We start from the raw sequence: 57671 nt of genomic DNA, 5'->3' as shown, positions 1-57671 counted from the left end.
CCAATTCTGCGTTGGGGAAAGTGGAGATCAGCCGAGCCTCGCTTGTCAATCCATGGAGACGGCGAGAACGCCGCCCCAGCCAGCGGGTCAGCGCAGCCACCATGTGGTTGATCGCGCGCCACAGCAATGGGTGCGGCGCGGGCCGAATTCCGCTCCCCGCGCCCGTCCGGGATGCGCTCGTGCGCTGGTATGTCGACGCGGGTTCGCGGGGCGACGAAGAGGCCAGCATCATGCTGGTCCAGCAAGCGCGGATCGGCGAAAAATGGATTGCCTGCGATTGCCTGCCCGCCGGGGAAGCACCGCCGATCCTGACGCCTGCCTTTCTGTCGGAGGCCGAAACCTATTATCTGCGACGTCTCACGAGCACCAACAGGCCCGAGCATCAGCCCGATTGCCCGTTCTTCCGCGATCAGGCCACGAACCGCATTACTGAGGTGCGGACGCAGGAGAGCCCGGCAGATCCGCCCACAGGCTATTTCGAGGTCTTGCGGCCCGCGCCGGAAAAACTCGCGCAGCGTCCGGTGGAGGAAAGCACCGACGACCGGACCCGGCAGGCATCGGTTCCGCGGCTTGCGCGCCTTCTGTGGCGGCTTCTCAACCTTTCCGGGCTCAACCGCTACCCGCCTTTGTCCGAAGAGGCGGCCGAGCGCTCGATCAGCGACGAATTCAGGGTGCTGTCGGCCGCTGCCGGAAAAGTCGAGATCGCGCCAGGCATCGAGCTCGGCAGGGCATTCTGGACGCATGCGCAGGCGCTCCACAGCAAACGCGTATACGCGCGCCTGCGCGATTTGGCCCAAATCTGGCCGCGCGGCCACGCCCCCCAGGCTTTCCTTGCCCTGTTTGCCCACGAGTTCCGCGGCTCCACGATCCACGTCGCAGGGGGCGATCCCGTCGTGCTCGCCAACCGCGTCCAGTCGCCATCGATCCGCAGCAACCCGATCAAGGGTCCGTACCTCGCAATCGTCGTCGCTGGCGAATATCCCGAAGCCCATGGTTACGCGCCGCTTCGCGGCTATGCCCAGCCCATCTACTCGGGCAAGCGGTTCATCCCTGTCGATTCCGAATTCGAGCGCAGCGTGCTGCGTGAACTCATCAAACTGCGATGGTCTTTCGAACGCAGCGGAATCGACCTTGCCCTTGAGAAACCTGTGTTCGACACCCTTACGCCAGTTGGCTCCTGCCGCCCTGATTTCATCCTGGAAGCCCGATCCCGGGATTCCGGCGAGATCAGGACGATCATCGTGGAGGCCATGGGATCCACCGATGACGTCTATCTGGCGACCAAAGCAGTCACTCACCCGCGGATGGCACAGATCGCCCCCGTTGTCTGTGTGTCTCCCGCCGACGTGGATCAGCAACGCGTCGCATCCATCGTCCGTCGCGCTTTTGGCGCCTAGCTCCAGCTCATCGATGCGGCGAAGAGCATGACGACACCGAGCGTCACCGGCATGGACGTCAAATAGAGCTTCTGCCAGCGCCACCATGTTCTCGGCACGAACAGAACGGCCGATCGCAAGGAAGTGACGGTGGCCCAGCTTCGCTCGCGGTACAGCTCGACCATCGTCGTCGCGCAGGAGAGAGCCAGGGCAATCGCGCAGCACAAGCCTGCGGCGAGATAAAGCGCCAACCAGTTCGCCAGTTCAATTGCTGTCAGCTGTTGCATCGCGGATAACCATATAACCGACAATCACCAACAAAGCTTCACCGGCCTGCGCGGTTCCGAAAATAGGATACCAAAAGCCAGGTCCCGCGATCCTTACCGAGCGCGACGATCACATTATCCATACTCTCGGGAAACTGAACATCCCAAGGGCCAGCACCACATCAAGATCCGGGCTTGCGCTGCCGCAACTCTTTTGCGAATTGATCGCAACAAGCTTATTGACAATGTTGTTCGAGACGAGATTTCACCAATTGGATGGCGTGCAGCATGGGCCTATCCTCGTAATCATACAGTCAATCACACGCAGGAAAGCGAATATCGCTATGCCAAAACAAGGAATATAATTAATCTAGAAGGTTTCACCTCCATTATGGGTGTTGTTTTAGACGAGGGTCAATCCCGCCAAGGGGCACAGAGTTCGGAATTCAAGATTCGGAAACTACTTATTGAGCGACATCAAAAAGTCGAAGCTAGGTGGCGCTCGCCCCGCGCCGTTCCTGCCCCTTCTTGATGGACAGCATCATGCACGCCTCGGTTCTTGTCATACTGTATGAGGGTCACGAGACGCTCGAGGTTTACCAAAGTGAGATCGATGCGCAGAAAGGCCTCCTGCGCTTCGTGGACCAGTGGTGGTCCAATCGCTTCGGCTCGCTTCTCCCGCCCCTGAACGAGGCGAAGCGGATCAACGCTTTTTTCAAGGAGGAGGGCATCTACCTCGTGGCCAAGGCGGACCTTTCGGAAATGAGCCGGCAGATCGACGACGGGGAACAGGAGCGGAGCGGGCCCAAGGGCTCCCGTTTGCGATGAGCCGTTCGTAACCTTCCCTTTCAGCATGCGAGGAGCAGAGCCCGGTGTTCGAATGCCTCATTCTTGGAGACAGTACCGGGTTGGGGACCGCCCGCGCCATAAACGCGCGGTACGCCGCCCAGTGCGACGTGCTGGCCGCTGAGCGAGCGAGCGCGCACCAGATCCTACGCTGGCGCTTACCCATAAAGCGATATGGCGCATCAATCTTTGCAATCGGGTCCAACGATGCCGCGACGCCGCGCCTTGCCGAAGAACTGCGAGCCATCCGCGCGCGGATCGCCACGCGCCGTGTGATCTGGCTGCTCCCCTACAATCGACACCGCGCCTACATCGTGAGTTCTGTCGCCGCGACCTATGCCGATGAAACCCTCGATTTGCTGCGCTTCCCCTCGCGCGACCGCGTGCACCCTTCAAGCTATGGCCTGGTAGCGAAGACGCTGCTCCAATCAGACTGACGGTCGGCCTCCACAATGATACCAGTTCGTCTACATGGTGAGCCGGGTCAAAGTGGATTTTGAGCGGGAATCGTTGACTGGTGCGCGAGGCGCTATGGCTTCCCTGATTTTGTTCTGCCCGGCATCGGCTCCTGTGGACCCAGCGCTTCGCCGATGATGTGGAGGATGCTGTTCCGCTCGATGGTCTTCCTGAATAACTGCGCCATCGGGGACTCGGTCGCACGGCGCTCCAGATCGGCGACGTGAAGCCGCCGCTGATCCACCCATTCGTCCCGCCGTTCGAGATGGCCGATCACGGCTTCATTCAGCCGACCCATCGGAACGGTAATGCCGGGGCAAACCTTCGCCACCTGCCGCGCTATCCCGCGCGGCGTCTCGCGCTCGAACCGCCGCTTGTCCCGACGAACACGGATGATCCGGCCATCGTCCTTGCGGCGCGGCAGGAAAAGCCGATGGCGGATTTCCTTTAATGGTCGCGTTATCCGTTCGCCGCGATACACCGCGATGCCGAAGGCGTAGAGGTCGTCGTCGGCGATGCGCGTTATGCTCGCCAGCCCGAAGCAGGCCGGTTCAATGCACGGGTCTTCGTTCCCACGACTGCGCCAGTATCCACCAGACCACGCCAAGGCCAAGCGCCAGCATTGCCGTGAGAATGACTGCGTAGAAGGCCGCGCTGTCCTTCGGCGGACCATGCAGCAGATGATCGAGGGTGGGAACGAGCAGCGACAGGACGAGACCGCAGAAAGCCCCCCATGCGGCAGCCAGGGGTGCGGGGCCGAACCGTCGCTGCACGAGTGTCGCTCCCAGCATGGCGGCCGCGACGGCAATCTCGTCGAAGGCAAGCGGCACCAGGCGGGGATCGCCCCACCAGCGTGCGATCTCGCCCAGGGCGAGCAGCGCCGCGACGAGGATGGTGAGAACACGAACAGTCTTCATCGTCGATCAGCCTTCATAGACGCAGGCCCGGGCAGCATCGAACGAGACGCCGGTCTGCGTTCCCGCCGCCGGCGGCTTCCCGACCGTGCGGACAGTGATGGTGTGGCCGTTCGCCGCAACCGTGACCGTATGGAACGCGCCGGCGAAGCCTGTCTTTATGGCGGTCGCAGGGGGACCGTCACCATCGAGGCGGAAGTCTTCCGGCCGCACCATGACCCGCGCCGGCCCGTCCGGCAGTGCAGGGGCGGGCGCGGTGCCGAAATCGGTGATCGCGACGCCGCTGGCGACCCGTGCGGGCAGGACCACGGCATCGCCCAGCAGCCGTGCCGCCTCGACGGAAACCGGATGGCGGTAGCAGTCCTCGGCGCTGCCGGTCTGGAGGATGCGGCCCGACGTCATCAGGATCAGGTCATCGGCCATCAGCATCGCTTCCTCCGGATCGTGCGTGACGATAAGGACGGCCGCGCCGGCCGCGCGCAGATCGGCGAGCACGGATTGGCGCACGGCGGCGCGCAGGTGCCCGTCGAGCCCGGAGAAGGGCTCGTCGAGCAGCAACACCGCCGGCTCCCTTGCCAGCGCCCGCGCGATGGCGACCCGTTGCTGCTCGCCGCCCGAAAGCATGTGCGGCCATGCCTCTGCCAGCTGCTCGACATGAAACCGCGCGAGCAGATCCTTGGCGCGCTCACGCCGGGCGGCTGGCTTCATGCCGGTCAGGCCGAACGCGACGTTGTCCGCCACATCGAGATGCGGAAACAGGGCGAAGTCCTGGAACACCAGCCCGATGCTGCGATGCTCGGGCGGCAACGTCAGGCCGGGTGCGGAAACCATCCCGCCGCCAAGTGCGACCTCGCCCGCATCCACTGGCTCCAGCCCCGCGATGATCCGCAGTAGCGTGCTCTTCCCGCAGCCGGAAGGCCCCAGCAGGCAGGCGATACGGCCGGCATGCAGATCGAGGCTTGCGCCTTCGACGACCGCGCGATCGTCGTAGCAGCGCGAGACGCCGCGAATGGAAAGGATGGAGGAAGCCATGATCCCCCGATTAGGTGCCCGGCCGCGACAGGGCAATCTTGCGCGTCAGCCAGATCACCGCCGGCAGCGACAGCCCGATGATCAGGATCGAGGGAGGGCCGGCCTGTCCCAGCCGCTCGTCGAGCGCGTAGTTGTTGGCGACGACCGCGAGCGTATCGAAATCGAACGGACGCAAGATCAGGGTCGCCGGCAGTTCCTTTAGGACGTCGATGAAGACGATCAGTCCGGCCGTCAGCATGGCGCCCCGCGCCACCGGCAACTCGACGGACAGCGCCGCGCCGGTTTCGCTACGCCCCAGACTGCGCGCTGCATGGATCATCGAAGGGGTCACGCGGGTCAACCCGGCGTCGATCGGCTCCAGCCCCGCCGCCATCAGCCGCGCGGCATAGGCGTAGATGAGCAGCGCAATGGCGATGACATGGCCCGAGCCGGGCATCAGATTCCAAATGAGACCCGCAGGCGCCAGGAGGCCGATCGCCATGACCGCCCCCGGCGTTGCATAGCCCAGGCTGGCCAGCCGCGCCGCCATCGGCAGCCGCCGCGTGCCGAGCGCCAGCATGGTCGCAAGCAGGACGGTGACGATCGCCCCCGCAAGGCCGAGCGCCAGGCTTCTGCCTCCGGCAAGCGCCAGCCGCATCCAGTCCGGCTGCGCGTCGAGCGCGCTCCACAGCAGCCAGCCGACCGGCAGCAGCATGGCGGCGACCAGCAGCAGCAGGCAGAAGCCCGTTGCTAGCCATGCAGTTCCGCCGGAAAGCGGCTTGGCGGTCAGACTGCGCCAGCGCGCGTTTCCGCCTTCATGCATGCGTCCGCTGCGTCCGCGACGTTCGATCCACAGCAACAGGGCGGCGGCGGCGAGCAGGGGCAGCGCGAAGCGCGCGGCGCTGACCGTCGAGCCATAGACCGACCAGGCCCGCACGATCCCCGTGGTCAGCGTCTGCACGCTGAGGAACTGCACCGCGCCGTAATCCGCCAGCGTCTCCATCACCGCCAGCGCCATGCCCGCCGCCAGCGCGGGCCGCGCCATCGGCATGGCTACGCGGCGAAACGCCTGCCAGCCGTCACAGCCGAGCATCCGGGCCGCTTCCAGCACATTCACCGACTGGTTGAGAAAGGCCGCGCGCATGGCCAGATAGACATAAGGATAGAAAGCGCAGGACAACACGAAAACAGCGCCGCCGGTGCTGCGCATGCCGAACGGAAGATCGAGGCCCAGCGCGCCCCGCATCCAGACGCGCAGCGGGCCGGCTACGTCGAGCAGGTCGGCGTATGCGTAGGCGAGCGCGAAGGCCGGCGCCGCGAGCGGCAGCGCCAGCGCCCAGGCGAAGATGTCGCGTCCCGGAAAGCGATGCATGACGACAAGCCATGCGGCGAGCGAGCCAACGACCCCGGTGGCGAGACCCACCAACAGCGCCAGCCAGGCGGAAGTGGCCGCGTAGCGCAAGATGTCGCGCGCCGCGATGTCGGCAGTTGCGCCGAACAGCCCGGCCAGGATGACGCCACCCAGCGGCAGCGCCGCGGCCAGTCCGGCGAGGCCGGCGAGCGCTGCGAGAACAGAAATCCGCGGGCGGAACCGCGCCGGCGGCGCCGCTAGCGCCACCCCGCCGCGCTCATCAGCGTCTGTGCCTCGGGCTGCCGCGCTGCGAAGGCGGTGACGCTCATCGGATTGGCGGTGAAGCCGGCATAGGCGTCGACCGGCGGCGGCGGCGCAACGTCCGGGGAAGCGGGGAATTCGTTGTTGTTACTCGCGATGTGCCGCTGCGTGTCGGCGGCGGCGAAGAATTCGAGCAGGCGAACGGCGTTAGTCTTGTTGGGGGCGTTGACGGCGACCCCGCCGCCCGAGATGTTGACGTGCGCGCCCGCGCCGGCGAGGCTCGGGAAAGCGAGCTTGACGCGGTCGGTGACCTTGCGGTCCGCGTCGTCGCCGTTCGCCATCCGGATATAGTAATAGCTGTTGGTCAGGGCGACCTCGCAGACACCTGCACCGACGGCGCGGATCTGGTCGCGGTCGCCTCCTTCGGGCGGGCGGGCCATGTTGGCGACGATCCCGCCGACCCATTCACTGGCCCTGTCGGGCCCGAGCGCCTCGATCATCGCGCCGACCAGCGACAAATTATAGATGCTGTCGGCAGAGCGGACGCAGAGCTTGCCCTTGAAGCGCGGACCGGCGAGCTTCGCATAATCGTCGATCTCCTCGGGGCGGACCTTGGCGCTGTCATAAGCGACGACGCGCGCGCGCCGCATGAAGCCGTACCAGTTACCGCCGGGCTCGCGCAGATTCTCGGGAATCCGCGTGTTCAGGGTTTCCGACGCGACCGGCTGGAACAGTCCCGCCTGCTGTGCGCGCCAGAGCGCGCCGGCATCGGCCGTGACGAACAGATCAGCGGGGCTGTTCGCGCCCTCGCTCTTCATCCGGGCAATCAGCTGATCGGCATTGCCCTCGATGCGATTGATGGTGATGCCGGTCTCTTTGGTGAACCGCTCGTAGAGCGGCAGATCGCTGTCATAGTGGCGTGCCGTGTAAAGATTCACCTCTTGCTTCCCGGCCTCCTCCCTGCCGCCCGAGCAGGCGGTTAGGAAAAGACTTCCTAGCAAAGCGGCTATGATCGAACGCGGCACCACAAGCATATCCCTCTCGACAATGGTCCGTCAGGTGACGCGAACCTACAGATATCGGAGCGCTTCTCAATCCTTTCGGTCTGGACCTGCCTGGTCCGCACCGCGCCAGCCACGATCTTTGATTATGCTAACTGTTGCCGTTGTCATCATCGTAAATGCGATCACGCGTTCCGGGATGGGCAGATCAGGCTGCTCAATGCATAGAGACCGTCCTTGCCTCTACCCTATGCCTTCCCATCCGCGTGTGAGCGGACAAAGGATTTTGCGCGCCGTTGCTCCAGCGTGACAGTTTCGCGAAACAAAGACGCCACTAAATCAGACGCCAGTTGTGTCCCGCCAGAGTCATAAACGCTAGCTAGCCGTATGGGACAATCAATCCATGGCGGTGACAAATGATTCTCCGTCACCGCCATGGATGCGCGCCGCGGTAAGTGTGCTGACCCCCATGCCGTCGCCGATGAAAATGATGACATTGCGGGCGCGGCCTTCATTGGGCTTCTGCTCCTTCAGCTACCGGAGCTCCTCCCGTCCCGCCTCGAAATAGCCCTCGCTGGTGGTGACGGGCTGCGCGGGGGCGACCGTCGGGAAGATAAGCATGCCCGCAGCGGCGAGCGAGCAAAGTTTGACGAGTGACAATGGACGGGCTCCCCTTCGATGCATCCCCTCCCAGAGGTTCATGACAACAGGGCGACAATGGGGACCGCCACGGCCCCTTTGCTTTCAGAACGCTTCCCGCAAACCCCGAGATTGTCATTGAGTTTTCACGAACTGCCTCTAAATTTCCGCATGTGCGGGCTCGCGGAAACGCGCGCATTGCTGTCCGCAATGCTGAGGGATGATGATTATGACATCGCCGCGCTGGCCGCGCGCCCGCTGGTGGTGCCCGATGCGATCACTGCGCTTCGTTTGATCGATGTGCTGCGCGAAACCGGCGAACGCTTCGCCGTGGTGGTCGATGGCGGCGGCAATATCGATGGCGTCGTCACCACGACCGACATCTTCGCCGCTATAGCAGGCGATATCGCCGAGGATGAGGATGACAGCGCCATAGAGCGTATCGACGAAGCAACCCTGGAGGTGGAGGCCAAGGTGACGTTGCTCGAACTGGCCGAAGCTCTGGGTCGTGAGGAGATCGCAGCGGCTGGCCGTTATACCTCGCTTGCCGGCTTCCTGCTGTTCGAACTCGGCAGGATACCCGATGAGGGCGAGACGATCGAGCGCGGCGGCCTTGCATTCACGATCAAGTCCACCAAGCCCAGCCGCATCGAGCGGGTGCTTGTCCGCGATCTTCAGATCACGCAGGCGTGAGCGAGAGCCAGCCTTTACCGGTAGACTGCTGATCGATGGACAATCTCGCGCATACGTTGGTCGGTGCCGCGCTGGGCATGGCCGGGCTGAAGCGGAAAACCGGGCTTGGCCTCGCCACGCTGATGATCGCGGCGAACCTGCCCGATATCGATGCGCTGGGCCTGCTGTTCGGCGAGAACCTTGCCTGGCGGCGCGGCTGGACGCATGGGCCGATAGCGCTCCTGGTGCTTCCCTTGCTGCTGGCTGCGGCTATCGTGGCGTTCGACCGCTGGCAGGCGCAGCGTGGCCGGCGTCCAACGGATCGTCTGCCGGTTCGGATCGGATGGGTGCTGGCGCTCGCCTATATTGGTATCCTTTCGCATCCGCTGCTCGATTTCCTCAACACCTACGGCATCCGCTGCCTGATGCCGTTCTCGGATCGCTGGTTCTACGGCGACGCGCTCTTCATCATCGACCTGTGGATTTGGATCGTGCTCGGCATCGGCATCTGGCTGTCCCGCCGCCGGGAACGGCGGCAACAGGCCGGCGCCGGGCTTCCGGCCCTGACCGTCCTGCTGCTGGCGGCATGCTACAGCCTTGCGATGGGAGCGGCGGGCCGCGCAGCCGAGCATTATGCCGCCCGCGACATCGCGGCGCTGGGTCTCGGCCAGCCGTCGCGGGTGCTGGCGAGCCCGGTTCCGATCGATCCTTTCCGCAGGCGGATCCTGTTCGAGGTCGAGGATGCCTATGGGTTCGGTGATTTCCGCTGGCTTCCGGCGCCGCGCATCACGCTCGAGCCTGGGCTCATCCCGACCGGCATGGACGACCCGGTCATCGCCCTTGCGGTGCGGCAGGAGAAGTCGGTGGCGGATTTCCTCTATTGGTCCCGCTATCCGTTCGCTTCGGTTCGCCGCGACGCCGACGGGGCGGAGGTCGTCATCGGCGACGCACGCTATAATCGCCGGCCCGACGACGGCGGGTTCAGCGTTCGCGCTGTGATACCCGGCACAGGGCCAGCGCCCGGCCAACTGCCCAGAGGCCAGGCGTCAGCATCGCCGCGAGAATGACAGCGTAGAAGACCGCGCTGTCCTTCGGCGGACCATGCAGCAGATGATCGAGGGTGGGAACGAGCAGCGACAGGACAAGGCCACAATAGCATCCCCATGCGGCGGCAAGCGGCGCGGGGCCGAGCCGCCTTGACGCCAGCGCGGCTCCCAGCAGCGCGGCCGCGACAACGCACTCGTCGAGCGCGAGCGGCACAAGACGCGGATTGCCCCACCAGCGCGCTATCTCACCCAGCGCCAGCAACATCGCGACGAGGATAGTAAGGAAGCGAAGTGCTTTCATGGTCCATCAGGCTCCATAGACCCGCGCTCAGGCGGAATCGAACGATACGGCTGTCTTTCTCGCCTATCGCACATTTGCCCGTTTGGATGAGGAAACCTCAGGCTTGTTGAGATTAGGCATCAGCGGCTATCCCAGATATTGCCGATCGACGCTTCAGGATAATGCTGATCAGAACCAGATCCCCTTTGGACTGCCGCTGCCTGGTCATCGCACTGCTGCCCGGCCGCGGCGAACTCTGGCTCACCGTGGCGGGAAGCCTGTTGCTGGTCATCGGCCACACGATGTTGTTGGGCCAGCCAGCCGGAAGGGCATGGAACCGCCCGCGCCGCCATTGTTAGCTCGCGCCTTGTGGAGGTTTGACGCGCGGGCGTGATAGCGCTGCGCACGCCGGCGAACGACATCGCCGCGACGATCCGCCATCCCGGCGTCTGGCCGGTCTCGCCTGTCGAGGCGTTGCCGTATCGGTTCCATCGTCGCGTCGAGAGAAGATTAGGACTGCGACGATTGCCGCTGTATCAACGATCCGGTAACTCGCGGGCAGGCTCACACTTGCCGTGCTGCAAGCCCCCGCCGCAACCGCCTAATCGCATGAGCGGCGCTGGAACGATCCGCTTCGCCCTCTGGGATGGCCGGGAACTAAGCCGTGTCAGGAATGCTACGTAGAGCGCAGCATCAACGCTCGGGCGTACAAGCCATGGGAAAGGAGAGCCAGTAATCGCGCGCACCGGATCAGCCTTCCGCCCGTGGCGGCCTGCCCTGGCTCTGCTCGGCTTGATCTTCGGCGTGCTGCTGCTGTGGACGTCGCCGGGTTCGGCGCAGGCCGGACGCACGGCGCCGGTGTTGTTCATCGAAGGCGCCATCGGCCCGGCGACCTCCGACTATATCGTCCGCGGCCTCGAGCGCGCCGCCACCGATCGCGCGCCGATCGTCGTCATCCAGATGGACACGCCGGGCGGTCTCGACAGCTCCATGCGCGAAATCATCCAGGAGATCCTGCGCTCTCCGGTCCCGGTGGTGACCTATGTGAGTCCGAGCGGCGGCCGTGCTGCCAGCGCCGGGACCTATATCCTCTATGCCAGCCATATCGCCGCGATGGCGCCGGGCACCAATCTTGGCGCGGCCACGCCCGTCCAGATTGGTGGCGGCGGAAACCCGCTTTCCGCGCCGCCGGACAATGCGGAAAAGGGCAAGGAAGCAGCGCCCAAATCGGAAGATGCAAGCGAAGCGAAGGCGCGCAACGACGCCATTGCCTATATCCGTTCGCTCGCGGAGCTCAGGGGACGCAACGCGGACTGGGCGGAAGCTGCTGTGAAAACCGCCGCGAGCTTGTCAGCCAGCGCGGCCCGCAAGCAGAACGTCATCGATCTTGTCGCCCGCGACCGCGCCGATCTTCTCGCCCAGATCGACGGGCGGACGGTGACCGCCGGAGGACGCGAGGTCAGGCTCGCGACGCGCGGCCTCACCCTGGTTGATGCGCCGCCGAACTGGCGTACCCAGTTTCTCAGCGCGATCACCAATCCCAACATCGCCCTGATCCTGATGATGATCGGCATCTATGGCCTGATGTTCGAGTTCATGAATCCTGGCGCGCTCTATCCCGGGACGATCGGCGCGATCTGCCTGCTCACCGGCTTCTATGCCTTTGCCGCCCTGCCGGTGAATTACGCCGGATTTGCGCTCATCCTGCTCGGTATAGGGCTGATGGTGGCGGAAGCCTTCTCACCGTCATTCGGGATATTGGGCATCGGCGGGCTGGTAGCGTTCATGCTCGGCGGCGCGATCCTGATCGATACCGATGTGCCCCAGTTCCAGATCAGCTGGCCAGCCATAGGCGCGGTCGCGATCACCAGCCTGGCGATGACGGTTGTGTTCGCGCGCCTGGCATTCACTTCGCAGCGACGAAAGATCGTCAGCGGCCGGGAAGAGCTGATCGGCGCGGCGGGAACGGTCCTCGACTGGAACAACGGCAGAGGCCATGTCTTCGTGCATGGTGAGCGCTGGCAGGCGGCGAGCGACGGCGACATGACCGCCGACACGCCGGTGCGTGTGACAAATCTCGACGGCCTGACGCTCGACGTGACGCGCATCGAAACGGTGCCCATCGATAATTCAATGCAACCCGAGGAGAAGTAGGATGAACATGCTGGGCAGCCTGGCTTATTACATTCCGGCGATTATCCTGATCCTCCTGTTCCTGACGGCGGCGATCAAGGTCCTGCGCGAATATGAGCGCGGCCTCATCTTCACTCTCGGCCGCTTCACCGCCGTCAAGGGCCCCGGCCTCATCCTGCTCGTCCCCTATGTCCAGCAGATGGTCCGCATGGATCTGAGGACCATCGTGCTCGACGTGCCAACGCAGGACGTGATTTCGCGCGACAACGTCTCCGTCCGTGTCAGCGCGGTGATCTATTTCCGGGTGATCGATCCGGAACGGGCTACCATCCAGGTCGAGAATTTCATGCAAGCGACCAGCGAGCTGGCCCAGACCACGCTGCGCTCGGTCCTCGGCAAGCATGAGCTGGACGACATGCTGGCCGAACGCGACAAGCTCAACGCCGACATCCAGAAGATCCTCGACGCGCAGACCGACGCCTGGGGGATCAAGGTCGCCAACGTCGAGATCAAGCATGTCGACATCGATGAATCGATGGTCCGCGCCATTGCCCGCCAGGCCGAGGCGGAGCGCGAACGACGCGCCAAGATCATCAATGCCGAAGGCGAGCAGCAAGCGGCGCAGAAACTCCTCGAAGCCGCGGAAATCCTCGGCCAGCGCCCCGAGGCCATGCAGTTGCGCTATCTGTCCACGCTGAACGTGATCGCCAACGAGCGCAGCTCGACGATCGTCTTTCCCTTCCCGATGGACTTGAAGGATTTCCTGAACGCCGTCCCGCGTGGAGTTCGGAGTGACGACTAAGGCCGCGATGACCGTGTTTGAGCAGAATTCCATTTTGCTCGCAGATTGAGCGTCATGGTATGCCCGGCTTGTGCGCGTTTGGCGCATCATGGCGAGCCCATCGACTGGTCTATGGCCCATTGCGGCGACATCCCTGCCCGGCGGCTATGTTGCGCTTCCCGCCGGAGAGGCGGCGATCGCACTGAGCTATGGCTTGCAGCTTCGGCTGCTGGCTCAGCATCCGGCCCGATATCCAGTATATCCTCAAGCCCGGCGCGTTCAGCTATCGCCGACCCCCGAATGCCCTCGCGCTTGGCGGGCAAACCAAGACGCAGTTCTGAAGGACCAGTCCGTTTCCCGGGCGGTTCCATGCCCATCCGGCTAGCCGGCCCAACAACCAGGAGCATGGGTACTGAACCCTGTTGCCGGGCAGGGAATGCCGCCGTTGATTATTTCTCTCAAGAAACGTGGGTGTCACCAACAGCGACCCTTCAATCTGTTATGGTTGACTGATTCGCACGATTGGTAAGGGATCTGCCTTGGGGGAATATCGGAAGCTGTGGTGGACGTTGATCGCGGTCCTCGTGGTTACGTTTAGCATCCTGGGTTTTTACGGCACCGAATTTTACCGCAAGGCACCGCCGATCCCCGAACAGGTCGTATCGGCCGGCGGCGAAGTGCTGATGACCCGCGACGATATCCTCGACGGACAGACGGCATGGCAAAGCACCGGGGGCATGCAGATCGGGTCGATCTGGGGGCATGGCGCCTATCAGGCGCCCGACTGGTCGGCCGACTGGCTGCATCGCGAACTGCTCGCATGGCTCGATCTCACGGCGCGGGAAACCGAGGGCAAGCCGTTTGACGCCCTCGATCCCGGAGAGCAGGCAAAGCTCACCTATTGGCTGAAGCAGGAATATCGCCGCAACACCTACGACCCCGACACCAGCACCCTGACCGTTTCCGACCGGCGCGCGCGTGCCATGGCCGAAGTGGCGGATTATTATCAGCGACTCTACGGCAACGACCCGGCGCTGCAACAGCGGCGCGACAATTACGCCATGAAGGAAAACACGCTGCCCGACCCAGGACGGCGGGAGGACCTGACCCATTTCTTTTTCTGGACCGCCTGGGCCACCGCCACCGAGCGGCCGGGGACAGATGCGACCTATACCAACAACTGGCCGCCCGAGCCGCTGATCGGCAATCACCCCACCCCCGAAAATATCATGTGGTCGCTGGCCTGCGTCATCATCCTGATCGCCGGGCTTGGCGCGTTGATCTGGGGCTGGGCATTCTTGCGCAGCCACGAGCCTGACCCACAAGCCCCGGCGCACGACCCGATCCTGTCGCTCGGGGTGACGCCGTCGCAAAAGGCGGTCGGGAAATATCTGTTCGTCGTCATGGCGCTGTTCGTGTTTCAGGTGTTTCTCGGCGGCCTGACCGCCCACTACACCATCGAGGGGCAGGGTTTTTACGGCCTCGACCTGTCGTGGCTCCCCTATTCTCTCAGCCGTACATGGCACGTCCAGAGCGCCATATTATGGATCGCCACCGCGTTTCTGGCGGCGGGGCTGTTCCTTGCGCCAGTCCTCAACGGCGGCAAGGACCCAAAATATCAGGCGCTTGGCGTCCATATTCTGTTCGCGGCGCTGATTATTGTCGTCGTCGGTTCCTATGCCGGCAATTTCTTCGCCATCGCGCAGATCATGCCGCCCGAACTGAATTTCTGGTTTGGCCATCAGGGCTATGAATATCTCGATCTCGGCCGATTCTGGCAGATCGCGCTGTTCATCGGCATATTGTTCTGGTTGCTGCTGATGTTGCGCGCCATGATCCCGGCAATGCGCGGCGGCGGCGACAAGAATCTCATTGGGCTGCTGTGCCTGTCGGTCGTCGCCATCGGGCTGTTCTACGGCTCTGGCCTGTTTTACGGCGAACGCACCCACATCACCATCATGGAATATTGGCGCTGGTGGGTGGTGCATCTGTGGGTCGAGGGCATCTTCGAAGTCTTCGCAACCACCGCATTGGCTTTCATCTTTTCTTCCATGGGGCTGGTCTCGCGCCGCATGGCAACGGTCGCGGCTTTGGCGTCAGCGTCGCTGTTCATGGTTGGCGGCGTGCCCGGCACCTTCCACCACCTGTATTTTTCCGGCACCACCACCCCGGTGATGGCGGTCGGCGCGGCGTTCAGCGCGCTCGAGGTCGTGCCGCTGATCGTGCTCGGCTATGAGGCGTGGGAGCATTGGAGCTACAAGGATCGCGCGCCGTGGATGCAGCGGGTGAAATGGCCGCTGATGTGCTTTGTGGCGGTGGCGTTCTGGAACATGCTCGGCGCCGGCGTCTTCGGCTTCATGATCAATACGCCGGTGGCGCTGTTCTATCTACAGGGCCTAAACACCACCGCCGTCCATGCCCATGCCGCCTTGTTCGGCGTCTATGGCTTCCTGTCGCTGGGCTTCGTGCTTCTGATCCTGCGCTATCTGCGGTCCGACATCCTGTTCAACGAACGGTTGATGAAAACCGGCTTCTGGAGCCTGAACGCCGGTCTGGTGCTGATGATCTTCACCAGCCTGCTGCCGGTCGGGCTATTCCAGTTCCAGGCAAGCACCAGCGTCGGCATGTGGTATGCGCGCAGCGACACCTTCCTGCAGCAGCCCTTCCTCGAAACCTTGCGCTGGATCCGGACGTTCGGCGATGTCGTGTTCATCATCGGCGCTGTGGCGATCGCCTGGCAGGTGGTGGTGCTGGGCCTGTGGCGAAAAGGCGCGCGTGTATGACAAAGGGCGCGAGGGTTTCAGGGGAGCTTGCGGCTGTTTCCGGGCGGCGCAGTCTGGGCGCTCATCGTAATCGTGCCGTGGCTGGACGCTGTCGAGCGCAATGGTGTTGCCCGTCTGGCACCAACATGAACTGCTATTCGGCTATCCCGGCGCGAACGGTTCCTGAATGCGGCGATTCTCCGGAACCAGGCTTCCGCTACATGTTTCCGGTTGTGCCGCCCTCGCCGGATATTCGCTCGATGATCGGGCAGTCTGGCCGGTCGTCGCCGTGGCAGCGTTCGGCCAGTTCCAGCAGCGTCCGGCGCAGCGCCTGAAGCGCCTCGGCCTTACGCCCCAGTTCCTCGGCGCGGGCGATCGCCCGCGCTTTCACCTCGGCGCTGGCGCGCTGGCTGTTGCTCCATAGCCCAAGGAGACCGCGGATATCCTCGATCGGAAAGCCGAGATCACGGGCATTGGCGATGAACCGCAGGCGGTGAACATCGGTATCGGCATAATCGCGATAGCCGCTGTCCCGACGTAGCGGCGCCGGGATCAGGCCGATCTTCTCATAATGGCGGATCATCCGCTGCGAGACGCCGCTCGCCTTCGAGGCCGCACCGATATTCACAACCGTACCCGATTGAGGCGCAGCGCATTGGTCACGACGCTGACCGACGACAGCGCCATCGCCGCCGCCGCGATCATCGGCGAGAGCAGGATGCCAAAGACCGGATAGAGCAGCCCCGCCGCGATCGGCACGCCAGCGGCATTGTAGACGAACGCGAAGAACAGGTTCTGCCGGATATTGGACATCGTCGCCTGGCTGAGCTGGCGGGCACGAACGATCCCGATGAGATCACCCTTGAGCAAGGTCACGCCCGCGCTTTCCATGGCGACGTCGGTGCCCGGCCCCATCGCGATGCCGACATCGGCTGTCGCCAGCGCCGGCGCATCATTGACCCCGTCACCCGCCATTGCGACGATCCGCCCTTCCTGTTTCAGCCGCGCGACGACAGCCGCTTTCTGATCGGGCAGCACATCGGCCTCGACGGCATCGATGCCGAGCTGACGCGCAACCGCTTCGGCCGTTGTGCGATTGTCGCCGGTCAGCATCACCACCTTGATGCCATCGGCGCGCAGGGCGGCCAGCGCTTCGGCCGTCGTCTGCTTGATCGGATCGGCAATGGCGAAGATCCCGGCGGCCTTGCTGTCCACGCCCATGAAAATCGCGGTCGCGCCGTCCGCGCGAAGCTGGTCGGCCTGCGCGGCGAGGGACGAGGTGTCGATCCCGGCCTCACTTAGGAAGCGGGCATTGCCCAACGTAATCCGCTTGCCTTCGACCATACCCAGCGCGCCCTTGCCCGTCGGCGAATCGAAGTCGCTGACGGGTGGTATGTCGATGTTCCGGTCCATCGCCGCGTTAACGATCGCCAGCGCCAGAGGATGTTCCGACGCACGTTCGACACCGGCGGCAATCCGCAACAGCTCCTCATTCTCAAATCCGTCCGCCGCGATGATCCGGGTAACGGCGGGCTTCCCCTCGGTCAGCGTCCCGGTCTTGTCGACCACCAGCGTGTCTACTTTCTCCATATGCTCCAAAGCCTCGGCATTCTTGATGAGGACGCCGAGTCCCGCACCGCGCCCGACACCGACCATGATCGACATCGGCGTCGCCAGCCCCAGCGCACAGGGACAGGCGATGATCAGCACCGCTACCGCCGCGACCAGTCCGTGCGCCAGGCGTGGCTCTGGTCCCCAGATGCCCCAGGCGACGAAAGCGACAACCGCGACCGCCAGCACCGCCGGCACGAACCAGCCGGCGACCTGATCGGCCATGCGCTGGATCGGGGCGCGGGAGCGCTGCGCGTCGGCGACCATCTGGACAATGCGCGCCAGCATGGTGTCGCGCCCGATCTTGTCGGCACGGATCACCAGCGCGCCGCTCTGGTTCATCGTCCCGCCGATCACCACGTCGGCGACCGTTTTGGTGACCGGCATGGATTCGCCCGTCACCATCGATTCATCGAGCGCCGAGCGACCTTCCTCGACCACGCCATCGACCGGCACCTTCTCGCCCGGCCGCACCCGCAGCCGGTCGCCGACCGCAATCAGATCGAGCGAGACTTCCTCTTCGCTGCCATCCCCGGTGATACGCCGCGCGGTTTTCGGCGCGAGGTTGAGCAGCGCCTTGATCGCGCCGGAGGTCCGCTCGCGCGCGCGCAGTTCGAGGACCTGCCCGAGCAGCACCAGAGTGGTGATCACGGCCGCCGCTTCGAAATAGACGGCGACCGACCCATCGGCGGCCCGGAAAGCGGCGGGGAAAATGCCGGGCGCCAGTGCCGCAACGACGCTATAGCCCCACGCGACACCCGTCCCCATCGCAATCAGCGTGAACATGTTGAGATTGCGCGTCTTCAGCGAGGCCCAGCCGCGCTCGAAAAATGGCCAGCCCGCCCACAGCACCACCGGCGTCGCCAGCGCAAATTGAATCCAGGTCGACAGCTTCTGCGGCACGAGATGATGCAGCGCCGGAAAGAGATGACTGCCCATTTCAAGGACGAAGACGGGGAGAGTCAGCGCCAGTGCGATCCAGAACCGACGCGACATGTCGATCAGTTCGGCGCTGGGTCCAGCGTCGGCGGTGACCAGTTCCGGCTCCAGCCCCATGCCGCAGATGGGGCAGGGGCCAGGATGGTCCTGCCGGATCTCGGGGTGCATCGGGCAGGTCCAGATCGTCCCCGACGGGGCATCCGCGACCTGATCGGCAGACTTCCTCATGTAATATTCCGGATCGGCGACGAACTTCTCTCGGCAGCTGGCGCTGCAAAAATGATAATCATGGCCGGCATGGGTTGCATGATGCGCAGTCTTCTGTGGATCGACGGTCATGCCGCAAACCGGATCGACAACCGAGCCCACGGAATAGTCCTTGCCGCGCTCCCCATGGCTTCCACAACAGCCATGGGTCGCGGAATGCGCGCTATGTTTCGACTCGGCCATAAACTGTCTCCTTCAAGCGCCTGTCAATCTCGAGCTTGACACAATGTCAGAGTCAATAGCGACTGACCTTGACAAGGCGTCAGACGCGATAGTCGCATCGACGCGAAGGCGCCGTGCGCCCTACTTAAAACCTTCCAGTTCCTGACCTTGTTGAATTCCGCTCTTTTCGACCAGGGCTGGCAAGCGATCGTCAATCCGGTCCGCGAGCGCCTCGACATGGGATGCGACTTAAAGCAGCCATTCAATAGGTAATCTCGACAGCACACTGATACCCCAGCGTTGGAACTGGCTGGTTCCCGGTTCGGTCACATGTACGCGCACGCCGCCCGATGTGCGTTCCAGCCAGTTGAGCTGGCCACCCTCCGCGAGAACAACTTCATAGGCATCTGCCGGGATTTCCACCTGAAATGCGCGGGAGACCGTGGCCGCCAGCACCGGGCTTTCGATCACGAAGCCCAATTCGGTATTGAGGTGCATCGATCGCGGATCGAAGTTGAACGAGCCGATAAACAGCCTTTCGTCATCCACCGAAAAAGTCTTGGCATGCAGCGTCGAGCCGCTGGAGCGCAGCACCGGGCCTTCGCTGCCGGCGCCGCTGCCCGACCCGGTGGCGATCAACTTGCGCCTGACGCGCTGGCCGTCGGCGCGGTCCGGGCCGCGCATCTCGAAAAGCCGGACGCCGGCTTTGAGCAGGGCCTTGCGGCGTTCCGCATAACCTGCATGCACCACCCACACATCCGTCGCTTCGAAGGCGTTGGTGAAAATGGCCACATCGACGCCCCGCGCGGCGAGTGCGGAGAAAGCATCGACACCTGCCTGGCCAGGCACGAAATAGCCCGAGACCAGCCTGACCTCCCGTTGCGGATCGCCCACCGCCTCGCGCAGGGCCGGAGCCAGCAGCCCCTCCTTTGGGGCCTTGCCGATACCCTTGGCGGGATCGTCGCTGACCATGCGCACGGGCGCCCATTCCAGCTGCAGGGTCCCCGCCAGGGTCTGGTCGATAAAGGGCAGCGACCGGATCGCCTCGACATAGGCGCGGGCGGCGGGCTCGCGCCCGGCCAGCGACGCCTGCCGCGAAAGCCCGCCCAGTTCGTCGACCGGAACGGCCGGGAGGATGCGGTCGGCGGGATAGGCGGAGCGGCTCGACCAGTAGCGATCGAAATCGCTGGACGCATGCTCGACGATGGGACCGACAGCGAGCACATCGAGATCGACAAACAGCGCATCATCGCGCGCACCGAAATATTCATCGCCGATATTGCGGCCGCCGATGATCGTCGCCTGATTGTCCGCGGTGAAGCTCTTGTTGTGCATGCGCCGGTTCAGGCGCGGGAAATCGGCGAGATAGCCAAGCATCTTCGGACGCCGCAGCACGAAGGGATTGAACAGGCGGATTTCGACATTGGGATGCCGGTCCAGCGCCGCCAGAACGGCATCCATTCCGGCGATGCCGTTATCGTCCAGCAGCATCCGCACCCGCACCCCGCGGTCCGCGGCCTCGCGCACCGCTTTCAGCATCAATGTGCCCGACAGGTCTCCGTGCCAGATATAATATTGGATATCGAGGCTACGCACGGCGGCGCGCGCCAGCAGGATGCGGGCGGCGAAGGCCTCTCGACCATCTTTCAGCATATGCAGGCCGGAATGACCTGCCTCGCCCGGGGACAAGCGCGCGATGCCGCGACCAAGCGGTGTGGCGGCGGTATCGGTGAAATGCGTCGACGATGTCCGGGGCTCAAGCGCGGGCAGCGGATAGAGCAAGCGGATCGCGATACCCGCCGCCAGCAGCAGGACGGCCAGCGCGCCCAGACACTGAAGGATCAGCACCAAATATCTGCGACGACGGGGAGGCTGAATCAGACGCGCCCCAATTTTCGTAGCCCAAGCGCCAGAACGATAAGGAAGACGCCACGAAACAGGAAGCTGACGCCGACGACGACGGCGAGAAATACCAATCCTGTGCCCGGCCCGCTGAACAGCAACAGCCCGCCGAGGACAACGTCCACAGCCCCCAGAAGCAGCCGCCAGAGGCGGTCATGCGCCACCCTGACCGCACTCACGATCTGGAAGATTCCGCTGACCAGAAGCCATGCGCCGATCAGCAGAACCAATGACAGCGCACCGGCAAAGGGATTGAAGATGGTGACTACGCCAACGAGAACGCCCAGAAGTCCGAGCAACAGTTCGATCCAGCGCGCTCGGGACGCGAGAGACGACAGCCCGGCCGCCATCGCCGCGACGCCATAGACGACAAGCATCACGCCGAGCAGGATGCCGGTCGCCAACCCCGTAGCCAGCGGATTGATGAGAGCGAACAGACCGATCACAATCACGATCAGGCCATAGGCGAGGATCCAGCCCCAGCCTGTTGCAGGCTTTTTACCATGGCCGGAATGCGTTGCTTGTCCGTTTGAACTGGCATTCGTCATAAGATTGGCTCCTTGCCTGCGCCTCGACGACCATTGACTGGTTAAGACCTGTTTCGTGAAAGTATCGATATATTCTGACACGAGCAGTCATGAGTTTCATCGATGTGCTTTATGAATGCCACCGATATGCCCGCCCCGATTGGATAATACTGCGCCGCACGCCCGGACCCTACGCCCAAGAGGCCTGAGAGAGTGTCAGGAGCGCCCCGCTGGCCGTCGGGAGATCGACCGCGATGCGCCCGGACACCGCTGCGAGGGCCTCGACGGCGGGCTTGCCGCGAGGCCTTGCCGTCGGTCGATCCGTCAAAGGTCTGGCCGGCCCAGATCACGCCCTCCGTCGCGTGAAAGCAGGTGCGAGAAGACGGCGGAGTTCGCCTCCCCTCGCCTCGGTCGCAATGGCCACGCTCGCCGGTTCGGACTTGCTCTTGTTGAGGAGGACGATCCGTTCCGACCCGTCCGGCCCCCGCAGGCGCCAGCCCTTGACGGACGGTCGGATCTTGTAGCGCAACAGGCCGGCGACGCCCTCTTCGGCAAAGTACTCCTGCCATTGCCAGATCAGCCGGCCTATGACTCAGGTCCTCGAATTGAACACGGGACAACGCGTATAAGGCTGTCCTGCTCGGCCACCGGCGGCGACTCTTGCGCCCAAACAGAGATTCGGCCGATGATCGGCTTCGGCTTTCATCACATTGAAGGGAGATAGGATGAAGCGCGTTCGTAGCCGGTTGTGGCTCTTGGCTATGCTCGTACTGCTCCCTTTACTCGTTGCCTCTCCGGCTTATGCGCTGGAAACAGGGTCTCTCATCGACCTGACCCGTCATCCGGTAGGCTATCTGGCGCTGCTGATCTTTTTCGTCGCTTACGGGTTTGTGGCCATCGAGAAGGCCACCCACATGCGCAAGTCGAAACCGGTGATGCTGGCGGCAGGCATCATCTGGGCGCTGCTTGGCATCGTCTATGCTTCGCGTGGCGAGAGCGCGGCGCTCGAGGCTGCGGCCAAGCATGTGATCCTCGATTATGGCGAACTGATGCTGTTCCTCATAGTGGCGATCACCTATGTAAACACGATGCGGGAGCGGCGTGTCTTCGACGCGCTGAGATCCACGCTCGTCAGCCGGAACCTCAGCTATCGGCAACTTTTCTGGCTCATTGGCGGGCTTGCATTCGTTTTCGGTCCCATCATCGACAACCTCACCACCGCGCTGGTGCTGGGCGCCGTGGTGGTAGCCGTCGGGGTGGGCAGCTACCAATTCATCGTGATGGGCTGCATCATCGTCGTCGTAGCGGCCAATGCGGGCGGCGTCTTCTCGCCGTTCGGCGACATCACCTCGCTGATGGTATGGCAAAAAGGCAAGTTGCAGTTTCTGGAATTCTTCAATCTCTTCCTCCCCTCGCTCGTGAACTTCCTCGTGCCGGCCGCCTTCATGCATTTCAGCGTACCGAAAGGAGCGCCGGAACCGGTGAACGAAACCACGCGGTTGAAGTCCGGAGGAGTCGTGGTGATCCTGCTGTTCCTCGCAACGATCGCAACGGCCGTCCTTTTCAAGAGCGTCATCGGACTGCCGCCCGCGATGGGAATGATGCTGGGCCTCGGCTATCTGCAGATGTACGCCTACGCTCTGCAGACGATCGGCCGCCGCCGCGGCGACGAAACGATCGCATTCGACTCCTTTCGGGTCATGCGCCACGTCGAGTGGGATACGCTCCTGTTCTTTTTCGGCATCATCTTCGCCGTCGGGGGACTTGGTGTCGCTGGCTATCTCGCGCTGGCGTCGAACTATCTCTACGGCGATTTGGGGCCGACCACCGCCAACATCACGATCGGCGTGCTCGGCGCCGCCTTCGACAACATCCCGCTGATGTTCGCCGTACTCGCCATGAACCCGGACATGTCGAGCGGCCAGTGGATGCTCGTCACCCTCAGCACGGGCGTTGGCGGCAGCCTGGTGTCGATCGGCAGCGCGGCCGGCATCGTGCTGATGGGGATAGTGCGCAACCACTATACGTTCATGAACCACCTTCGATGGTCCTGGGCCATCGCCCTGGGCTATGTGGCGAGCATCATGACCCATCTGTGGGTCAACGCCGCACACATGTAGCCCTCGGGAGCGACGAGAAGAACATCGCGGCCTGGCGCGAGGATCGACCCCTCGACCGACCGTTCCGGGATCGCCAAGGCGCTCGACGATCGGGTCTCCTAGTGGGAACGCGCCTTCCGCGCCGGGGTTTCCCCCTAACGGAGGAACCGGCATGGATGACGATCTCGACGATCTGTCGCGCGAAGAGTTGATCGCGCTGGCGCGGCAGATGCGCAGGCGCCAGCCAGTGCTATCAGGGACACAGCCAGCAGGGGCGGCCACGATGCGGATTTGAGTAGTGCTCAATCCCTGTGTTCACGCGAACCGTAGGATCGATCGATGAACGGCGGCTTGGAGTAGCGGACAATACGTAATGCTGCGTCGCGACAAGCAGGTCATGAACAGGCATCCCGGAGGATCCATGACCGATAGCAGCGTTTCCACGACGGCACCCGACCCGCTCGACGGCATTGCCCAGATGCTCGATCGCGCTTCGGCGGGAGCGGTCGCGCAGATGACGCACGGCCTCTCGCCGGTCACGATGATGCAGGCCTTGCTGGACTGGAGCGCCCATCTTGCCATCTCGCCGGGCAAGCAGCTTCAACTGGCGAGCAAAGCGGGTCGCAAGTTCGGCCGCATTGCCGATTACACGGCGCGGCGTATCGGGCGAAATGTCGCAACGCCGGCCATCGAGCCGTTGCCCCAGGACAGGCGATTTGCCGATCCGGCCTGGAAGCGAATGCCGTTCGACCTGATGTCGCAGGCGTTTCTTCTCCAGCAACAATGGTGGCATGCGGCGACCACCGGCATTGGTGGAATGTCCAGACATCATGAGGAGATGGTCAATTTCGCGGCGCGGCAGTTTCTCGACATCTTCGCGCCATCCAACTTCCTCGCGACCAATCCGGTCCTGCAGGGCAGGATCATCGAAACGGGAGGCAAATGCCTGGCCGACGGCGCCATGCATTGGGTTGAAGATGCGCAGCGTCTCGCGCGAGGCGAGCCGCCGGTTGGCGCAGAGAAGTTCCAGGTCGGCGAGCAGGTCGCCATCACCCCCGGCAAGGTGGTGTTCCGCAACGCGCTGATCGAGTTGATCCAATATAGCCCGACGACCGGGACGGTGCATCCCGAGCCGGTGCTGATCGTGCCGGCGTGGATCATGAAATACTATATCCTCGACCTGTCACCCGAGAATTCGCTCATCCGCTGGCTGGTGAGCGAGGGGTACACGGTCTTCGCCATTTCCTGGCACAACCCCGGCAGCGCCGACCGCGATCTCGATATGGATGCCTATCGGCGCCTGGGACCGATGGCGGCGCTGGACGCCATCACTGCGATCACTGGCACTGAGAAAGTGCATGGGCTGGGCTATTGCCTGGGCGGTACGCTGCTGGCGATCACAGCCGCGGCGATGGCGCGCGATGGCGACGAACGGCTGGCATCGCTTACCCTTCTCGCTGCGCAGACCGAGTTCAGTGAACCTGGCGAGCTCGGCCTCTTTATCGACGACGCGCAGCTCAACCTGCTCGAGAACATGATGTGGGGTCGGGGCTATCTGGACAGCACGCAGATGGGCGGCGCCTTTCAGATCCTTCGGTCCAACGACCTCATCTGGTCGCGCATCCTGGGAACCTACCTGATGGGAGAGCGCGAGCCGATGACGGACCTGATGGCCTGGAACGCCGATGGGACACGGATGCCCTATGCGATGCATAGCCAGTATCTGCGACGACTGTTCCTGAGCGACGATCTGGCGGAAGGCCGGTTCAAGGTCGATGGGCGCACCATCAGCCTCGCTGCGCTGCGCCAGCCATGCTTCGTGGTGGGAACCGAGCGCGATCATGTCGCGCCCTGGCGTTCGGTCCACAAACTTCACGGCCTGACTGGCGCCGAGATCCGTTTCGTGCTGACTAGCGGCGGTCACAATGCCGGCATCGTTTCCGAACCGGGGCATCCGCGCCGTCGATATCATGTCGCGACGCGGGCGCAGGACGCACCCGCGCTCGATCCGGACGCCTGGCTCGAGCAGGCGGAACCACATGATGGCTCGTGGTGGATCGAGTGGGCCGCATGGCTGGGCGATCATTCGGGCGAACGAAAGGCGCCGCCTTCGATGGGCAATGCGCAAGCAGATTGTCCCGTCCTGTGCGATGCCCCCGGCCATTATGTGCTGGAGCGCTGAGCCGTGAGCATCGTGGACATGATCGAGAACCGCATCTTCGACGAGATCGCCGTGGGAGAAACGGCGAGCGTCACGCGCGTGCTGGGAGAGCGGGATATCCAGCTCTTTGCTCTCGTTTCGGGCGACGTCAATCCGGCCCATCTCGACGCAGAATTTGCGGCCGGCGAGCTGTTCGGGCGGGTGATCGCCCATGGCCTGTGGGGCGGCGGCCTGATCTCCGCCGTGCTGGGCACGCAGCTTCCGGGTCCGGGCACCATCTATCTCACCCAAAACCTGCGCTTTCACCGGCCGGTGAGTCTTGGCGACACGATCATCGCCTCGGTCACGGTGCGCGAGAAGCGGGACCATACTATCGTCCTGTTCGACTGCCGCTGCGTCAATCAGAGCGGCGAGGAAGTGATCAGCGGCGAAGCCGAGGTGAAGGCGCCGACCGAGAAGGTCCGGCGACCGCGCATGGCCTTGCCTGACGTCAGAATCTCGGATCATGACGGCTATCGCCGGTTGATCGAGCAGACAAGCGGCGGCGAGCCGGCGACGACTGCGGTCGTTCATCCGTGCAGCGTGTCGGCGATTCTGGCGGCCGTCGAGGCCGCCGAAGCCGGCCTGATCGTGCCCATCCTCGTCGGCCCCCAGGCCCGTGTTCGCAAAGCGGCCGAAGAGGCCGGTAAGGACATCGCCGCCTTTCGCATCGTCGACGTCCCCCACAGCCACGCCGCAGCAGCCCGATCGGTCGAATTGGTCCGCGCGGGCGAAGCGCGGCTGTTGATGAAAGGATCGTTGCACACCGACGAGTTGATGGGGGCGGTGGTGTCTTCGGCGACGGGCCTGCGGACGGAGCGGCGGCTTAGCCATGCCTATGTCATGGATGTGCCCGGCCACCCCACCCCGCTCATCATTACCGACGCCGCGATCAATATCGAGCCGAGTCTGGAGGACAAGGCCGATATCATCCGCAATGCCATCGATCTGGCCCATGTCATCGGGATCGCGTGCCCCAAGGTCGCGATACTCTCCGCCGTGGAGACGGTGAACCCGGCAATCCGCTCAACGATCGATGCGGCCGCGCTCTGCAAGATGGCCGATCGCGGGCAAATAAGCGGCGGCGTCCTCGACGGGCCGCTCGCCTTCGACAATGCGATCAGCGAGAAGGCCGCCAAGGAGAAGGGCATCGTCTCGCCCGTCGCGGGTCGCGCCGAGATCCTCGTGGTTCCCAATCTGGAGGCTGGCAACATGCTGGCCAAGCAGCTCACTTTCCTGGGCGGCGCGGACGCCGCTGGCGTCGTGCTTGGCGCGCGCGTTCCGATCATTCTGACGAGCCGATCCGACTCGCTTCGTACCAGCCTCGCATCCTGTGCGGTGGCGGTGCTGCTCGCACGGGCCGCGCCCAAGGCCGCGCCGGGACTCGTGCCAGGACTTGGGCCAGGACTCGGAGCGAACCCACGATGAAGGCAATCGTCAGCCTCAACGCCGGCTCGTCCAGCATCAAGTTCGCGCTCTACCGGCTTGTCGACGACGCCCTGACGTTCGACGCCGGCGGCAAGATCGAAGAGATCGGCTCGCGACCGCGACTCAAAGCCCGCAATGCCGATGGCGAGATCATCCTGGAGCGGGACTGGCCGGCGGATAGCGCCATCTCGCATGCGCATCTGCTCGAGGATCTGTTCGGCTGGGCGGCGACGCAGCTTGGCGATCGTCAGATCGTCGCGATCGGCCATCGGATCGTCCATGGCGGAGTGCGGTTCGCCGCGCCGCGGATCGTCGATGACGCCCTGCTTGGCGCGCTGGAGACGTTGATCCCGCTGGCGCCGCTGCATCAGCCCCATAATCTGGCGGCGGTGCGCGCGCTACGTGCCCTGGCGCCCGACCTTCCGCAGATCGCCTGCTTCGACACAGCGTTTCACCATGACTTGCCGGCGCTTGCCACCCGCCTGCCACTCCCGCGTTCTTTCCATGAGGAGGGCGTGAGACGATACGGCTTTCATGGCCTTTCCTACGAACATATCGCCAGGCGGCTTCGGGATATCGATCCTCTGTACGCTGGCGGCCGCGTCATCGCCGCGCATCTTGGAAATGGGGCCAGTCTGTGTGCGATGAACGGGGGCGCGAGCGTCGATACCACCATGGGATTCACCGCGCTCGACGGACTGATGATGGGCACGCGAACGGGCGCGCTCGATCCCGGCGTCATCCTGTACCTGCAAACACACCAGGGTATGAGCGTCGCAGAGGTCGAGACGCTGCTCTACAAGCAGTCAGGCCTGCTGGGCGTCTCGGGCGTTTCCAGCGACATGCGCACGCTCCACGCGAGCGCCGCGCCGGAAGCCGGCGAGGCGATCGATCTGTTTGTGCGGCAGGCCGCCAGACAGGCGGCGAGCCTCATTCCTTCGCTCGGCGGTCTCGACGGCCTGGTGTTCACGGCGGGCATCGGGGAGAATGATCCGGTCATCCGCGCGCGGATTTGCGACTGTCTTGCCTGGACGGGATTGATGCTCGATCCCGATGCCAATCGCCGCAATGATCCGCTCATCAGCACGCCAGGCAGCAAGGTTGCCGTCCGTGTCATTCCCACTGACGAGGAAGCGGTCATCGCCGGCCATGTCATGACCTTGCTCAAGCCCGATGGAAGGCCAGATGGATGGATCGCCTCATGAAGCCGCTTGTCGACCTGGCGGGAAAGCGCGGGCTGGTGGTCGGCATCGCCAATGAGAGCAGCATTGCGGCCGGCTGCGCCGCGGCCTTTGCCCAGTGCGGCGCGCGGCTCGCCGCCACCTATCTCAACGAAACGTCGAAGCCCTATGTCGCGCCGGTCGTGGAGCGGCTCGGCGTCGAATGGCTGGCGCCCTGCGACGTGCGCGAGCCGGGCCAACTGGAGGCGCTGTTCGAACGGGTGAAGGCCGAATGGGGCGGGCTTGACTTCCTCCTCCACTCGATCGCTTTCGCGCCGCGCGAGGACCTGCACGGGCGCGTCGTCGACTGCTCGGCCGATGGGTTCGCGCTGGCGATGGACGTTTCGTGCCACAGCTTCCTGCGCATGGCGAAGCTCGCCGAGCCGCTCATGGGCGATGGCGGCTGCCTGTTGTGCGTCACCTTCTATGGCTCCGAACGGGTGGTGGAGAACTACAATCTCATGGGGCCGGTGAAGGCCGCGCTTGAGAGCGCGACGCGCTATGTCGCGGCCGAACTCGGTCCCAAGGGCATCCGCGCCCATGCGATCTCGCCGGGTCCGATCGCGACGCGCGCCGCGAGCGGTATCGAGCGATTCGACGAACTCCTCGAGAAGGCCGCTGCGACCGCGCCTGCCGGGCAACGCGTCGATATCGCGGATGTCGGCGCGCTCGCCGCGTTCCTCGTCAGCGACGCGGCCCGCAGGATCACGGGCACGATCATTCCGGTGGATGGCGGACAGCACCTGCTGGCCTAAGCCGTGGAGCTTTTCCAAGATAGAAGCGTGTCGCGGTCACCGCGATCGCACGCTGCTATTTACGGCCCTGCTGGGCGGGCTTCGAACCATCGTCGGCCCTCTTGGGCACGGGCCATGGTGTGGCTGGCGTCGCCAGTACCAGCCAGGGCTTCATGAGGGTTTCGAATGCGGCGTTCGGATCGACGCTGACCGCGTTGCCCAAATTCTTGCGCCAGTCGCCGACCGCTTCCTCGACCTGCGCGGCGGCCGCAACGCGCACGGTTTCGACTTCGCTGAACAGATCCTGCAAGTGGGAGTTGAATTTATTGACCGACACGCCCTCCTTGCCGGACAGGCCCGTGGTCAGAGCGGCCCGTGTTTCGTCGGCAACTTCCGATGCCCCGCGCCCGCTCAGCTCGAGCAGCTTCCGGCCGCTTTCCCGCCACGTCTCGGTGAGTTTGAGGCCAAGGCGAATATTTGCCTGCGCGAGAGCAAAGATAGTCTCAAGGGGCTGGACCATGTGGGTCACTCCTGAAGTTGGCTTGTCGTGTCGGATAATTGAAGCCTAACGCGCGACGAATGACGCGCCATCGGGATTATTACGTAACTCGCGCATGCACCGCGCTCGCAGGGCCGTCAGATGTCCATCCGGATCGATTCGACGCCGCGCTTGAAACGGGGGCATCGGACCGTGTCCGCCCGTCGCGCAGGGCCGCAAGACGCCGTTGATAGGCCGTTACGAGCTGGGCGTGGCAAATCCGGGCCTCGGCGCAGCGTGTGGCCCGACCCTGCGCCCGGTGAAACAAGACGCGCTTGAGATAGTAGGGAACGTCAGCCTCAGTCACGTCGCTACCTTTCTCAACAAGGGTGAGGCAGGCCGCTCGCACACGCATTACGCAATTATCCGTAGGCGCACCTCCGGCCTTAGTAACATCCCGTATATTCGGCAGGTGTCCGACATCTATCCTGTCTGGAGGATCCACGGAAAATCGGCAGAATTGGTGAAACCGGAAACATCATCGGCATGGCACGCCTCTACGGGTGAAGACGTCATCTCCAGTCTGGACAGCGATCCCGCCGGCCTCAGCCAGATCGAAGTCGAGAAACGGCTGCGGATCCACGGACCCAACACACTGCCCGTCGCCGCCGCTGTCCATCCGCTGCTGCGCTTCCTGGCGCAGTTCAACAACGCCTTGATCTATTTCCTCCTCGCGGCCGCTTTCGCCGCCGCCTTGCTCGGCCATCTCGTCGATGCTTCTGTGATTGTGGCCGTGGTGCTGGTCAACGCGATTGTCGGGTTCGTCCAGGAAGGCAGGGCGGAGCACGCGCTGGGCGCGATCCGCGATATGATCGCGCCCCAGGCGACGGTTTTGCGCGACGGCGCACGACGCGCGGTCGCGGTGCCCGACCTTGTCCCGGGCGACATCGTCATGCTGGAGGCAGGCGACCGGGTGCCGGCCGACCTGCGGTTGCTGCGGGCCCGCGGCCTGCTGATCGATGAAGCACCGCTAACGGGTGAGTCCGTGGCGGTGGAGAAGGACGTCGAGCCGGTGGACACCGCCGCAGGGATTGCCGACCAGCGCAACATGGCCTTCTCGGGCACGCTGGTCGCGGCGGGACGGGCGAGCGGCGTGGTCGCGGCAACGGGCGTCCAGACCCAGATCGGACGCATCAGCAGCCTTTTGCAGGCCATCGATAATGTCTCCACGCCGCTGCTGCGCCAGATCAACCGCTTCGCGCGGCGCTTCACCTGGCTGGTCATGGCGGGAGCGGTCCTGTTGTTCGGCTTCGCCGTGCTGGTCCGCGAGTTCCACTGGGTCGATGCGCTGATCGCCGTTGTCGCGCTGGCAGTCGGGATCGTTCCGGAAGGTCTGCCAGCGGTCATTACCATAACACTTGCCATCGGCGTGCAGCGCATGGCCGTGCGTAACGCCGTCATCCGCCGCCTGCCCGCCGTCGAGACGCTCGGCGCAACCTCGGTGATCTGTTCCGACAAGACGGGCACCCTGACGCGCAACGAGATGATGGTGCGACGGGTCTTGATCGAGCGCGACGAAATCCTCGTCGGCGGATCGGGCTATGCACCCGAAGGTGGCCTGACCAGCGAGGGCGCCGACGACGACGCATCGGCGATCGCTGCGGCAAGCGCGATCATCCGCTGCGGGCTGCTGTGCAACGATGCCGCGCTCCGCAAGGATGCCGCGCAATGGAAAGTCGACGGCGATCCCATGGAAGGCGCACTCGTCGCGCTGGCCATGAAGGCTGGCTTCAACCCCGATCATCTGCGCGGCGAATGGCAACGGATCGATGAGATCCCGTTCGACCCCGCCTATCGCTTCATGGCGACGCTTCATGCCGATCCGGCGGGCGGGGCGGTCATCTTCGTCAAGGGCGCCCCCGAAGCGGTCATGGCGATCACGGGCGTTGATCCAGCACTTTGGGAGCAGCGAATTGGCGCGGCGGCCGAGCATGGCGAACGGTTGCTCGGCTTCGCGATGAAGCGGCTGGAGGGTCGAAAGGAGCGCCTGTCATTCGATGACCTGAGCTGCGGCGGCGAGTTTCTCGGCATGATGGGCTTCATCGACCCCCCGCGCGAGGAAGCGAAGGCCGCGATCGCCGAATGCCGTTCCGCCGGGATCGCGGTCAAGATGATCACCGGCGATCATCTCGCGACCGCCCTGAGCATCGCGCGCCAGCTGCGGCTCAGCGAAGCGCCGCGCGGCATGACCGGCGCCGAGCTCGAACTTCTGTCCGACGATGGGCTGGCCGAGCGGGTTCTCGACGTCGATGTCTTCGCCCGCACCAGCCCCGAGCATAAACTGCGCATCGTCCGCGCCTTGCAATCGCACGGACTGATCGTCGCGATGACAGGTGATGGCGTGAACGACGCGCCATCGCTCAAACAGGCCGATGTCGGGACGGCGATGGGCCACAAGGGAACGGAGGCGGCCAAGGAAGCCGCCCAGATGGTGCTACTCGACGACAATTTCGCGTCGATCGTCGCCGCCGTTCGGGAAGGACGCACGGTTTACGACAATATCCGCAAGGTGATCACCTGGACCTTGCCGAGCAACGGCGGGGAGACGGTCGCCGTCGTCCTCGCGATCCTCATCGGCTTCACGCTGCCGATGACCGCGACGCAGATCCTGTGGATCAACCTCATCCTTGCTGTCACGCTGGGCCTGGTTCTCGCGTTCGAGCCCAGCGAACCGGGGACGATGACGCGCCGGCCACGGTCGGCCAATGCCCCCCTGCTCTCCCCATTCCTGCTGTGGCGCGTGCTGCTGGTGTCCGTCCTGCTGGCCGCGATCTCGCTCGGCCTGTTCTTCCATACGATCGGACAGGGCCGCGATCTCGAAACCGCGCGCACCATGGTGGTCAACATGCTGGTGGTGGCTGAGATATTCTATCTCTTCAATGTGCGCTATCTGCACATGCGCTCGATGACCTGGCGGGGCGCGCTGGGCACGCCGGCCGTGCTCGCTGCGATCGTCATCGTGATCATCGCGCAGTTGCTCTACACTTATGCCCCATTCATGCAGGCGATCTTCGAGAGCCGTCCACTGCGGCTTGCCGACGGCGCCCTCATCGTCGGCCTGGGCGTCGTGCTCTTCTTGTTCCTCGAAGCTGAAAAGCTGCTGATGCGCCGCCTGGGCTGGTTCGAGGAACTGTTGTGACCAGCAACATCCTCTCACTGGAAAACGCGAAAGGAAGCCCCATGACAGAAGCCGCAACCCCACCACGCAAGATCCTGCTGGCGACCGACCTGAGCTGCCGCTGCGACCGGGCCCTTGATCGTGCGGTCCAGCTCGCCAAGGAATGGAAGGCGGAACTGATTGCGGCCTTTGTCGTCGACCCCGTTGAGACCAGGCAGTTCCGGTTCGATAACACGCCACCTTCCTGGCGGCGTGCGCCAAGCCCTGTCGAGCGGATGCGATGGCGCCTCAAGCGCGATCTTGGCAGCGTCGCCGATTTCATTCGGGTCGTCGTCGAGGAAGGCGACCCGGCCGAAACGCTGCTGTCGATCGCGGCCCGCGAAGGCTGCGACCTGATCGTGACGGGCATCGCGCGCGACGAAACGCTGGGGCGGATGATCCTGGGCAATACGGTCAACCGGCTTGTGCGCGGCTCGCCGGCGCCGGTTCTGGTCGTCCATGATCGCGTGGTCAGGCCCTACAGGACCATCGTCGTGGCGACGGACTTCTCCGAAGCGTCTTTACAGGCGCTCCTGGTCACTTCGTCATTGTTCCCGGCGCGCAATCTAACCCTGTTCCATGCCTATGACGTGCCCTTCTCGGGCTATCTCGACGACGGGGATTATAGCAGAAGTCTGCGGGGAATGGAGAAGGAGCTGGAACAGAAGGTCCTGACCGACGAACGCCTGGACCCAGGCCTGCGCGGCCGGACCGATGTCGTCATCGCCCATGGCACGCCCGAACGGCTTCTCAACGATTATATCGAGGACCAGCATGTCGACCTGACCGTGATCGGCAGTCATGGCCGTGGCGCGCTGTTCGACGCCCTGATCGGCAGCACCGCCCGAAGCCTGATCGAAAACCTCCAGGGTGACCTGCTCGTCGTCCACTATCGGCCCGGCAAGGGCTGAGCGTGCGGCGGCGATCCAAGCCGGGCTCATCTCCTGCCAATGTCTGACGATGATTGAAAACTATTCGCCGGACGGTGCCGGCCGGCGGACGAGCGGACCCGTCCGCGCGGCCTTCTCATGATTATACCGGCTGGCTGATTACCGGCAGCGCCATCTGACTCAGACCGATCATCAGGTCGAACATCGTGCGTTTCCACTGCTTTGGCGAGAGAGCCCTTTGACTTTGTGAAGCGAGCACCCTCCCCATTCGGGTGAAACGGAAGTATTGCCACCGCAGAGTGCAAAGACCCTGCGCTTGTCAGTTCCTCCTCGGAGCACAGCTTTCCAGACGAACATAGGCTGCCAAGTGAGAGGCCGACGCCGCGATGCTGTTGTGATCACTCGTCGAGGGGGCGATGAGGTCTGCCTCAGAGGAAAGACTCACATCAGGGCCGGTTCTAACGGCCGCCGCGTTAGGTCGATGAAGAGACAACCCGGTTTAGTATAAATTAACATAAGGGAATTTGGTATGAGCGGGTGGCTGGTAAGCATAACGTATGAAAGCAATGCAGGATTGCCAACTCTGGAAGCATTATTTGCGACATGGACGGCCGATCCGGAAGAGGCGCTTCGCGAGGTCGCCGCCTTTGAGCCTCGTGGGTCACAGATACTGCCGCGCCTGATCGTCGAGCTTCCCGAAAGTGCCTTGCGTGGGCTCAAACTTTTACCAGGGCAGACTGGTCTTCTTCAGGCCGGCACAACGAGGTACTAGCGCGATCCTCGACCCTTGCACGAAGCCGGAAGGGGTCCTTGAATAGGCTGCGGGCCAATAATGCCGCCGAGGCCTAGGTTACGAGCGCTGTTACATGTTTCAAGTGAAGCTGTCTGGCACCGCGCTCACGACACTTCGCGGAGAGGGACGATCACTGTTCGCTGCTAGCACAATCTATACACAGCGCGGCTTCGGGTCTGGCTTCTAGACGTGCCGCAGCGATGGCCGAGCCGCAGCGTACGCACTCGCCATATGTGCCCTTGGCAATTCGTTCCAAAGCGCGGCTGACCGACGCCACTTCGCGTTCTATCAGCGAGGCTTGGCCTTCGAGCGCGGCATCGTCTTCGACCTCGACCGCCTGCTCGGATGAATCCGGGTTGAGCGGCTCCCCCAGATCGCACTCAATCCGATCCTGTCTGCCAAGAAGCTCGGCGAGTTGCTCTTCGAGCTGGGCCTTGACGGTGGCTGTGTCGATCATCGGGATAGTCCTTCTCACGCGCCCTGTGCGCCATGAGACGCGACGACGACGCAAACTGTAACAGGCGGGGCGCTCAGAGTGCTTGCTTCCGACGCTCATATGCCGAGCGCAGCTCATTGCCGAGGGTTTGAAGGGTCGATTTGATATTATTACCGCTCTCATGGATCCGAGCCTGGGATACGAAATGCTTCCACTTCGTTTCGAGTTCATCCCATTCCTGCTGGGCCTCCATCGCGCCCAGACGGACCTGGACCTTGGCCTCGTCGCGCAGCTTGGCAAGGTCTGCTTTCAGTTCCTCAAATGCGATCATCGCGTGTCTCCTTGGTCAGCATAGAGCTGCCTCCCGGGAAAGGGCGAGGCAGCCCCGCGTTACCGGACAGCGGCCGGGCTTGCGCTACGTAATGCACCGAATGGTTGAGTGTTGGTCGAAGCCCGAACAGCGAGCACATGCTTCGGCATCCACTTTTCGAGAGTATCAGCGTTTTGGGGCCTTCGGCCGTTGCAGTCGAACCTCGGCAAGCAGGGTGCCCAGATGCTTCTCGGCTTCCGCGGCCTGGCTTTCTGGATAGGCAGCGGTCATGCGACCGCTCCAATAGCCATAGTCGACCGTGGTCAGGCTGAAATGCCAGGGCTGGCCGTCGCGCAGGCCGCTGAACGTGCCGCGATATGCGTTGAGGCGCGGCTGGGTCGGGATTTTCGTGGGCCCTTCCGAGAGCAGGGTCGGTGCGGAAAAATGGGACATGGTTCTCTGGCGCATGATCGCAAAGTGATCATGCGCAGACATATCGTCGATGTGGACCACTGCGATCCGCACCACGATGCGGTCCGAGCCGGACCCAAGCGGCCGGTCATAACCAATGGCGATATATTCGCCGCTGGGGTCGAACGCACGTTCACGCAGGCGCTTGAAGCCTGCGAATTCCGCCGGGAAGCGAAGGCCGCTGGCAACATGGACCAGGGTCGTGCCGCCCTGCGCAAGAATGAAGCCATCGGGGATTTCCGCAGGTGCCGTCTCGACTGCGGGGGCTTGCACCGAGGCCAGGGCAGGCGAAGCTAAAAGCAGGCCCAGAGCGGCCAGCGGAGAGAGGGCTGAAGATGTGGTCACGGTTGGTCCTGTCCGCGCAAAAGTGAAGCAATGGAACTTAAGACCTCGCTATTCAGGCGCGGGGTTCCACGGAATTGGGAACAATACGTAGCGTTGTGAAAGGGCGCCGATTATCGGAAAACAAATGGGGCGGATGCGGCGTGGTCGGGAGTAAGGCGAAGGTGGATGGGGTGCTTGTCGGAACCATTCGCTCCTACCTCCCCGGAGTGCTTATCGTTGACCAGACGACAATTGTATGCGTTCGGGGTGCTTACCTTCCTGACTTGGTGCCGTGGAAGAAGAGGCGCAAATCAAGGGCGTGGCCTGATCGGTTTCCTTGCGGCGTTTCGTTTCTTACACGCAGGAGCCCCCTGTGGCCTTGCGGTCGACGCAGCGAAAGTGGCGATCTTTGCCGCTTCCTTGCTGTCCGCAATCCTTGGCGTTGGACTGTTGTGGTGGGCGGGAGGCCGGAACGCCAGCACACGGTAGTAGATAGCCCTTCAAGGCCGACAGTCGCGCACCGGAACTTCGGACACGGGCGCCAGTTACTCTTCTGCCGCCCATGACGGCGCGCCCACCAAGGAGGCCAGCATGAGCATCACCGGAAAAGTCGCGTTAGTCACCGGAGCGGGTCAGGGTATCGGCCGTGCCATCGCTCTTCGATTGGCGAAAGATGGTGCTAACATCGTGATCGCCGACCTCAACGAAGACGAAGCAAGGGCCGTCGCCGAGGAGGTGAGAGCCATCGGTCGCAAGGCGACGAGCTTTCGGGCCGACGTCTCAATCCGCGACGAGGTCTATGCCGCGATCGATCATGCGGAGAAGGAGCTCGGTGGGTTCGACATTATTGTCAACAATGCGGGCATCGCCAATGTCCAGCCGCTCTCGGAGGTGACGCCCGAAGAGGTCGACCGGATCCTGAAGATCAATGTGCAAGGCGTCCTGTGGGGAATCCAGGCGGCCGCGAAGAAGTTCAAGGAGCGAAGAGTCAAGGGCAAGATCATCAGCGCCTCGTCGATCGCCGGCCATGAGGGGTTCGCTATGCTCGGGATATATTCGGCGACGAAATTCGCTGTCAGGGCGCTTACCCAAGCGGCCGCGAAAGAGTTCGCCAGCGACGGTATTACCGTCAACGCATATTGCCCCGGCGTCGTCGGAACCGACATGTGGGTCGAGATCGATAAGAGGTTCGCGGAGCTGACGGGAGCGGAGGTGGGCGCGACGTACAAGAAGTATGTCGATGGCATCGCTCTCGGGCGTGCAGAGACGCCGGAGGACGTGGCCGCATTCGTGTCCTATCTGGCAGGCCCCGATTCCGATTACATGACGGGGCAGGCGCCGCTGATCGATGGCGGTATGGTCTATAGATGAGAACTCCAATTTGGCTGAAAGCGCTTATTTCGGATTGAGCAATCACCGCCTCTCGAAGCGGTATCGGACCGACCCACTGCGCACGACCCGGAACCGGTTCCGTGTGTCGGCGCTGACCGGGTTGCTCAGGGGCAGCACCCGCCAGCGCGAGGGCTCGAATACGAACGGCACGTACAGAATCCTGAAGCGCCGCTTGCGCTCGAGGCTGGCGCTACCGGCAACCTCAAGTTCCCGTGCGGTGAGCTCGAATTCACCACCGTCGTCGAGCGCCGACTTCACCTCATAGAGATATTCGTGCCGGGCAGTCTCGACGCGGAAATCATAGCCGAGGCTGTCATCCCCTTCGCTGCCGGTACAGAACGACATGCGGTTCGAAGAGACCCAGCAGTCATCGGTCATCTCCCTGGGATGGCGGCGCCGAAGATATTCGCGCGCGAGCCATTCGCTCGCCATGCCCATTGCCCGGCGAACAGCGTCCGGTGGCTGGTTGCGCCAATCCTGACCCTTGCCGCCGCCCGGGCCGGTGCGCCGACGCTCGCCGGAGGATTGCTCCTGGATGGCAAGCCGCGGAGCCCGGCTCCGGGCGAACCAATCGGATCCCTCCGCAATGGCCGCATCCGCAAGCTGCTCGAAGAGCGCGGCAAAATCGTCGCCGCCGGTATCGAGCGGCTTGCCGCCGAACTTTATCGTGCGCTTCTCGGCCTCGGCCTTGCGCTTCGCCTCCCGGGCCTCGCGTTCCTCGTGCTGCAGGTCGGCATCACTGAGGCCCAGATCCTCGATGACGTCCGTCTGCGGCATGTCGCGCGGCCATGCTTCCACTTGCAGCAGCAAGGCGGGAAGTGATTTTGCCCTGATTCCCTCGAAGTCAATGAGCCCCTTGTCGTGGAGGGCGCGGACGACCGGCTGCGGGTCCGCCGTGTCCATGAGCGGTGGCCTGCCAAGGTTATTCTTCCGGCACCAAGCACGGATCAGGCTCGCGAGCCTCGCGTGGTTCGACGCGATGAGCTTCCGGTTGGCGACAACGACGGTTTCGAAATCGGGCAGTGCGATCGAGCTATCGTCGGGACCGAGGCGGGCTTCGGCCGCGGCGGATGCGATTCCAGAGACGAAGTCGCGGTCGATCGTCTCGCGCTCGATCGGCCATGCCGGGTCGAACGCGATGAATTCGAGCTTCCGCAGCGTGACATATTCGGCGATCTCGCGACCCGCGCGCCAGTCGCTGGCGAACCGACGGCGAACGCGATCGACAAGAGCCGTCGTGAGCTCGGTCATGAACACGCCGAAGAGGCGCCGGAAATCCGCCTCGCTGTTGAGGGGCGGATAGCCCAGCTCGGCAAGCGTCCTGCCATATCCTAGGAAATCGAAGCCCATCCGCCGCCGTATCAGGGCTTGGTCGTCGGTGTCGTCGACAGCCGATAGGGCGCTGTCGGCAGTTTCCGTGCCCAGCTCGGTCGTGAGCCAGTCGCGCAGCTTCAAGGCCGGACCAAGCCTGTCGTGGCGCTGCACGAGGCTTTCGGCAGCATCCCGCCCCCGGATGAAGAAGACGATCGGCAGCACGGCGCGCACCCGGCGCTCCACGCCGCCACGCGTCGCTGCAAAATGGTCGCGGACAACCCCAATGTCACGGCGGATGGCCCGGGCCAGCATATCCTCGCTGGGCGCGATCGACGCATCCGAATATCCCTCGCGCAGCAGTCGGCCGAGCATGGGCTCGAGCGTGTTCCGCCGCGATCCCACAAGTTTGGTGATCGCGGGCGCTGCCTCGATCAGCAGATCGACGCTGACCGGCTCATGGCCGGTGACCAGGAGCGTCGGGGTGCGTGCATGCGGGACCGCCTGCACGCGATCGTCGCCATGGGCGGTGATTTCCTGGCCCTCAATGAGGAGCGCGAATCGGGCGCATCGCCGCAGCCGGATCTGACGGAGACGCCGGTCGAGTTCCTCGGTCGGCAGCGTGCGCAGCTCCAGCGCGTCACCGAGATATTCGTGCGCGAGAATCGCGACGTCGCTCAGCCACGCAAGGCTCCCGGTCGCGAGGTTTGGGTCGGTCGCCCTGGGTTGAAATATCTCGCTGTCGACTTGGAGCTGGACGTCGCCGGAATCGGCGAGCCTTGGAGCAAAGCCGCCAGTCGCAGCCAGCAATTCGTGGATAGCAGCGCCGCCTGTCTCGCCGACGTCCAGGACAGCCTCGCCCCGGTCGGCAAGCGCGCGCGCCGCGAAACCCTGCCGCTCGGTGGTGACATGGACCACGCGCGGCGCGCCCTGGTCTGGTGCGAGCAGTTCAAGCCCACCCGCGCGCTCGACAACCAGTTGGAGCGATTTCGGAAGCGCCTGCCGACGCTCGGCGACGTCACTCCAGGCGCGGCGGAGCTGTTCGCGAAGGTCGCGGCGCTCAGCTGCCGACAGGTCGGATAACGCGGTCGCCAGCGAAGCGAGACGCGCGGGAGCGGACTCGGGCGTTGCCCAGTCACGCAGCCCGACCCGGGCATCGAACAGCAGCGCTGGAAGAGCGGCGCGGCTGCCAGGCTCCGCCGAGAAGCGCGGGACGAACCTCGGCGGAATCTGGCGTACGACCGTGGTTGACCAGCTCTGGCGAGGCGATTCGAAGACGATCTCGTCGCGGCGAAGACTCGCGGGCCATTGGCCCTCGCGAAGAAAGACTTGGAGCGGCGTCGGCAGTTCTATCCTCTGGTTGCCACGCCAATGGTCGATGCTGAAGGTGAGATGGGCTTCGCCATGCTCCCGAAGATAGGCGACCACTAGATCGGAAAAAGCCTCGCGTGCGGGAACGGGCAGCGATGCGTGTTCCAGCTGCCCTGGCAGGCGCCACACCTCACCTCGCAAATGGTATTCGGTCTGCGGATAGGAGAAGGACTCCTGCCGCGCGTGTGCGGTCCAATGGGCATCGAGCCCCAGCTTCGGCTGGCCAGAAAACAGGAAGCTATTCCAATGGTTCGACGGCGTGCCGGTGCGACGCGTGACGCCGGCGATCGGCAGCAAGCCATCGCGAACGCCGAGCACGCCAAGGAAGCGGAGCCAATCCTCCCGCCGGTCGTCCGATCCGGCGCGTGGCCAGTCGGCGAAACTCACGACCAGGTTGCCCTTCTGCTCGTTGGCATCGGCCGAGTGGGGGGCCGCCTCGTGCAGGTATAGCTCGAGCGTCCGACCTAGCGTGCTCCAAGATGTCGAGAGGGAGGCTTCGGAAGCCGCGAACCAGCCCGCGAGGCAAGGGACGAACAACCCCGCCGCGCGGAGCCCGTCCTCGACCGCCTTGCCACCGGTGTTCCGCCAGACGCGATACGCCCAGACCAGTGCCTCGCGACGCTGGATGTCGGTCGCGGAGCCGCCAAGGGCTCCCTTGAGGCCATTGAGTGCCTCCAGCGGATCATAGCGCCGCAGCAATCCTGCCTTCTCGAACGCGCGAAGCGTGCCTTCGGAGATTTCGACCGAATGGCCGAGGAAGCGGAACTTGCGGGAGAGCGAGGAAGGCGGGCTCGGCGGCCCCTCGCTGCGCTTGCCCTTCTCCTTGCCGATGCGATGGAACACGGGCGGGGCGCCATCCAGGCCCTTCGCGGTCGCGGCCAGCAGCTTGTCGTCATTGTCTGGGAACAGCTTCTTGCCTTCGAGTGACGAAAGCCGAAGGGACGCGGCTGTGTAGACTGCGGCAACGTCGTCATAGAAGTCCCGCCACCGGCGCGGCGATTGCCTGCCCTTCACCGCGAGATGCTGGGCGATGGTCGCGACCCAATAGGCTAGCGTGTCCTCGGTCGGCGACAACGGCATCGAGACGGCGGCGGCAAGGACGCGAATGCGCGCGAGGCGCCCGTCACCGATCGAGGCGGGGACGATCGCGGCATGCGCGACGGTGGCGAGCTTAGCCGGCGTCAGCTGGTGCGTGCGGACATCGGGCCAGGAGTAAAGCTCGGTGAAGCTGACCCACTGCGCGGGGCCACCCGAGACCACCGGCCAGATTGCGGCTTTCGCCAGGGGCCGCTTGAGCGCCGTGAAGGCCTCGATGACCTTGGGCATATGGGGCCCGGACCACGCGGCAAGATCGATGACAGCATTCTCTGGCAACCCGAGCCCGCCGTCGACGATCGCCACGGCAGCCTGCACGGCAGTCCTCGCCGCGGCCTCGAGCAGGTATTTGTTGAGCGGCAGGTCCGGCTTGATCGAACGCCGGTCGATATCGGCGAAGAAGGGCGCGTCGATATGTCCCGCCATCGGCGATACGGCGCGATCGTCCATCGGCAGGAAGTTGAACAACCTCGGGGCAGCGAGCATCGGCGCGTCGATCGGCACCGCGACCGACACGACGGCGTCGCCTTTCCAGGAAAGCCAGCGCTTCAAGGGCGGCGCTGCCGTGATGCTGCTGCGGACGGCATCGAGCACCGCTGGCTTCGGCAGGACCTGACGGACGACGAGGAAGGCATTGGTGCCATCGAGGGTCACCCGTTCCATACGGAGGCCTTGGGGAAGCGTCGCCTCGATCGGCACGACCCGGCGCGTCAGGCGCTTGTGTTCGGGCGGTTGCCCGGCTGCGATTACCGCCGTGTCGAGCGACGACAATCGATCGAGGAAAAGCAGGACGGGGGCCGGTGCATTGAGCAGTCCGGCGACCTGCTTGCGCGCAAGCTCGACAGCCTCGGACGTAGCGAGCGGAAGGGCGACGACGGTCGCATAGCCTTCCGCGGCAAGCCGGCGCACCTCCGCAGATTGCTCGCGGACGGTGATCGGGACGAGATACCGCGGTACGTTCGCCGCGACCTTCGCCGCCACCGCGGACGATGCATCGAGGTCAATGAGCCGGGCTTCGATCTCGTCGACCGTCGCGAAGCGGAAGCAGTAGCCATCGAACCCGGCGGACGATGCGCCCTCACTGGCGGAGAAGACATGGACATCATCGGTCAGCGCCTCGACGCTGCGAAAACCAAGGCCCTTGTTGCCGATGCCTTCCCCGATCTCCTTATCGCTCGTTCCGATGTTGCGGATCGCGTCTAGGTTGGAGACGGTGAATGCGCGGCCCTTGTTCGCGACGAGGAGTTCGCCGCGCCCCGGAGCGTCGATGACAAGGCGGATCGCGATCTCGCCGTCATCTCCCGGGGCATGCGCGTCATGCGCGTTCTGGAGCAGCTCGAAAAGAACGCGGTCCCCATATTGGGTTCCGATGACGTCGTTGAGGCTTTTCAGGCTCTCGTAGATCTTGAGCTTGCGACGGTGGGCGTCGAGCACGTGCTCCAGTTGTGAAAGCGTCAGGGCTTCTATCGCGTCGGCGGCGGCCGACAGGGTGGGAATGACGATAGCCTCGCCAGTTACTTCTATGAGGGTGTCTTCCACGTCAGCCATGTCGTTACGTCTATCGCGCACGGCCGGTGGTCAAGCGTGATCACTCCCTGCCGGGCTCGTAGCGCTGGCTGCTTGGCCCTATTGGCGGCGCGGACCTTGGCGTCGGTGATGCATTGTCGGTCTCCTGGAAAGTACCACGATTTTCGACCGCACGTGCCACGAAAACGTACTTCCGATTCGACGGAAGGCCATGGACGGCCGAGGCCGAACCGGTCAGCTAAACGACGGTAATCAGGAGGGAAAAGTCAATCCCAGCGGTCCTCTGCGGACCCCGTGGACAGGCCGTTGGCGGGCCACGCCCGATGAAGATGGGCACTATGTCTACGCTGTAGCACTACGATAGTGACTGGAATGATGGGGCTAAGTTCGAATCGATCCGAGGTCCGCACCGGATATATAACGAATACGTAAGCCGCTCTTACTATACTAGTGACGCCGATCAACGCCATCGGCCGCCTCCTGTCGCCGTAGTCGGACTTTGGTGCGTCGCGTTCGGCATTTGCTCGTGCTTCTGTCGGGTGACACCCGGAGCCTCGTCACGATAGGCAAGCAGCCGGAGCGCATTGAACACGACCAGCAACGTCGATCCCTCGTGCATGGCGACCGCCGGACCAATGCCAAGCCCCAGGATGGTCGCGGGGACAAGGATGGCGACCACGCCAAGGCTCACAAAAACGTTCTGGCGGATCACCCAGCGCGTGCTCCGGCTGAGTCCTACTGCAAACGGTAGATGAGACAGATCATCTGCCATCAAGGCTACATCAGCCGTCTCTAGCGCGACGTCAGACCCGGCAGCGCCCATGGCGATGCCGACTGTCGCCGTCGCCATTGCAGGCGCGTCGTTTACGCCATCGCCCACCATGGCGACCTTGGTTTCGGCGCGAAGCTTCTTGATCGCGTCAACCTTGTCCTCCGGCATTAGGTCGCCCCACGCCTCGTCGATGCCGACCTCCCTGGCGATCGCTTCGGCGGCGCGCTGGTGGTCGCCGGAGATCATAATCATCCGCTTGATGCCGATGGCGCGCAGTTTATCAAGCGCCTCCCGCGCCGTCTCGCGCGGGGTGTCGAGCAGGCCGATCGCGCCCAAGTCCTTGTTGTCGCGGCGCACGATCATGCTCGTCTGCCCGCCCTCGCGCAGCTTTTCGATTGCTGCCGTCATCTCGGCCGACAGCGGCGGGATGCCGTCAGTGCCGAACATTTCGGCCTTGCCGATAAGAACTTCATCCTCGCCGACGATAGCCGACACGCCGCGACCCGTCAGGCTCTTGAGGTTATCTGCCTGCGGGATCGGCTGTTTCCCGATATGCTCGCGGCCGTCGCGAGCGATGGCCTGTGCGAGCGGATGATCGCTCAGAGATTCGACGGCCACGGCGACCGCCATGAGGTCTTCCTTGGTCACTCCTGGCGCGGTGATGATTTCTTGTATGCGCGGCTCACCCTTGGTCAGCGTGCCGGTCTTGTCGAACGCGATCGCGTCGAGTGAGCCGAGCAGTTCTAGTGGCGCGCCGCCCTTGATGAGGACGCCGCCACGCGCCGCGCGCGCTACGCCGGAGAGGACGGCACTGGGTGTCGCAATCGCTAGCGCGCAGGGGCTCGCTGCGACCAGCACCGCCATGGCGCGGTAGAAGCTGTCACGGAAAGGCTCGTCCACCACCACCCAAGCAAACAGCAGCAGAAAGGCCAGCACCAGCACCGCTGGCACGAAGAAGCGCTCGAAACGGTCCGTGAACCGCTGTGTCGGCGATTTCTGTGTCTCGGCCTCGCTGACCAGCTTCACCACCTTGGCAAGCGTGCTTTCCGTGGACAGGCGGGTGACTTCGATCTCGACAAGCCCGCTGCCGTTGATGGTGCCAGCGAACACGCGGCTTGCGGCATCGACGCCATCAGGATTCTGGCGGGCCGCTGCATCATCCTGCACAGGCTGCTTGTCGACCGGCATGCTTTCGCCGGTGACGGGGGCCTGGTTGATCGCGGTGATGCCCTTGACGATGAAGCCGTCGGCGGCGACGCGTTCATCGGGCTTCACGATGACGATATCGCCGAGCTTGAGGTTCTCGACCGGAACCTCGCTCGTCCCGCCATCGCCCCGACGCACCATCGCTGTACGCGGGGCGAGCTTCGCGAGCGCCTCGATGGCCCGCTTGGCCCTTCCCATGGCATAATGTTCGAGCGAATGGCCGAGGCTGAACAGGAACAGCAGCAACGCGCCTTCCGCCCAAGCGCCCAGCGCCGCCGCGCCGGCGGCCGCCACCAGCATCAGCGTGTCGATCTCAAATCGCTTCAGGCGGAGATTCTCGATCGCCTCGCGCAGCGTATAGAAGCCGCCGAACACATAGGCGGCGATGTAGAGCGCGAGCGGCAGCCATGAGGCCGCACCGACGACCAGCTTTTCGATCGCAAAGCCAAGTCCAAGCGCCGCGCCGGACGCGAGCGCGAAGATCAGCTCTGTATTTGGCCCGAGCAGGCCGCCATGGGCGTGATCGTGTTCATGCTTCTCGCCGGGGGCATGGTCATGATCCTTCGCATGGTCATGCTCTGGCGCGGCCGACGCGAGCCTGGCGGCCTTGTCGTCGATCGGCCTCGCGCCAGCGCCGCGCAACGCCTTCAGGATCGCCTCTTGCGACGTGGCGGATCGATCGAACTCGACCCGCACCAAGCCCGACACATTGGCCTCCGCTTCAAGCACGCCGGGAAGCGCGCGCAGCCGAGCGCCCAGCGTGCGGGCGCGGCGCTGATGCGTAATCCCGTCCACCTGCCAGATTGCGTGCCCGAAGCGATCGGCGATTTCAGCGCCCGCAGCGTGCGCCAGCTCGCGGATGCGCGAGAGCGTCACTACTTCGGGATCGAAGTGAACACAGAGTGTTGCGGGCGCGACGGCGGCCGCCGCCACCACATGGGCTTGTTCGACGCCGGCACGGCCTTCCAGCGAGCCGACGAGCCTTGTGACACACGCGTCGGCCGCGTCCGTAACCTCGGGGAGGAGGACAGGAATATCGAGACGGAGTTTTTCGATCATGGCTGGATTGACCTTTCGCTGGTGTCCGGTGCGGCGAACGGCAAAGCCGCCCGCCGCTGAACACAGTGCATCCCCACTGCGGGGATGAGGCGATCGCTGATGTTCACAGTGGAGCCTCAGCAAGATCGGGCGTCGGCGCGTCTGGCCGCTTGTCCGGCGCTGGGATTTCCGTCTCCCTACGCCCATAGCGGGCGTAGAGCGTCGGCAGCACGAACAGCGTCAGCAGGGTCGCCGAGATGAGGCCACCGATAACAACGGTTGCCAGCGGCTTTTGCACTTCTGCGCCCGCCCCCGATGCGATCGCCATGGGCACGAAGCCGAATGACGCAACCAGCGCCGTCATGACCACGGGGCGTAACCGCATCATCGCGCCTTCATGGGCTGCTTTGGCCCGGTCCATACCTCGGGCCATCAGTTCCTGGATCGACGTTACCATGACGAGACCGTTCAGGACCGCGATACCGGACAGGGCGATGAACCCGACCGCCGCCGAGATCGAGAAGGGCATGCCGCGCAGGAACAGCGCGAGCACGCCCCCCACCAGCGCCAACGGTACGCCGGTGAACACGATCGCGGCGTCCCGCACGCTTCCAAGCGCCCAGTAGAGCAACAGCAGGATCAGCACGAAGCAGCCCGGCACAACCAGCATCAGCCGCTCGGTCGCAGATTGCAGGTTCTCGAACTGGCCGCCCCAATCGAGATATTGCCCGGCGGGCAGGCGCACCTCGCTTGCGATAGCAGCCTGCGCGTCCGCAACCACGCTCGCCACGTCGCGGCCGCGCACGTTCGCCTGCACGACGACACGCCGCTTGCCGTTTTCGCGGCTGATCTGGTTGGGACCATCGGTGACGCCGATGTCGGCGACGCTTTGCAAGGGCACAAACCCGCCGTTCGGTAGCGGCACCGGCATCTGGCCGAGGGTTTGCAGATTGGCGCGCGCCGCATCCGACAGGCGGATGGTGATGGCAAAGCGCCGATCGCCCTCGAAGATCATGCCGGCGTCCCGCCCGCCGATCGCGGCCGAGATGGTGTCCTGCACGGTTTGCGCGGTGATGCCGAGCCTCGACATGATGTCGCGACGCGGCTGAATGTCGAGCATCGGCAGGCCTTCGGTTTGCTCCACCCGAACGTCTGCGGCCCCTTCCGTCTTGCGAAGGACGGCCGCGATCTGATTGGCGGTAGCGTTCATCGCGTTGGTGTCGTCGCCGAACACCTTCACCGCGATGTCGCCGCGTACCCCCGCGATCAGCTCGTTGAAGCGCATCTGGATTGGTTGGGTGATTTCGAAAGCGCCACCGGGCATGCCTTCCAGCACCTTTTCGACTTTCGCCACCAGTTCGGCCTTGGGCAGGCTCTTGTCGGGCCATTCGTCCCTGGGCTTCATGATGATGAAAGTGTCGGAGATGTTTGGCGGCATGGGGTCGGAAGCAAGCTCCGCCGTGCCGGTCTTGGAGAAGACAAATCGGACTTCGGGCAGCTTCCCAACCTCACGCTCTATCCGCGATTGCATTGCCTGGCTCTGATCGACCGAGGTTCCCGGCACGCGCAGAACCTGCGCGGTTAGATCGCCTTCGTCGAGTTGGGGCAGAAACTCCTGTCCCAGGAACGAGAAGGTCAGGATGGCGGCGAGGAACGCGCCAGCACCGACGCCTATGGTGAGCGTCGGCCGCTTCATCGCGCGGTCAAGGCCCGGCTCATACTTGCGCTTGAGCCAGGACATGATCCGGCCTTCCTTCTCCTCGACCGGCTTCGATAGCCAGATGGCGAGCATGGCCGGCACGAAGGTCAGTGAGAGGACGAAGGCGCAGACGAGCGCGATGATGACCGTCAGCGCCATCGGCGTGAAGGTCTTGCCCTCGACGCCGGTGAGCATGAGGAGCGGCACATAGACGAGGATGATGATCGCCTGCCCGAACACGGACGGGCGGATCATCTCGCGCGCGGCCTGAGTAACGACCGACAGGCGTTCCTCAAGCGCGAGCGTGCGACCATAGTGATGTTGTCTTTCGGCGATCCGCCGTAGCGCGTTTTCGACGATGATGACCGCGCCATCGACGATCAGACCGAAGTCCAACGCGCCGAGGCTCATCAGATTGGCCGAGACGCCGCCCTTGAGCATACCGAAGCTGGTCATGGCCATGGTGATCGGGATCACCAACGCCGCGATCAGCGCGGCCCGGAAATTACCGAGCAGCACGAAAAGCACGACGATGACGAGCAGCGCGCCTTCGGTGAGGTTCTTCGCCACCGTCTTGATCGTCGAATTGACGAGCGCGGTGCGGTCGAGCACCGGCTGTATGGCGACATCGGTCGGCAGTGAGGCGTTGATTTCGTCAAGTCGCTCCGAGACTGCCGAGGCGACGGTGCGGCTGTTCTCGCCAATGCGCATGACGGCGGTTCCGACCACGACCTCCTTGCCGTTCTCGGACGCTGAGCCGAAGCGGATCGCTTGGCCGAGGCGCACTTGCGCCACCTGATCGAGCCGGATCGGCGTGCCTTCGCGGGCTGCGATGATGGTGCCGGCCAGCTCACCGACATTGCGGATGCGCGCGTCGGAGCGGACGGCGAGGCCTTCGCCGCCACGATCGACGACGCCGGCGCCGACACCGACGTTATTTTCCTCAAGCGCGCGGGCGAGATCGGTCAGGTTCATCCCCAAGGCGGCGAGCCGCTGGAGATCGGGGATCACCTGAAACTGCTTCACATAGCCGCCGATGGTATCGACGCCGGCAAGGCCCGGCGTATTCTTGAGCAGCGGTGCGACGATCCAGTCTTGCGTGGTGCGCAGATAGGTCGCCTGATCGGCTTCGCCAACGAGCCGGTCGCCTTCTGGCGTGATGTAGCTGCCATCGGGCTGTATGCCGGGTTCACCCGGCTTATGTTTGTCCTCCTTGCGATGCTGGAAATGGACGGTCCACATATAGACCTCGCCAAGACCCGTCGCGATCGGCCCCATGGTGGGGACTACTCCATCGGGGAGGCTTTCTTCTGCAACGCGCAGCCGTTCCGCGACCTGCTGGCGCGCGAAGTAAATGTCGGTCGAATCCGTGAAGACGGCCGTGACTTGAGCGAACCCGTTGCGGCTTAGGGAGCGGGTGTATTCAAGGCCGGGAACCCCGGCGATCGCGGTTTCGATCGGGAAGGCAATTTGTTTTTCGACCAGCTCGGGTGAAAGAGCCGGCGCGCTGATGTTTACCTGCACCTGATTGTTGGTGATGTCGGGAACGGCGTCGATCGGCAGGCGAGAAAGCGCCCAGCCTCCGATGACAGTGGCGATGAGCGTCATGAGCAGGATAAACCAGCGACGCTCGACGGAAAATGTGACGATGCGGTCAATCATGATCAGTGCCCATGCTCCGCTTCGCCTTTGCCTAGCTCAGCCTTGAGGGTGAAGCTGTTGGGGCCGGCGAGCTGTTCGTCGCCCTTGAGTCCCGAGGTCACGACCACATTGTCGCCGCTCGGGCTTCCGAGCGTGACAGGGGTCGCCTTGAAGCCATGATCGGTGCGCACGAACACTGTGGACCGGCCTTCGACCGTCTGCACCGCGCTTTGCGGCACAAGCAGCGACGCCGGGCCGCCGCCCGCAAGCTGGATCGAGGCCGTAACCGGCTCGCCGACGCGCCATTGGCCCGAACGGTTGTCGATGACCGCGATCACGCTGGCGAGCCGCGTGGTTTCGTCGAGGATCGGGGAGACGAAATCGACCCGCGCCACCGATCGCCGATCGCCCGAAACGATCTCGATTTGAGAACCGGGCCGCACCTTGCCGGCATCAGCCGGCGACAGCGCGAATGTGACCGCGACCCGTCCGAGGTTGGCGACGCGGAACAGTTCCGCGTCGGCCGCGACCGTCTGGCCGAGCGTCACGCTGCGCGCGACGACCTGGCCCGACAGGGGGGCGCTGATCGCGATGCGATTGAGCGCCCCGCCGCTACCGCCGGCGGCCGACACTTGCTGCTGCGCGAGGCGCAACGCGATGCGCGCTTCGGTCGCCGCCGTGCGGGCCGCAATCAGATCCTGTTCGGCCGAGACGCGCTCGTTGAACAGGCGTTGCTCGCGCCGAAGGTTGGTTTCGGCCAGAGCCAGCCTCGCGCGCGCTGCCTCGATTTCAGCGTTGAGCGATGCGGCCTCACGGCTTTCTATGATGGCGAGCGTCTGTCCGCGCCCGACCGACTGGCCGAGGTTGCGGGTGAGCGACACCACACGGCCGCCAATCGCGGCGGAAACGACCTGCATCCCTTGCGGATCGCCTTCGATCGTCGCGGGGAGAGTTAGCGAGCCGCCGCCGCTCCGGATCACGCGCACAAGCTCGATCCCGGCTTTGCGAATCTGATCCGCGCTAAGGTCGATCCCGCCTTCTTCTTCGGCGTGGCCGCCCTTTTCAGGCGCGGCACCATTTTCGGCCGTAGCGCCGTTCTGTGAGTTGTCGGCTGCTTGCTCGCCGCCGGAGCATCCGGCCATAAGGAGTGCGGCGAGTGTCAGCGGCAAGGCCGCCATGTAACGGGTTTTCATTATCATTCCCCCTGTGTGACCGGCGCGCGGGCGGTAAGCCGCTCAAGCTGCGCCTGGGCGATGTGGTAGGAGAGCAGCGCGTCGATCGCCGCCGCCCGCGTCGCAGCGAGCGTCCGTTCGGCATCGAGTAAGTCGAGCTGGCCGAACTTGCCCTCGCGATACCCGATGCGCGCGATGCGCGCGGCTTCTTCGGCCGCTGCAAGCGCGGGGCCGCTAGCGGCCGCCGCACTGGTCGCTGCATTGGCGGCATCCGCTTGGGCGCGCGCGATTGCCTGATCCACATCAAGCGCGGTGACGCGCCGCTGCGCATCGGCACGCTGCCGCTCAGCGGTCGCTTGCGACAGCGCCGCCCGTCCGTTGTTGAACAGCGGGATCGGGATCGACAGGCTGAAGATCGCCGCCGTGTCGTTGGTCTGCTCAAACCGGCGAGCGCCGGCCCCAAGCGTCAGATCGGGAACGCGCTGGGAGCGGGCAAGGCGCACGCCGGCATCGGCGATGGCAAGGTCGGCATTGGTGGCCGCCATCACGAGCGTTCCAGCGCTTTCAATTGGCCGAAGCGGGCCATAAGCGGTCGGGATATTGCCGAACCAGCCCACATCGAGCGGTCCCGAGATCGGCTGACCGATGATGCGAGACAGACTGAAACGCGCGACTTCGACGGCGCGCTCTTCCCGCACCAGCGCGGCGTCGGCGTTGATCCGCGCGACGTCGGCGCGTTGCACTTCGATCGGCGACGCGCGGCCCGCCTGCACACGGACCTGGGCGGCTCGCAGCGCTTCGTTCGCTATGCGGGCCTGATCGCGGGCGGTCAAAAGCCGACGCTCCGCACCGCCCGCCTCGGCATAGGCGCGTATGACACTGAGCCGGAGATCGGCTTGCGCGATCGCGGCCAGTATTGTCGCTCGATCGGTCCGCGCATCCGCGACCGCGATCCGCGCCGATCGCTTGCCGCCGAGTTCGATCGGCAGTGTGAGCGATGTCGTCGTTTCGAGGCTCTGTGTGCTTCTATACTGGCCGGAGCCGGCGACGTTCTCAGCCTCGACGGTAACACTGGGGTTGGGCCGCAGCCCCGCAACCCGACGTCCGGCTTCGGCCGCGCGGACGTCCGCCGAGGCCGCCTCAAGGGATGGCGATACGACGCCCGCAAGTTCGAGCGCGCGGTCAACGGTGAAAGCCGGACCGGCTAGGCCCGGCGACGAGCTTTGGGGCTGTGTCGGGCCGGCTTCAGCCGGCGGCGCGGTTTGAGCCTGCGCGATACTCGCGCAAGCGGTCGCGGCCAGCAGAGCCGCGAGAAATCGGTGCATGATAGAAAGACTCCTGACAATTCCGAGGGAGCCCCGAGGACGGGGCTAGGCTGGAATCGTCAGGCCCATGGAGGGCGGTAAGCCGGATCGGTCGAGGTGGAAACGCGATCCTTCGCATTCGGAAGCAAGCGCGGCGCAGTGCGCAGATGCACTTGGGTGGCGAACCCTTCCTTCACTGGCTCACCGACTTGGTGGCCGTGGCAACCGCCGTGATGGTGCGGCACCGCCTTTCCATCGTCAGACGGAACCTGATCGCGGTCGCCATCGGCGTGGCCGATGCCCGCCGCGATATCCGAGTCAAGGCAACCGATGGGTTCGGCGGCGTGCGCGACCGTGCCAGCCATCAACGACAGCGAGATCAAGCACATCAAAGCCAAGGCCAGCAAGCGTCCCATCGGACGCCCTATAGCACGTCGACAAGTTCAGAAAAGGATTCCCTTTGCTGATTTGGCATTTGACGAGGCGTTATATCATACACCTAAAATTGATGGAAAGTTGTTGAGGGTTTGGGTGCAGTCTGCCGCGACAGTTATGATTTACACCGGCCTCCTCCTGAACACCCTACTATGATGTCTCTGCTGGAGAACTAGCCTACCATCTGTGAGAAGCCGTGCCACTTCGATTATTACACGCCTGTTCCTTCGTGACCGAAGTGACCAATTGCCGCGACGATGGCGAACCACGCCTAGACCCGCACCACCCAGCTCTACGATCGCCGGCCCGACGACGTGACGCTGGACGAGGTTGAGCGGGTGCTAATTTAAGCGCGCCGCCATCAGGCCGCAGCTCGATGTTCCTTTCGGGCCGCAGTCCACACCTCGCGCGCCGCATCGGCGTTCATCAGCGCGATAGTTAGGCCAACGATGATATCGGGCCAAGCAGAGCGCCAAAGGAAGGCCGTCGCGGCCCCGGCTGCTATGATCGCGACGTTGGCGAGCGCGTCATTGCGCGCGGACAGGAACGCCGCCTTGGTGCGCTGCTCGCTGAGATCAGAGCCTCGACTACCATGCTCATTATCTTCGTGTCACACGACGTCGAGGACGCGGCGCGAAGCGCTAATCATATCTGCTACCTGCGCGCTGGCGTCAGTGCCGAGGAGGGGCCAACGCCATCCCTCCTCGGCAATCCCAAGAGTCAGCTATCCAGATGGCTCACTGGAAGTATCTGAATATCTTCTATCGCCGTATAGCGACCAGAGTTCCCAATTCGGATACCGCCCTTCTCCAACGCTAGGTCAAGTGACGAACGTATATTCGAGCCAGCTTGGCTGGTATCGGCATCGGGCTAGGCTTTGAGCCGATTCATTCCAGATTTCTTTCGGCCGCGCCTAAACCCCCTTTGTTCTTGCTTAGCGTTGCCTAGCGTACTTTCCACGCTATGCCTTCAAGACAACCAACAACGTCCCGCCACCAGCCCGACCGGCAAACGGTTCAGCGCACAACAAGCACCGGGATCTCGCTGTGTGCCAGCACCTCTGACGTCTTGCTTCCGAGCATCAGACGCCCCAGTCCCCTCCGCCCGTGCGAGGCCATGACGATGAGACCGCAATTACGCTCACGCGCGGCGGCAATGATCGCCTCGGCCACTTGAGCATCTGGAACATGAAGGGTCTCGGCCGACACGCCAAGACGTTCGGCGGTTTGCCTGACGCTAGCGAGAATCCCGTCGGCCGCCTTTTTCTGACCATCGGAATATTCAGCCAACACCGTGTCGCTCCAGGAAAGATCGTAGCCGACTCCGCTGGAGTAGACCGGGAACCGCTCGGTCACGGTGACCACGGTAGCCTCGATCCCTAGTGCCTTTGCAAGGGCAATGCCATGATCAACGCCCTTTTGCCCGACTTCCGATCCGTCTGTTGAGATGAGTATGCGATTGTACATGAGCGCTCCTCTGCCAATAATTTATTGCCACAAGAGCGATTAGGTCGTCCACATATCGCCTTCTCGTCAAGCCGCGTCGGATATCCCGCACGAGCACCGCAGCCGAACGCGGCTTTCACGGCTCTTTACCTCCGGCCCGGCCACGAGCATTCCCTATGAGGCGTCGGCATGCTGTTGCATTTTCTCCGGCGCGGATCACGACCTTGCTGAAACGCATGCCGATAGTGTCGCGGTCGAGGTAAAACGCCACCTGCTGGCGGTTTCATAGCTTCAGGTCCTCAGAGCAGACGTTCCGTTTCCACCCAAGATCACCACCCCTCCCAGTGACCAACAAACAGGTCAGACCGTCCGAAAACTCACGGGCGCTGTCGCCAATTATAAGATTCGATCAGTGATAAAGAAGATAGTAAAGGATCATTACGCGTTTTTCCAAGGTTACAACATGATATTGCGCCATTCTGGCAGCTAGCGGAGTTTTCGGACAGTCTGAGATGTTTGCCGTCAGGCGTCGTCTTATCGGTCGCCGGGCCTTAGCGTATATCTAGGTCCGTTCTATGTAACGACCCCGTATCGCCTTGACGCACACGCTCGAGTGCCCGCGCTAGGTTCGGCGATCCCGGCTGCACCCCCGCTCGCCTTGTCTTCGAGGATCGCCGTGCAGCCTTCGGCGCGCAGCGCGCTGAGCTGGGCCGCTGTGTCCTGTTCGTCGGTCGAGACGCGCGCGTAGCCGATTATGGCCATTCGTCACATTCCATCACACGGGGTCATCCGTTCGGTTGCTCCCGTATTCTGAGATCGAACCCTCATTTCCGATTTCATTTGGCCAGCATTGTGATTTCAGATAGACGCTAATTCCCTTTCATCGAGTCGATGGCTCTGTTTCAGTCAGACATGCTACCCCGCCATTCCACCCAGCGCATCCTGGAAGCCCTGCAGGACACGAGAGTTGTTCTGCTTGCTGGCCCCCGCCAGGCAGGCAAAACAACGCTCGCCCGCTCGCTCTCCGAAAAAGGCCGCACCTATCTGACGCTCGATGACGCCACAACCCTGTCGGCCGCCCGCGCTGACCCGGCTGGCCTCGTGCGCGATCTCGATCAGGCCATCATAGACGAGGTTCAGCGGGCTCCCGATCTCCTCCTGGCGATCAAGGAGAGCGTCGATCGGGATCCCCGGCCCGGGCGCTTCCTGCTCACCGGATCCGCAAATCTGATGACGCTACCCCGCATAGCGGACTCGCTCGCCGGGAGGATGGAGATTATCCGCCTGCTACCCCTTGCCCAATCGGAGATCCTCGCGCAGCCCCCGCCGCGCTTCCTGGCCTCGCTGTTCGCGAGCCGAACGCCGGTTTCCGGAACGCTGCGGATCGGCGGGGACCTCGTCGACCTCGTCCTTGCTGGCGGCTATCCGGAAGCCATTGGCCGCAAAAGCTGGCTCCGCCGCCAGGATTGGTACGAAAACTACGTCGACGCCATCGTCGAACGCGACGTCCGCGACGTCGCCAATATCGACCAGCTTGAACGTATGCCCCGTCTCTTGCGCGCCCTGGCCGTCCATTCCGGGCAACTGGTCAACCACGCCGGCGTTGGCGCGAGCCTTGGCCTCAATCATGTCACCACACAAAAATACACGGCGATCTTCGAACAACTCTTTCTCGTGCGCAGCTTGCCCCCTTGGCACAACAATGCCCTCAAACGGCTGATAAAAAAACCCAAGCTGCATTTCCTCGACTCAGGTCTTCTTGCCGCGCTGCGAGGCATCACGCCTGAGAAACTTGCTGCGGACCGCTCGCATTTCGGTGCCATACTGGAAACCTTCGTCTATTCGGAAGTCCTCAAGGCTACGCACTGGTCCGATGACCGCTTCTCCTTGAGCCACTTCCGCGACAAGGAGCTGGACGAGGTCGACATCGTCATCGAGAACCGGGCCGGGCAGGTCGTCGGGTTAGAAATTAAGGCTGCGGCGACGGTGCGAGCCGGCGATTTCGCCGGCTTGCGCAAGCTTGCGGCCGCCACGGGCGACAGGTTCGCCTTCGGTGCTGTGCTCTACGACCATAACCAGGCGATTGGCTTCGGAGATAATCTCGCCGCTCTACCCCTCTCCTGCCTCTGGGGATGAGACCGCCATGCGTGCCGCCATCCGGGCGCTCGCCCCGCTTTTCGGCGCAAGCTTCGCGCCGTAGCGCAGCACGGTCCTGGGATCGCGCCAGCGATAGGCCTGCATGATCGCCGGCAGCCCCTCCCCTACGGCAAAATTGTCCTGCGCCACCCCGACCCGGATCGAGTGCGACGAGACCGCCGTCACCCACCGCTCGAGCTCGGCGTCGCTCATCTCGCCCAGCAGCTTTTTCGCATGGGCGGCGCGAATGAGCCGTTTATAGATCAACGTGATGCTGTTGGGATGGAGCGCGGCGCTGCCGATCGCGGCGACCGACCCGTCAAAATGGGTCTCGACCCGGCGGAACAGGGGACCTTTTCGGATATCGGCCTTGTCGCGCCAGCGCGCGATCGCCGCCATCGTCACCGGCGACAGATAGGCCCAAGCCCCCTCCCCCGCCTGATCGGTCTTCGACGAAGGAATGAACAGCGTCCCCGCCCCTTGCGCATCCTTCTCGATATGCTGAACAAGGATCGCCACCAGTTCCGACCGCCGGCAGCCGGCGTCATAGGCGACGCGCAGCAGCGCCGCGTCGCGCAGGCCGAGCTCGTCGCGGCGGCAGGCCTTGAGCAGATGGGCGAGGCACACGCCCGAGGCCGGACTGTCGAAATCAGCGATATCGCCCTTGAACCGGATCGCGCGCGCCTGGCGCTGGCGCACGCCGAGGCTCTTGCGCGCCGCCTTCTTCTCGAGCTTGACCAGCGGCGCATCGGTCGGGTCGGCAAGCCCCGCCATGCGATAGGCCCACCCGACATGCACAAGATAGCGTTCGATCGTCGCCATCGCGCGCTGCTTTTCGTCCGATGGATCGATGCCGGCCAGCGTCCGCACCCAGGCGGCGACCAACGCGGGCGTCGCCTCGGCCGCCGCCACGCGGCGCTTGCGGCACCACAGCCCCCACAAAGTCAGGTCCGAGCGGAAAGCGCGGCGGGTATTGGCCGACCAGCCCCGCAGCGCCGCGTCGAGGAGGGCTTCGTCGATCGGGGTCGCGGCGCCGACCAGGGCGCGCACATCGCCGACCAGATCGGCGGGATCGGCCGAGAGACGGGCCAGCGCGTGACCCCCGGTGACGGCCCCGCGGGTCATGGTGCGAAGCGGAGAACCATGTGGACCGCGACCATGCCCCCGCCATGATCCACGTCCCGCTCCTGCGTGTAGCCGAGGCGCTCGTAGAGCCCGATATTCGCCGCCATCAGCGTGTTGGTAGTGAGCCGCGTTCCCTGAAGGCCCGCGGTGCGCGCGACCGCCTCGGCATGGCGCATCAGACGGATCCCCAGCCCCTCGCGCTGCCGGTCGGGGTCGACCGCGACATTGATGATCAAAAGCTCAGCGTCCTCCGGCACGGTCTCGATCAGCGCGACAAGTGTCCCCCTGTCGACGAGCAGGTCGAAGCGATGGTCGCGAACGGCGCGATCGTAATCGGCGGTGACAGGGCGCGGCGGCCGCGGTGTCACCGCGAGCCACGGCGCATAGGCGCGCTGCACCAGCGCCCGGATCTCGGGAACGTCCGCGGAAATGGCGCGGCGGAGAGTCGGTTCGTTCATGGTGCCCAGCGATAACCGACGCGTCTTTGAATGTATATACTAGTGATAAGCATCCATTATCAACACTATGTCTAACAGCATACTTTACTGAGATGTGGTTTCAGTTCATTGTTGGGTGTGAACAGTGCGTCCTCCCCTGCCCGTTACGGCCCCGATTATACCCCGAAAATGGTCGCCGCCATAGCGGCTTGTACAGGCGCGATTTCGCGCCTGTATGCCCGTATGTGCGTGAGTTCTGTGGCTTCCGCATGGACGCGGCGCGCGGCGTGGTCGGGCTATGCGCGCGCGCTCCAGCTGCAGTCGGCAGAAATCGACGAGATCGACGTATTTTCCTGGGGCTGCGGGCTCCAGATCCCGGGTCGGCCGCTCCGTTCGACAAACCTCGACCTGTTTGACAGCTTCGAGGCCTGGCGTGAAGAGCTGGCCAAACCCGACCCGCTTGCCTGGCGCGACGCGCTGCCCACCTTAATCAGCGAGCCCGCAGCTGCTATCGAGCACCCTGCCCTCATCCGCGCGCTCGACCAGGTTCGCCAACACGCCCGGGCCGACGGCAGTATCCTGCCCTGGCTCGGCCTGCCCTTCGCGCTGCGTGACATCGGCCTCACGTCCACCCCTATAGCGCGACGATCTGGGTGAGAGGTCAGCGACTATCAGGATGAGAACAGATTGTCGCGGCGGGTTCATGGTGCCGGGTTAGATTGTCGCTGGCAAGGGCGATTCTTCGCTCTGATTGTCGCTGAT

At 63.9% G+C, this 57671-nt stretch carries 49 protein-coding genes and 1 pseudogene; 22 read left to right on the top strand and 28 right to left on the bottom strand.

All coding sequences use genetic code 11. The features are described 5' to 3' along the window. Nucleotides 1–101: 101 nt before the first annotated feature. Nucleotides 102–1397: a hypothetical protein gene (locus tag SxD43FB_RS17400; RefSeq protein ID WP_096063267.1), complete on the top strand. Its 1296-nt coding sequence runs from the start codon at nucleotides 102–104 to the stop codon at nucleotides 1395–1397. Here SxD43FB_RS17400 and SxD43FB_RS17395 read toward each other — a convergent pair. Beyond that, the gene (locus SxD43FB_RS17395) at nucleotides 1394–1663 is read right to left on the bottom strand and encodes a hypothetical protein (RefSeq protein ID WP_096063266.1); all 270 of its coding nucleotides are present in this window, start codon (nucleotides 1661–1663) and stop codon (nucleotides 1394–1396) included. The genes SxD43FB_RS17400 and SxD43FB_RS17395 overlap by 4 nt on opposite strands. Nucleotides 1664–2185: 522 nt before the next feature. Here SxD43FB_RS17395 and SxD43FB_RS17390 point away from each other — a divergent pair. Both SxD43FB_RS17390 and SxD43FB_RS17385 read left to right on the top strand, forming a co-directional pair. After that, on the top strand, nucleotides 2186–2470 hold the full coding sequence (locus SxD43FB_RS17390) for a hypothetical protein (RefSeq protein WP_255245786.1): 285 nt from the start codon (nucleotides 2186–2188) through the stop codon (nucleotides 2468–2470). A 44-nt stretch (nucleotides 2471–2514) separates the two neighbouring features. Further along, entirely contained in the window at nucleotides 2515–2925 is a 411-nt protein-coding gene (locus tag SxD43FB_RS17385) for a hypothetical protein (protein ID WP_096063264.1), read from the top strand. A gap of 92 nt (nucleotides 2926–3017) precedes the next feature. Here SxD43FB_RS17385 and SxD43FB_RS24875 read toward each other — a convergent pair whose 3' ends face one another. From SxD43FB_RS24875 to SxD43FB_RS25975, 7 genes are all read right to left on the bottom strand, one after another. After that, nucleotides 3018–3551 carry a hypothetical protein gene (locus SxD43FB_RS24875; RefSeq protein WP_141249533.1) on the bottom strand — a complete coding sequence of 178 codons (534 nt, stop codon included), beginning with the start codon at nucleotides 3549–3551 and terminating at the stop codon, nucleotides 3018–3020. Beyond that, a complete protein-coding gene (locus SxD43FB_RS17370) occupies nucleotides 3496–3861 on the bottom strand; it encodes a hypothetical protein (RefSeq protein ID WP_096063261.1) in 366 nt (121 codons plus the stop codon). The genes SxD43FB_RS24875 and SxD43FB_RS17370 overlap by 56 nt, the downstream gene beginning before the upstream one ends. A 6-nt stretch (nucleotides 3862–3867) precedes the next feature. Further along, nucleotides 3868–4890: an ABC transporter ATP-binding protein gene (locus SxD43FB_RS17365; RefSeq protein WP_096063260.1), complete on the bottom strand. Its 1023-nt coding sequence runs from the start codon at nucleotides 4888–4890 to the stop codon at nucleotides 3868–3870. A 10-nt stretch (nucleotides 4891–4900) separates the two neighbouring features. Then, a complete protein-coding gene (locus SxD43FB_RS17360; RefSeq protein ID WP_096063259.1) occupies nucleotides 4901–6487 on the bottom strand; it encodes an iron ABC transporter permease in 1587 nt (528 codons plus the stop codon). Beyond that, entirely contained in the window at nucleotides 6478–7515 is a 1038-nt protein-coding gene (locus SxD43FB_RS17355; RefSeq protein ID WP_096063258.1) for an extracellular solute-binding protein, read from the bottom strand. The genes SxD43FB_RS17360 and SxD43FB_RS17355 overlap by 10 nt, the downstream gene beginning before the upstream one ends. A gap of 363 nt (nucleotides 7516–7878) precedes the next feature. Next, the gene (locus tag SxD43FB_RS24870) at nucleotides 7879–7974 is read right to left on the bottom strand and encodes a hypothetical protein (protein ID WP_255245788.1); all 96 of its coding nucleotides are present in this window, start codon (nucleotides 7972–7974) and stop codon (nucleotides 7879–7881) included. Nucleotides 7975–8016: 42 nt separating this feature from the next. Next, the gene (locus tag SxD43FB_RS25975) at nucleotides 8017–8142 is read right to left on the bottom strand and encodes a hypothetical protein (protein WP_255245785.1); all 126 of its coding nucleotides are present in this window, start codon (nucleotides 8140–8142) and stop codon (nucleotides 8017–8019) included. A gap of 189 nt (nucleotides 8143–8331) precedes the next feature. Between SxD43FB_RS25975 and SxD43FB_RS17345 the strand changes: the two genes are divergently transcribed. Further along, the gene (locus SxD43FB_RS17345) at nucleotides 8332–8814 is read left to right on the top strand and encodes a transporter associated domain-containing protein (RefSeq protein ID WP_176482822.1); all 483 of its coding nucleotides are present in this window, start codon (nucleotides 8332–8334) and stop codon (nucleotides 8812–8814) included. Nucleotides 8815–8849: 35 nt separating this feature from the next. After that, nucleotides 8850–9860 carry a metal-dependent hydrolase gene (locus SxD43FB_RS17340; protein WP_096063255.1) on the top strand — a complete coding sequence of 337 codons (1011 nt, stop codon included), beginning with the start codon at nucleotides 8850–8852 and terminating at the stop codon, nucleotides 9858–9860. On the opposite strand, the gene SxD43FB_RS17335 is transcribed toward SxD43FB_RS17340, so the two are convergent. Together SxD43FB_RS17335 and SxD43FB_RS24865 are read right to left on the bottom strand one after the other, a co-directional pair. Further along, nucleotides 9775–10140, bottom strand: coding sequence for a hypothetical protein (locus SxD43FB_RS17335; protein ID WP_096063254.1), 366 nt, complete (start codon nucleotides 10138–10140; stop codon nucleotides 9775–9777). The two genes, SxD43FB_RS17340 and SxD43FB_RS17335, sit on opposite strands and share 86 nt — an antisense overlap. Nucleotides 10141–10259: 119 nt before the next feature. Continuing rightward, the gene (locus SxD43FB_RS24865) at nucleotides 10260–10541 is read right to left on the bottom strand and encodes a hypothetical protein (protein ID WP_141249532.1); all 282 of its coding nucleotides are present in this window, start codon (nucleotides 10539–10541) and stop codon (nucleotides 10260–10262) included. A gap of 382 nt (nucleotides 10542–10923) precedes the next feature. Here SxD43FB_RS24865 and SxD43FB_RS17330 point away from each other — a divergent pair, with 382 nt between their 5' ends. From SxD43FB_RS17330 to SxD43FB_RS17315, 4 genes are all read left to right on the top strand, one after another. Further along, the gene (locus SxD43FB_RS17330; protein WP_255245784.1) at nucleotides 10924–12273 is read left to right on the top strand and encodes a nodulation protein NfeD; all 1350 of its coding nucleotides are present in this window, start codon (nucleotides 10924–10926) and stop codon (nucleotides 12271–12273) included. Between the two features lies 1 nt (nucleotide 12274). Further along, nucleotides 12275–13054: a slipin family protein gene (locus tag SxD43FB_RS17325; protein WP_096063252.1), complete on the top strand. Its 780-nt coding sequence runs from the start codon at nucleotides 12275–12277 to the stop codon at nucleotides 13052–13054. A gap of 188 nt (nucleotides 13055–13242) precedes the next feature. Beyond that, a complete protein-coding gene (locus tag SxD43FB_RS25970; RefSeq protein ID WP_255245783.1) occupies nucleotides 13243–13374 on the top strand; it encodes a carbohydrate porin in 132 nt (43 codons plus the stop codon). Between the two features lie 198 nt (nucleotides 13375–13572). After that, nucleotides 13573–15816, top strand: coding sequence for a nitric-oxide reductase large subunit (locus tag SxD43FB_RS17315; protein ID WP_096063251.1), 2244 nt, complete (start codon nucleotides 13573–13575; stop codon nucleotides 15814–15816). A gap of 196 nt (nucleotides 15817–16012) precedes the next feature. Here SxD43FB_RS17315 and cueR read toward each other — a convergent pair whose 3' ends face one another. The 4 genes from cueR to SxD43FB_RS17295 all read right to left on the bottom strand — a co-directional run bounded on the left by cueR (nucleotide 16013) and on the right by SxD43FB_RS17295 (nucleotide 21224). Next, nucleotides 16013–16423, bottom strand: coding sequence for a Cu(I)-responsive transcriptional regulator (gene cueR / locus SxD43FB_RS17310; protein WP_096063250.1), 411 nt, complete (start codon nucleotides 16421–16423; stop codon nucleotides 16013–16015). Continuing rightward, nucleotides 16420–18795 carry a heavy metal translocating P-type ATPase gene (locus SxD43FB_RS17305; RefSeq protein ID WP_096063249.1) on the bottom strand — a complete coding sequence of 792 codons (2376 nt, stop codon included), beginning with the start codon at nucleotides 18793–18795 and terminating at the stop codon, nucleotides 16420–16422. The genes cueR and SxD43FB_RS17305 overlap by 4 nt, the downstream gene beginning before the upstream one ends. Before the next feature lie 228 nt (nucleotides 18796–19023). Beyond that, nucleotides 19024–20622 carry a phospholipase D family protein gene (locus tag SxD43FB_RS17300; RefSeq protein ID WP_096063286.1) on the bottom strand — a complete coding sequence of 533 codons (1599 nt, stop codon included), beginning with the start codon at nucleotides 20620–20622 and terminating at the stop codon, nucleotides 19024–19026. A 29-nt stretch (nucleotides 20623–20651) separates the two neighbouring features. Then, on the bottom strand, nucleotides 20652–21224 hold the full coding sequence (locus SxD43FB_RS17295; RefSeq protein ID WP_096063248.1) for an HdeD family acid-resistance protein: 573 nt from the start codon (nucleotides 21222–21224) through the stop codon (nucleotides 20652–20654). 704 nt (nucleotides 21225–21928) lie between these two features. Here SxD43FB_RS17295 and nhaD point away from each other — a divergent pair. From nhaD to fabI, 6 genes are all read left to right on the top strand, one after another. Then, nucleotides 21929–23323 carry a sodium:proton antiporter NhaD gene (nhaD, locus tag SxD43FB_RS17290; protein ID WP_096063247.1) on the top strand — a complete coding sequence of 465 codons (1395 nt, stop codon included), beginning with the start codon at nucleotides 21929–21931 and terminating at the stop codon, nucleotides 23321–23323. Nucleotides 23324–23474: 151 nt separating this feature from the next. Continuing rightward, nucleotides 23475–23597 carry a hypothetical protein gene (locus SxD43FB_RS25965; protein ID WP_255245782.1) on the top strand — a complete coding sequence of 41 codons (123 nt, stop codon included), beginning with the start codon at nucleotides 23475–23477 and terminating at the stop codon, nucleotides 23595–23597. A 126-nt stretch (nucleotides 23598–23723) separates the two neighbouring features. Next, nucleotides 23724–25484 (top strand): alpha/beta fold hydrolase, encoded by a 1761-nt coding sequence (locus SxD43FB_RS17285; protein ID WP_096063285.1) that lies wholly within the window; start codon nucleotides 23724–23726, stop codon nucleotides 25482–25484. A 3-nt stretch (nucleotides 25485–25487) separates the two neighbouring features. Continuing rightward, complete coding sequence (locus SxD43FB_RS17280; RefSeq protein ID WP_096063246.1) at nucleotides 25488–26930, top strand: bifunctional enoyl-CoA hydratase/phosphate acetyltransferase; 1443 nt, start codon at nucleotides 25488–25490, stop codon at nucleotides 26928–26930. After that, the gene (locus tag SxD43FB_RS17275) at nucleotides 26927–28135 is read left to right on the top strand and encodes an acetate/propionate family kinase (protein WP_096063245.1); all 1209 of its coding nucleotides are present in this window, start codon (nucleotides 26927–26929) and stop codon (nucleotides 28133–28135) included. Before SxD43FB_RS17280 ends, SxD43FB_RS17275 begins: the two co-directional genes overlap by 4 nt. After that, nucleotides 28132–28905 carry an enoyl-ACP reductase FabI gene (gene fabI, locus SxD43FB_RS17270; protein WP_096063284.1) on the top strand — a complete coding sequence of 258 codons (774 nt, stop codon included), beginning with the start codon at nucleotides 28132–28134 and terminating at the stop codon, nucleotides 28903–28905. The genes SxD43FB_RS17275 and fabI overlap by 4 nt, the downstream gene beginning before the upstream one ends. 55 nt (nucleotides 28906–28960) lie before the next feature. Here fabI and SxD43FB_RS17265 read toward each other — a convergent pair whose 3' ends face one another. Then, complete coding sequence (locus SxD43FB_RS17265; RefSeq protein WP_096063244.1) at nucleotides 28961–29404, bottom strand: hypothetical protein; 444 nt, start codon at nucleotides 29402–29404, stop codon at nucleotides 28961–28963. Nucleotides 29405–29885: 481 nt separating this feature from the next. Here SxD43FB_RS17265 and SxD43FB_RS17260 point away from each other — a divergent pair, with 481 nt between their 5' ends. The 3 genes from SxD43FB_RS17260 to SxD43FB_RS24860 all read left to right on the top strand — a co-directional run bounded on the left by SxD43FB_RS17260 (nucleotide 29886) and on the right by SxD43FB_RS24860 (nucleotide 34241). Continuing rightward, entirely contained in the window at nucleotides 29886–32561 is a 2676-nt protein-coding gene (locus tag SxD43FB_RS17260) for an HAD-IC family P-type ATPase (RefSeq protein ID WP_096063283.1), read from the top strand. A gap of 41 nt (nucleotides 32562–32602) precedes the next feature. Next, nucleotides 32603–33490 carry a universal stress protein gene (locus tag SxD43FB_RS17255; RefSeq protein ID WP_096063243.1) on the top strand — a complete coding sequence of 296 codons (888 nt, stop codon included), beginning with the start codon at nucleotides 32603–32605 and terminating at the stop codon, nucleotides 33488–33490. 508 nt (nucleotides 33491–33998) lie between these two features. After that, nucleotides 33999–34241: a hypothetical protein gene (locus SxD43FB_RS24860; RefSeq protein ID WP_141249531.1), complete on the top strand. Its 243-nt coding sequence runs from the start codon at nucleotides 33999–34001 to the stop codon at nucleotides 34239–34241. A 151-nt stretch (nucleotides 34242–34392) separates the two neighbouring features. Here the strand turns inward: SxD43FB_RS24860 and SxD43FB_RS17250 are convergent, their stop codons facing one another. From SxD43FB_RS17250 to SxD43FB_RS17240, 3 genes are all read right to left on the bottom strand, one after another. After that, nucleotides 34393–34719, bottom strand: a complete 327-nt coding sequence (locus SxD43FB_RS17250) for a TraR/DksA family transcriptional regulator (protein WP_096063242.1) — start codon at nucleotides 34717–34719, stop codon at nucleotides 34393–34395. Between the two features lie 73 nt (nucleotides 34720–34792). After that, a complete protein-coding gene (locus SxD43FB_RS17245; protein ID WP_096063241.1) occupies nucleotides 34793–35029 on the bottom strand; it encodes a hypothetical protein in 237 nt (78 codons plus the stop codon). Nucleotides 35030–35194: 165 nt separating this feature from the next. Further along, nucleotides 35195–35824 (bottom strand): hypothetical protein, encoded by a 630-nt coding sequence (locus tag SxD43FB_RS17240; protein ID WP_255245781.1) that lies wholly within the window; start codon nucleotides 35822–35824, stop codon nucleotides 35195–35197. A 570-nt stretch (nucleotides 35825–36394) separates the two neighbouring features. Here SxD43FB_RS17240 and SxD43FB_RS17235 point away from each other — a divergent pair. Further along, on the top strand, nucleotides 36395–37174 hold the full coding sequence (locus tag SxD43FB_RS17235; protein ID WP_096063240.1) for an acetoin reductase: 780 nt from the start codon (nucleotides 36395–36397) through the stop codon (nucleotides 37172–37174). A gap of 42 nt (nucleotides 37175–37216) precedes the next feature. Here SxD43FB_RS17235 and SxD43FB_RS17230 read toward each other — a convergent pair whose 3' ends face one another. The 6 genes from SxD43FB_RS17230 to SxD43FB_RS17205 form a co-directional block, all read right to left on the bottom strand. Continuing rightward, complete coding sequence (locus SxD43FB_RS17230; RefSeq protein WP_096063239.1) at nucleotides 37217–42520, bottom strand: ATP-binding protein; 5304 nt, start codon at nucleotides 42518–42520, stop codon at nucleotides 37217–37219. A gap of 439 nt (nucleotides 42521–42959) precedes the next feature. Beyond that, entirely contained in the window at nucleotides 42960–45536 is a 2577-nt protein-coding gene (locus SxD43FB_RS17225; protein ID WP_255245780.1) for a heavy metal translocating P-type ATPase, read from the bottom strand. A 103-nt stretch (nucleotides 45537–45639) separates the two neighbouring features. Further along, a complete protein-coding gene (locus SxD43FB_RS17220; RefSeq protein ID WP_096063238.1) occupies nucleotides 45640–48876 on the bottom strand; it encodes a CusA/CzcA family heavy metal efflux RND transporter in 3237 nt (1078 codons plus the stop codon). Between the two features lie 2 nt (nucleotides 48877–48878). Then, entirely contained in the window at nucleotides 48879–50048 is a 1170-nt protein-coding gene (locus SxD43FB_RS17215; RefSeq protein ID WP_096063237.1) for an efflux RND transporter periplasmic adaptor subunit, read from the bottom strand. 2 nt (nucleotides 50049–50050) lie between these two features. Next, nucleotides 50051–51352, bottom strand: coding sequence for a TolC family protein (locus tag SxD43FB_RS17210; RefSeq protein WP_096063236.1), 1302 nt, complete (start codon nucleotides 51350–51352; stop codon nucleotides 50051–50053). A gap of 59 nt (nucleotides 51353–51411) precedes the next feature. Beyond that, nucleotides 51412–51747 carry a hypothetical protein gene (locus SxD43FB_RS17205; RefSeq protein WP_096063235.1) on the bottom strand — a complete coding sequence of 112 codons (336 nt, stop codon included), beginning with the start codon at nucleotides 51745–51747 and terminating at the stop codon, nucleotides 51412–51414. A 267-nt stretch (nucleotides 51748–52014) separates the two neighbouring features. Here SxD43FB_RS17205 and SxD43FB_RS25960 point away from each other — a divergent pair. After that, nucleotides 52015–52116 (top strand): annotated as a pseudogene (locus tag SxD43FB_RS25960) (integrase); the annotation flags it as partial. Between the two features lie 666 nt (nucleotides 52117–52782). On the opposite strand, the gene SxD43FB_RS17190 reads toward SxD43FB_RS25960, so the two are convergent. Together SxD43FB_RS17190 and SxD43FB_RS17185 are read right to left on the bottom strand one after the other, a co-directional pair. Beyond that, a complete protein-coding gene (locus tag SxD43FB_RS17190; RefSeq protein WP_096063234.1) occupies nucleotides 52783–53232 on the bottom strand; it encodes a universal stress protein in 450 nt (149 codons plus the stop codon). Nucleotides 53233–53784: 552 nt separating this feature from the next. Further along, the gene (locus SxD43FB_RS17185) at nucleotides 53785–53973 is read right to left on the bottom strand and encodes a recombinase family protein (protein WP_343228849.1); all 189 of its coding nucleotides are present in this window, start codon (nucleotides 53971–53973) and stop codon (nucleotides 53785–53787) included. 129 nt (nucleotides 53974–54102) lie between these two features. On the opposite strand from SxD43FB_RS17185, the gene SxD43FB_RS17180 reads away from it, so the two are divergent. Continuing rightward, a complete protein-coding gene (locus tag SxD43FB_RS17180) occupies nucleotides 54103–55347 on the top strand; it encodes an ATP-binding protein (protein ID WP_096063233.1) in 1245 nt (414 codons plus the stop codon). On the opposite strand, the gene SxD43FB_RS17175 is transcribed toward SxD43FB_RS17180, so the two are convergent. Together SxD43FB_RS17175 and SxD43FB_RS17170 are read right to left on the bottom strand one after the other, a co-directional pair. Beyond that, nucleotides 55321–56472: a tyrosine-type recombinase/integrase gene (locus SxD43FB_RS17175; RefSeq protein ID WP_096063232.1), complete on the bottom strand. Its 1152-nt coding sequence runs from the start codon at nucleotides 56470–56472 to the stop codon at nucleotides 55321–55323. The genes SxD43FB_RS17180 and SxD43FB_RS17175 overlap by 27 nt on opposite strands. After that, on the bottom strand, nucleotides 56469–56930 hold the full coding sequence (locus tag SxD43FB_RS17170) for a GNAT family N-acetyltransferase (RefSeq protein ID WP_096063231.1): 462 nt from the start codon (nucleotides 56928–56930) through the stop codon (nucleotides 56469–56471). Before SxD43FB_RS17170 ends, SxD43FB_RS17175 begins: the two co-directional genes overlap by 4 nt. A gap of 168 nt (nucleotides 56931–57098) precedes the next feature. Here SxD43FB_RS17170 and SxD43FB_RS17165 point away from each other — a divergent pair, with 168 nt between their 5' ends. Further along, nucleotides 57099–57566, top strand: coding sequence for a hypothetical protein (locus SxD43FB_RS17165; RefSeq protein WP_255245779.1), 468 nt, complete (start codon nucleotides 57099–57101; stop codon nucleotides 57564–57566). Nucleotides 57567–57671 lie beyond the last annotated feature (105 nt).

It is taken from the genome of Sphingobium sp. D43FB, assembly GCF_002312805.1.
Lineage (GTDB): Bacteria > Pseudomonadota > Alphaproteobacteria > Sphingomonadales > Sphingomonadaceae > Sphingobium.
The sequence above is the reverse complement of the archived record's forward strand: the minus strand, read 5'-3'. Positions and strand labels throughout refer to the sequence as shown.

Bases quoted from the DNA above. Each gene is read 5' to 3' on its own strand.
- SxD43FB_RS17400 (WP_096063267.1), top strand. From the start codon at position 102: ATGTGGTTGATCGCGCGCCACAGCAATGGGTGCGGCGCGGGCCGAATT.
- SxD43FB_RS17395 (WP_096063266.1), bottom strand. From the start codon at position 1,663: ATGCAACAGCTGACAGCAATTGAACTGGCGAACTGGTTGGCGCTTTAT.
- SxD43FB_RS17390 (WP_255245786.1), top strand. From the start codon at position 2,186: ATGCACGCCTCGGTTCTTGTCATACTGTATGAGGGTCACGAGACGCTC.
- SxD43FB_RS17370 (WP_096063261.1), bottom strand. From the start codon at position 3,861: ATGAAGACTGTTCGTGTTCTCACCATCCTCGTCGCGGCGCTGCTCGCC.
- SxD43FB_RS17365 (WP_096063260.1), bottom strand. From the start codon at position 4,890: ATGGCTTCCTCCATCCTTTCCATTCGCGGCGTCTCGCGCTGCTACGAC.
- SxD43FB_RS17355 (WP_096063258.1), bottom strand. From the start codon at position 7,515: ATGCTTGTGGTGCCGCGTTCGATCATAGCCGCTTTGCTAGGAAGTCTT.
- SxD43FB_RS17345 (WP_176482822.1), top strand. From the start codon at position 8,332: ATGCTGAGGGATGATGATTATGACATCGCCGCGCTGGCCGCGCGCCCG.
- SxD43FB_RS17340 (WP_096063255.1), top strand. From the start codon at position 8,850: ATGGACAATCTCGCGCATACGTTGGTCGGTGCCGCGCTGGGCATGGCC.
- SxD43FB_RS17335 (WP_096063254.1), bottom strand. From the start codon at position 10,140: ATGAAAGCACTTCGCTTCCTTACTATCCTCGTCGCGATGTTGCTGGCG.
- SxD43FB_RS24865 (WP_141249532.1), bottom strand. From the start codon at position 10,541: ATGTCGTTCGCCGGCGTGCGCAGCGCTATCACGCCCGCGCGTCAAACC.
- SxD43FB_RS17325 (WP_096063252.1), top strand. From the start codon at position 12,275: ATGAACATGCTGGGCAGCCTGGCTTATTACATTCCGGCGATTATCCTG.
- SxD43FB_RS25970 (WP_255245783.1), top strand. From the start codon at position 13,243: ATGGCTTGCAGCTTCGGCTGCTGGCTCAGCATCCGGCCCGATATCCAG.
- SxD43FB_RS17305 (WP_096063249.1), bottom strand. From the start codon at position 18,795: ATGGCCGAGTCGAAACATAGCGCGCATTCCGCGACCCATGGCTGTTGT.
- SxD43FB_RS17295 (WP_096063248.1), bottom strand. From the start codon at position 21,224: ATGACGAATGCCAGTTCAAACGGACAAGCAACGCATTCCGGCCATGGT.
- nhaD (WP_096063247.1), top strand. From the start codon at position 21,929: ATGAAGCGCGTTCGTAGCCGGTTGTGGCTCTTGGCTATGCTCGTACTG.
- SxD43FB_RS25965 (WP_255245782.1), top strand. From the start codon at position 23,475: ATGGATGACGATCTCGACGATCTGTCGCGCGAAGAGTTGATCGCGCTG.
- SxD43FB_RS17285 (WP_096063285.1), top strand. From the start codon at position 23,724: ATGACCGATAGCAGCGTTTCCACGACGGCACCCGACCCGCTCGACGGC.
- SxD43FB_RS17275 (WP_096063245.1), top strand. From the start codon at position 26,927: ATGAAGGCAATCGTCAGCCTCAACGCCGGCTCGTCCAGCATCAAGTTC.
- fabI (WP_096063284.1), top strand. From the start codon at position 28,132: ATGAAGCCGCTTGTCGACCTGGCGGGAAAGCGCGGGCTGGTGGTCGGC.
- SxD43FB_RS17265 (WP_096063244.1), bottom strand. From the start codon at position 29,404: ATGGTCCAGCCCCTTGAGACTATCTTTGCTCTCGCGCAGGCAAATATT.
- SxD43FB_RS17255 (WP_096063243.1), top strand. From the start codon at position 32,603: ATGACAGAAGCCGCAACCCCACCACGCAAGATCCTGCTGGCGACCGAC.
- SxD43FB_RS24860 (WP_141249531.1), top strand. From the start codon at position 33,999: ATGAGCGGGTGGCTGGTAAGCATAACGTATGAAAGCAATGCAGGATTG.
- SxD43FB_RS17250 (WP_096063242.1), bottom strand. From the start codon at position 34,719: ATGATCGACACAGCCACCGTCAAGGCCCAGCTCGAAGAGCAACTCGCC.
- SxD43FB_RS17245 (WP_096063241.1), bottom strand. From the start codon at position 35,029: ATGATCGCATTTGAGGAACTGAAAGCAGACCTTGCCAAGCTGCGCGAC.
- SxD43FB_RS17235 (WP_096063240.1), top strand. From the start codon at position 36,395: ATGAGCATCACCGGAAAAGTCGCGTTAGTCACCGGAGCGGGTCAGGGT.
- SxD43FB_RS17230 (WP_096063239.1), bottom strand. From the start codon at position 42,520: ATGGCTGACGTGGAAGACACCCTCATAGAAGTAACTGGCGAGGCTATC.
- SxD43FB_RS17225 (WP_255245780.1), bottom strand. From the start codon at position 45,536: ATGATCGAAAAACTCCGTCTCGATATTCCTGTCCTCCTCCCCGAGGTT.
- SxD43FB_RS17220 (WP_096063238.1), bottom strand. From the start codon at position 48,876: ATGATTGACCGCATCGTCACATTTTCCGTCGAGCGTCGCTGGTTTATC.
- SxD43FB_RS17215 (WP_096063237.1), bottom strand. From the start codon at position 50,048: ATGAAAACCCGTTACATGGCGGCCTTGCCGCTGACACTCGCCGCACTC.
- SxD43FB_RS17210 (WP_096063236.1), bottom strand. From the start codon at position 51,352: ATGCACCGATTTCTCGCGGCTCTGCTGGCCGCGACCGCTTGCGCGAGT.
- SxD43FB_RS17205 (WP_096063235.1), bottom strand. From the start codon at position 51,747: ATGGGACGCTTGCTGGCCTTGGCTTTGATGTGCTTGATCTCGCTGTCG.
- SxD43FB_RS17190 (WP_096063234.1), bottom strand. From the start codon at position 53,232: ATGTACAATCGCATACTCATCTCAACAGACGGATCGGAAGTCGGGCAA.
- SxD43FB_RS17185 (WP_343228849.1), bottom strand. From the start codon at position 53,973: ATGGCCATAATCGGCTACGCGCGCGTCTCGACCGACGAACAGGACACA.
- SxD43FB_RS17180 (WP_096063233.1), top strand. From the start codon at position 54,103: ATGGCTCTGTTTCAGTCAGACATGCTACCCCGCCATTCCACCCAGCGC.
- SxD43FB_RS17175 (WP_096063232.1), bottom strand. From the start codon at position 56,472: ATGACCCGCGGGGCCGTCACCGGGGGTCACGCGCTGGCCCGTCTCTCG.
- SxD43FB_RS17170 (WP_096063231.1), bottom strand. From the start codon at position 56,930: ATGAACGAACCGACTCTCCGCCGCGCCATTTCCGCGGACGTTCCCGAG.
- SxD43FB_RS17165 (WP_255245779.1), top strand. From the start codon at position 57,099: ATGGTCGCCGCCATAGCGGCTTGTACAGGCGCGATTTCGCGCCTGTAT.